Origin of the sequence: Paenarthrobacter sp. TE4293 (assembly GCF_050435325.1) — a bacterium.
GTDB classification, from domain to species: Bacteria; Actinomycetota; Actinomycetes; order Actinomycetales; family Micrococcaceae; genus Arthrobacter; species Arthrobacter nitroguajacolicus_C.
Genome location: NZ_JBNJRY010000010.1, coordinates 1 through 56,108, shown reverse-complemented (window position 1 = coordinate 56,108; position 56,108 = coordinate 1). Strand labels below are relative to the sequence as shown.

Sequence of the window (56,108 nt, the reverse complement as noted above, 5' to 3'; positions counted from 1 at the left end):
CTTCACCGTCTGGCTGGACATGACGCCGCGCCCGGCGGAGAAAGGTGATCAGCGCCCCTGTTTCGGAGTCGGTGTGAAAGGTGTAGTCCATGACCCCAGAGCGCTCATCGGTTTCCCATAGTCGCCGGCCCGTGCCATCGCTATCGATCCACGCCGACCTTTCAGCGCGGCCGGTGCGGCCGAACCAGTTGGCGGTCGAAGGATAGGTATTTACCTGCCCGCCGAAATTCCAGCCAGGAGCTGTTCAAAAGGCAGCGACTCCAGAACGGGAGCCTTGCTCCCGGGCTGGGGACCGCTCAACAACTGCACGAGTTCCCCCGCGGCCCTGTCCACGCGCGCCGAGAGGGGCGAGCCGCCGTCGTCGGTTCCCCAGTCCTGCGGCCCAGCGAAGACGCCGGTGGCCGCAATCCTGGTACGCAGGTAGGTGAACAAGGGGCGCATGGCGTAGTCGAGGACCATTTGGTGGCGGTCGGTGCCGCCGGTGGCGCCCAGAAGCACGGCTTTACCGTCCAATGACTTCGGGTCCAGGACATCGATGAAGGACTTGAAAAGGCCGCTGTAGGAGGCGCTGAAGACGGGGCTGACGGCGATGATGGCGTCGGAATCGTCGACGCCGGCAATCACCTCAGCGAGGCGTGGCGCAGCATAGCCGGTGACAAAGTTGTTGGCGATGTCCACGGCGAGGTCGCGCAGTTCAACCACGTCGATCTTCGCGTCGTACCCTGCCGCCCGCAGCTGCCGCTCGGTGGAGGCGGCCAGCTGATCGGCCAGCAGACGGCTCGACGACGGGACACCGAGTCCGGCGGAAAGGACGGTGATGCGGCGGGTTTCCATGGCGTTCTCCTGTTGCTTGTTCATCCAGCTTACATGCGTTTGCATCTAAATCAATGAACGGGGGCACGCCCGGAAGTATTCCCGGGAAGCCTCAGCGCCCCTCACGTTGGGTCAAAAAACGCCACCGTGGCCTCGGAAATCTGCTGCTGGGCAACATCGCGACCCACAGAAGGTTCGCCGTCACCAGGTTGGGGTCCGTAGTTCCCGAAGAATGCATGGTTACCGCCCTGGACCTCCACGAACGTGGCATCCACGGGCAACAGCTCCCGGGAAGCATCGATCTTTTCCGGCGTGCTGAGGCCGTCTTCCGATCCGGAGATGGACAGAACGTTCAGTCCTCCCCTGTCGCGCATGGAATCCAGCGGGTAGGAGGCGTACAACAGCAGGCCGTCAACATCCTGGTTCGCCAACGCGAAAGAGCTCGCACTGACTCCACCCAGCGAATGACCCCCTACCGTCCATGTAGAGATCTCCGGATGCGCCGACATGGTCCCGCGGGCCTGGTTTCCGTCCAGCAAACTGAGATTGAGGGGCGTCTTCAGAATCACCACCAGGACGCCGGCATCCGCTGCCGGCTTGAGAATATCCAGATAGGCCCGGGCTTCAACCCGTGCCCCCGGGTAGAAGACGAGCCCCTTGCTGGCCCGTCCGCCTTCGGGTGCCATGACGATCGCCGTCGGCTCGTCAACCACCGAAACACCGGCCGCAGCCTCGGCCGCACCGGCCGGCTGGTAAGAAAAGGGGTTCAGCCACACCAGCATGGCTACCAGCGCCAGCACAGCCACCCGCCCCGCCCACGCGCCGGCGAGTCGCAGCACTGAACGCTTGCAGGAAGTGCCGCGGCGCCGCCACAGCAGGATGCCCCAAAGCAGTCCGACGACGGCGGCGGTCACCAACAGCGCCGGGAGCAACGGGTGGCCGCGCAGAACGGCCGGGTTCCCTGTCAGCATCCAGAGCGGAACAAGGACCAACGCCGCGGCACAAACGCCCGAGGCCCAGAAGAGAGCACGCCCGCGGGTCGCTGTGAGGGCATCAGGAGAGGAAGTCATCCTCCCATAATAGTTCCATGATGGAGATACTTTGATCCTCCCGATGGGGATGCCGGAGGATCATCGCCGCGGGGCGTGCGTGGACAGGAAGGCAAACGTCTTGTCCCGCGCCTCGCGCGCCTCGTCGAAGTTCAGGTGGAACTGGTACTCGTGAGGCAGTTCAGGCTGGTGGGTAGCGGGCCAGAACAGCTCGGTTACTGGAACACCGGCATCCTTGAGACGGTTGCTGTACGGCACGGACTGCAACCAGGTGAGCCCGTCACCGTTTCCGCCACTGATGAAGGTCGGCGGGAAGTCATCAGTGACGAAATCGATGGTGGACATGGTGGCACCCGCGTAGGTGGCGGACCAATCCTTGGTACCCGTGTAGGCCCAGAGGGACGTCTTGAACCCCCAGGCCACGATGCCACTGAGATCCGCCATGGCCCGGAGATCGTAAACACCGCAGTGAAGGATGGTGGCCGCAAGATCCGATTTTTGGAGTGCCGGCTCGATCCCCATGAGGTTTGCATATTCCGGGTTAACGGTGAGCGTTGTCATCTGGCTGGCGAGCTGGGCCCCGGCAGAGTCACCGGCCAGGACTATCCGACTGGCGTCCACGTTCAGTTCGGCAGCGTGGGACTTGATGTAGGCGAGGGCCTCATTGATGTCGCGCACGGCCGTGGGATAGGTAGCCTCGGGGGCGATCGGGTAGCTCATGCCGATGGTGGTGTACCCCTCGGCCGCGATGATCTGGAGATAGGGGTTCACATCGCGCTGCGCCCCGGAAATCCAAGCGCCACCGTGAATCCACACCACCGTTGGAAGCGGCGCAGTGGTTCCTTCAGGACTAAAAACATCGAAGGTGGAGCCGGGCTTATAGACCACCCCGGCCTGCGTTCGCAGCGGCGTATCCGGCACGTACGGCGTCATCTCATCAATGGTTGCCTGCGCTCCGCGCTCGAAAACACTGCGGATCAGCAGGGCGGAAGGCCAAGGGGTAGCGGAAAGGAGGAGCGCGACGACCAGCACCAGCAGGATCGCCACCTCGAACTTGCGAAGCCGTGAGGAGCGTTTTCGTGGAGCCCGCGGTGGCGAACCCGCCACCGATTCGTCCTGTTTTTCGTTGCTTTGGATCGATTCCAACGGCCCCATCACACACTCCCCCGGTCGGCGCACCTGTGGACCATGGTACGACCGCCGGGGCGTTTCCCGACGTCAGGCCCGCGGCCGTGCCGCGGTCAGCAAGACTCCTTCGCCGCCGTCAAAGGTTACCGTGTGAAACGCTGGACCCCGCGCGACCTCCCGGAACCCCCACGCCCGATGCAAAGCCAGCGATGCCTCATTCCGCGCGTTGACCACATACCAAGCGCTCTCCGCCCGCGCCCAGATCCAGTCGAGCCGGCCCGCAGTCAGTTCCGTCGCCAGTCCACGTCGCCGGAAATCCGGCAGCACGGTGACGCCCCCCAAATAATGCCCGGCCGGCGCTTGGCCATCGCCGTAGTCCCAATAATGCGTTTTAGCCCACCCCACGACGGCGGACCCTCCGTCCATTCCATTGTCACCTGGCGTTTCGGCCACCAGAACCAACCGCGCCGGGTCCGCAATCGCCACACGGACGCTCTCCGCAAAACGCGGGGCATCCGCGGAGGAGCTCCGCGCTGCGGCCAGGTCGACCGCGCCGATGCCGGGAAGATCTGCGGCCACGGCAGGGCGGATCACGAACGTCATGCTGTTAGTTAGTTTTGGCAGGTGCTTGCACTATGGGTTGAAACTCATAATATGGGATAAGTAATGTGACCTGCCTCATGATGCGACTTGGGTTCCGACCGCTGCCCTATTGATCGTCCATGTCAGGGTCAATCCGGTGACTTTCCTGATCCTTCTGCCATCGCACGAAAGAAGACCATGACAGACCAAACCATTGCCCCGCTGGACGGCGTCCGGGTCCTGGAACTCGGCAACTACATCGCCGCGCCCACGGCAGGCAGGCTGCTGGCCGACTTCGGAGCTGAGGTCATCAAGGTCGAACGTCCGGGGACCGGGGACGAACTGCGCAATTGGCGCCTTCATAAGGGCAACACCTCCATGCTGTACCGCACCCTCAACCGGAATAAGAAGTCCGTGGTCCTGGATTTGCGCACGGACGCCGGCAAGCAGGCAGTGCTGGAACTCGTTGCCAAGTGCGACATCCTGCTGGAGAACTTCCGGCCCGGCACCTTGGAAAAGTGGGGCTTGGGTCCGGAGGTCCTCAACGAAGCGAACCCGGACCTCATCGTCACGCGAATTTCCGCCTTCGGGCAGACGGGCCCGCTGTCCGAGCGGCCCGGCTTCGCCGCCGTCGCCGAAGCTTACGGGGGGTTCCGCAACCTGGTGGGCGACCCGGACCGCGCACCGGTACGGGTCGGCGTCTCCATCGGAGACTCGATCGCGGGGCTATACGCCGCCTTTGGTTCCGTAATGAGCCTGTACCAGCGTGAAGCCCGACGCCGGGACTCGGGCGGCGCTGTCCCGCTCACTGAGCGCATTATTGACGTCGCACTGAACGAGGCCATGTTCTCCATGATGGAATCGCTGATTCCGGATTATCAGGCCTACGGCGTGGACCGCCAGCGCGTGGGTGGACGGATGGAAGGCATCGCCCCATCCAATGCGTACGTGTGCAAGGACGGGGCGAGCATCGTCGTGGCCGGCAACGGTGACTCGATCTACCAGCGGTACATGCAGACCATAGGCCGTCCGGACCTTGCCGGGGACCCTCTCCTGCAGACAAATGCCGGTCGCTGGGCACAGCGTGAAGAACTGGACCAGGCCATCGGCGAGTGGGCAGCCACACTGTCAGCGGTTGAAGCCCTGGCTGCGCTCGAAGCAGCCGGCGTTCCCGCCGGGCCCATTTACACCGCCGCAAACATCAGCACGGACAGCCAGTACGCCGCACGCAACATGATCCAGAAATTCGACGTTTCCACGGGCGAGGAAATCCTCCCCGGGGTGGGCTTCCCGGGCATCGTTCCTGTCATCGGCCACCAGTCCTTGCCCATCCGGAACCTCGGCCCGGACCTGGGCGAAAACACCCAAGAAATCCTGGGCGGACTCCTGAACATGGATGCCGTGCAGATCGACGCGGCTTCAGGCCGCGAGGAGGCCCTCCGACCATGAACCAGTTTGACAGCCCCCTGGCCACGACCCTGGGCGACGCGATCCTGCGGGATGTCACCCTGCGCGACGGACTCCAGCTCACCGGCAAGCTCCTCCCCACAGATCAAAAGATTGAGACCGTGCGGGAACTCCTGCGGCTGGGAGTGCCAGCCATCGAACTGGGGTCCATGGCCCGCGCCGACCTTGTTCCCACCATGGCGAACACCTTGGACGTGGTCCGGGCCCTCACCCCCGAGGAACTGGAGAAGTGCTGGATCTGGGTAGCAACACCCGGCCATGTGGCCAAGGCAGCAGCCGCCGGGGCACGAAACTTCCAGTACTGCCTGTCGGCCTCGGACTCCCACAACAAGGCGAATATTGGGCGGACCACTGACGAGAGCCTGGCTGCCTTGCCCCAGGCTGTTGAGTACACCCGTGCAGTGAATGGCCGGATCCAGCTGTGCATCGCCACCTCTTTCACGTGCCCGTTCGAAGGCTACGTCCCCGAGGAGCGAATCCTCTCCATCGCCAACGATCCCCGGGCTGACGGCACCACGGACATCGTCATTTGCGACACGCTTGGGCAAGCCGTTCCCGCCCAGGTGTCCCGCCTGATCACGCGCGTACGGGATGAGTCCCCGGCACGGCGGATCGTCTACCACGGCCACGACACCTGGGGATTGGGCGTAGCGAACACGCTCGCCGCCATCCAGGCCGGCGCCGCCATGGTGGACGGAGCCCTCGGCGGGCTCGGCGGCTGCCCCTTCGCTCCCGGGGCCAGCGGCAACACCTCCAGCGAGGACATCCTCTTTGCAACCCGTCCTGCGTGGCTGACACCGGATGCCTTCGGGGGGCTTGTGGTGTTGGCTGAAAAGCTGCTGGCCGAACTGGGTGAGCCGAACCGTTCAAAATCGGCCCAGGGCGCGCGTTCCCGGGCGGAGGCCTTCGATTGGGTCATCCCCTCCCCCGTCCAACCTGCTCCTGTTGAGCCTGCCGGCGCCGGAGGCAACTAGTCCGGCCTGCCGGCTCCTCCCGCGGCCATGAGTTCCAGGCGCCTGAGTGTCTCACGGTTCCGTACTGCTATGACGGGGTCCCGCAGCACCTTGGGAACAGCCTTACCCGGGCCGCGGACGGCGTCTTCGCCGATGGACACCCGGCACTGGGAGTCACCAAGGTCTTCCAGCGTGATCAGGACCTTGGCTTCTCCCAAGGGCCAGCCCCTGGCGAGGAGTTCCAGCTTCCGGCCGGGTTCCATGGCGGTGACGCGGGTGCTGTCATCGATCAAAAAGGGCCAGGAACCAACAGAATGGTGGAGCTTGGAGCCCACCTGCGGCCACTGGTCGTCGACCTTCCGGATCCTCGAGGCACCCACCACCCAACCGGAATAGAGCCAGCCATCAGCGATGACTTCCCAAACATGGGAGACAGGCGATGTGAACAACTGCGTCACGGTGGACATGGGGCCCCTTTCTGCGCAGTTGTGGCGCGCGCTGACGTTAAGCTAAGCATGCTTAGCGTTAGCTGGCCATAGGGTGGTGGCCATCAGGGGTTTGGCTTAGTGGCCTTGCCGTCCAGCCAGAGTGTGTCCGACTCGTCCCGATGCGATCCGTCCGACCCCACATGCTTGCTGTCAATCCGTGGACCCTTCTTGATGACGTGCACCAGCGCCATCCCATGGCCACGGCCCAGGTCGTAGTCGGCTTTGAGCCATTCGAGGATGGTACCGGCCTTCACGGAAGGGTCTTTGAAGCCCTTGGCTTCCGCGATTTCGACCAGTTGCCGCGGAGTGAGGCCGGTCTTGTCTTCAACGGCGTCAAGATATGCCTGGAACGACATCGGGATCACCTTTCCTTACTGGAATTCCTGGAGGTAGGCGTGACTCTACTGGAATCGGGAACCATGATCACGTTTCGTGTCGCGCCGGCCCTTGTCCCCTACACTGATCGCATGGACTGCCCCTTGTGGCGATCGATCACGGGTTACCTCGCCGTCGCTTCAACCCTGTCACTCGTGGTCGGGTGCGCCCCCGGCAGTACAGACCCGCAGCCAAGCCCGGGAAGTGCCGACCCCATCACCGTCGAGGTCAATCAGTCCAGGGACCAATACGGCAAGCATGCAATCTTGATCCAGCTCACCAACACCACTGACTCGTCATTGACGGTCACCTCGGCGCAGTTGGGCTCGTCCCTGTTTGAAGGCACCATTTCATGGGATTCGGGCGAAAGCCTTGTCTTGCCACCCCGCCAACCCAAGAGTCTTCCTGCCGCCCTACCCTCCGCAGCGTGTGGCCCCGGTGCCGCCGCGGACGTGGTGACAGCCAGCGTGACGTATTCACAGGCGGGCCAAGACCCCGTGGAGTCCAGGACCAAGGCCTCAGATCCCTTCGGAGTCCTCGGGAGGAATGCGGGCGAACTCTGCCTCGCAGCGGAAGTCGCTGACATTGCGACGCTGGCCTTGGACCCCGCCCTGGAGGTAGCCGCCGACGGAAGCACCGCCGTCGTACGTCTTATCGCCACGCCGTCTTCAACCGGCGGCTCGGAACGGACCTTGATCATCGAAAGCATCGACGAAACGACGTTGCTGGCGCAAGTTCCCACCGATCCGTGGCCCCGGGACACCACCATCGGCACGGCGGGCTCACGTGAGCTGCCGCTCAGGATCAGGCCTGCACGCTGCGATCCCCACGCCGTTGCGGAAGACAAAGTAGGGACGCTGCTGCCGCTGAGGGTGCGGGTGGGCGAACGGGAAGGCTTGGTGAAAGTCGCAGCCCCGGCCGAACTACGCGGACGGATCTACGACTTCGTGACGGCGGCATGCTCACCGTGAATCCCGGGACCCCTGGCCCGCACCTTTAGCCGATGATGGGGAGGGCGGATGGAGCGCTTTCCACCAGGACCTTGACGTCTGCATCCACCGTCTTGACCTCGCCGTCCATTTGGTACGGCAATGGCTTGAGCGTAGTGAATTCGTAGCTGCTCACACTGGGCTGATCGCCCAGGCCCTGGGTGGTTGCGCGCAGGGCCGTCAGCAAGACACGCCATTTGGGCATGTGCGGAAAGACGATCACCTCAAATTTTCCATCCGAAGGAATGGTGTCCGCCTCACTCAAAGTGGCGTACTTGGCCATCTCGTTGATGTTGGCGAAAACAAGGCTGTCGAACTTCCGGCGCTTGCCATCAGCCAACCGGATACCGAAAGGCTCGAACTTCGAGAAGGTCTGTATGACGGTGACCATTTCCTTGAGTGCACCTTTACTGCCCTTTTCGAGTTCCGTCGCCACCACTGGGGTGAGGCCGAAGCCGATGTAGGAGTGCGCATACTGGGCTGGCTCATGGTCCGGCTGCCCGGTGTGGATCCGGAGGAGATCGATGTTGTGGACCCGTCCCTCCGCAATGGCCTCTTCGAGCGGTTTGGTGCCGACAATCCGGCTATGGTCGTTCGCATTGCCGGCGGCCCTGACGGCGCACACGGCCTTGGGGTTCCCGGCCTGCATCACGCCGTTCACGACCTCGTTGTAGCCGCCATCGCCGCTGACCGACACCACCAGGACGTCGCCGCCCTTCGCAGCGGCTTCGCGTGCCAGATCCACGGCGTGGCCGGCGTGCTCCGTGGGTTGAAGGGTGATTACCGGATCGTAACTGAGGAGTTCCTTCAGCCGGTCATGCAACTGCTGCGCCAACTCAGGCGCATCCCCTGTGCTGTTGGGATTAAAGATAATGACAATTGACTCAAAGGTCCGGGCAGAATCCACGGCGTACTCCTGATTCATTGCGAGGTCCCTTTTTCAGGCGGTAGTTCCCCTTGGAGTTCCCATACTATTCGCAATGTCAGGGGGTTCCGGATGAACACTGAACGTGAAAGCATGAAAACGGGTTCCCGGAAGGGGGATCTGAATCTATCAGTCTGATGTGGCTTGGAGTTGCGTCAGCAGCGGGGAAAGCCCATGAAAGACTCACGCCAGACGGCAAGAGCGCTTGTCCTGGAGCACGAGGTCACCCTGGATGATCTTTGGGCTTGGTACTGGGCCAATGGCGGGAATGCCAGGCTCTGGGATTTCGACGCCTACCTTTTTGGCATCCAGGAGCGGGATCCGTTCGAACTGAAAATTCTTACCTGGGCCATGGAAGACCTTGAGGCCCGCTCGCTGCTCTGACTACCGGTGCAGCTTCAGTTCTCTCCCGGGAACCGTCCACCGATCAGCCTGGTCATATGCTCAGCGGTGCCCAGAAGGGGTTCCACCCACGCCTCGCAGGTTTCAAGGGGCATCCGCAGGGTCGGACCGCTGATGGTCACAGCACCCACCAGGCCGGCGGCTGAATCGAAGACCGGCGCTGACAGCCCGGATGCGCCGTCCTCCCGCTCACCTACAGTGATGGCGAACCCGTCTGCGCGGGTCTTCTTGACGGCGGCTTCAAGTTCCTCGGAACTGGTGATGGTGTAGTCCGTGATTGATTCGAGCGGGTCCCGCAGCACAGCTTCCATCAGCTCAGGAGACCAGGCGAGCAGCACCCTGCCCGCCGATCCGGCGTGCAGCGGGACAATCTTGCCCAGGTGCATCTCCCGGCGAAGGGCGTGATGGGTTTCGGCCATGGCCACGCATACCCGGTAATGTTGCTCGGCCTTGAAAAAGCACGCCGTCTCACCGGTGGTGTCCCGGAGGGTCTTGAGGAGCGGGCCCAAAACGTCGACAACTTCCATTCCCCGGGTTGCCGGCGCCGCCCAGTAGGCCATCCGCATGCCGATTCGGTAGGCGTCACCTTCCCGGTCCAGGAAGCCCTGGGAGGTCAGGTTTGTCACCAAACGCTGCACCGTGGAGGTGGGCATTCCAGTGGACTCGCGGATGTCCGCCAGCTGGAGCACCGGCTTGGACAACGAAAAGGCATCCAGGATGGACGTGATCTTGCCAAGGACGAGCAAAGGGTTGCCGCCGGCCTTCGCGGAAGCATCGGATGCTGACATAGGACTCACGCTAAACGGTCCGGCAAGGTCGCGCCAATCCCGCCGGTAGGGTTGCAGCATGGGGACAGTTCTGGAAGCCGAAGGCTTGCTTGTTGGGTATGCCGGGGCACCGGTGTGCGGTGAAGTTTCTGCATCCGTGGGCGCGGGTGAGGTCCTGGGAATCGTTGGCGTCAACGGCGCCGGGAAGTCAACGGTGGCACGGACCATCGCCGGGCGGCAAGCCCCACTGGCCGGAGACGTGAAAGTCCACGGGCTCCTCATCGACCCCGACGCCGTCCCCTTCCGGCGGCAGGTTTCCGCCGTTTTCGACGACGACCTGTTCTTCCCGTCCCTCACTGTCCGGGAACACCTGCTCCTCATCGCCCGCGGCCATTCCCTGGACGATCCCGACGCCCGGGTTGAGGAAGAACTGAAATTCTTCGGGCTCCTGGGCAGGTCCCACGCAATCCCTGATGCGCTGTCTTCCGGCCAGCGCCGCAGGCTGCTGCTCGCAGCAGGACTCATCCGCCCGTCGTCGCTCCTGATCCTGGACGAACCGGAGCAGCGGCTCGATCCCCGGATGCGGGTGGCCCTCGGTGAGCGCATCGCCGCCCATGCCGAAGATGGTGGAGCCGTTGTCCTGGTGACCCATGATCCGCAATTGCTGCTCTCCACAGCCTCGACGTGCTTGGTCATTGACGAGGAAGTCCGCGAATTCGATCCCGAGCAGGGGGCCTCGATCATTGCCGGCTCCTGACATGGTCATCCGTGGAACGTCCTTGCCGGAGCGTGAGCTGGCTGCTGATATTGTCCGTTTCACCCGCAGGTCCGCCAGACGCTACAAACGCAGCCGGACCTCGTGGGGCGACCGCTTCGTCGACGCCTACAGCTGGGGACTTGGCGTCGGCGTATCCCTGACCATCGCGGCCTCGTTTGTCCTGGCACTGCGGAACGAGATTGCGGACCGGGCCTCCACCAGCAACAGCATCATCCGGACGCAATGGCTCGTCCTGCCCGAAGCGGTGTTGTGGACGTCCGTGACGTTCGCGGTCCTGGTGGTCATCAGCAACCTGGCGCGCAAGCTCGGACCCCTGACCGTCAATGGCGCGGAGAGCACCTGGTGGCTGACGCTTCCCGTGGACCGCCGCGCCATGGTCCTGCCGCCGTTCCTCCGCAAAGTCGCGGTCACAGCGGTGGGTTCGGCAATCATCCATCTGCCCTTCAGCATGGTGACCGCGGTGGACCGCGCCCCTGTTGAGCACGTCCTGGCTTCGTTGACGTTCGCCGCCGCCAGCGTCATTGGTGTGGTGATGGCAGCGATGCGACAGCTCGGTTTGTTGGGGCCGCGTCTCGGTAGAGCCACGACGACGGCGGCCCTCCTCGCCTGCGCGGTCCTTCCTTCACTGTCCCGGACACTCTGGCCAACAGTGCTGGCCAGCGTCGCCGCCGTCGGACTTCTGGCGCTGGTGGTGCCACGCGCCGGGTCCGTGCGCGGTGATGAGCTGGTTCGCGGCGGCGCAGTGGCCGGCCATGCCGGGGCGTCGCTGTTCATGATGGACTCCAATGAGGTGCTTCGCGCCTTCAGCGGCGGCCGTAAGGAAGTCGACGGCGGCAGGGCAGCGGCCTTGTACGCCCGGCCTGCGCGCGGCCCCCTGAGGGCGCTGATCCGGGCGGATGCCGTAGCCTTCCTCAGGCTCAATCCCCCACTGATGCCACCCCTCCTCTGGCTTGCTGCCTGCCTCGGCATACTGCTCGTGGACGGCGGATTGCCCGAGTTCGCACAGTTGGCGGTCATCGTGATCGCGGGGTGTGCGACGGCCTCCGGCATGGGAACGGTCGCCCGTAAAACCGCCTTGGTTCCGGAACTCGACGCCCTGCTGCCACTCCATCCGGCGCTGGTCAGGACCAGCCGTACGCTCATGCCGTGCCTGGCGATGTCCTTGTGGATGGCAGTGCTCAGCGGGCTCTTGGTCCTCCTCGGCGCCGCAGATCCGTGGCTGATATGCGTCGGCGCGCTGGCAGGTGCCGGCATGGGCGCGGGCACCCTCCGCGGGGCCACGCGGACGCCACCGGACTGGACCGCACCACCGGTCGAGACTCCCTTCGGCCCCGTTCCCCGCGCCCAGCTGGGCTCACTGCTGCGCGGGCTGGACGTTACCGTCCTGGCGACTGTTCCTTTGCTCGCGGCGCTCTACCTGGGGTACGTCCCATGGATCGTCGTGACGGTGCAGGCCCTGTTCAGCGCAGGGATCTTCCTGGTCGTCGTGCTCTCACGGCCCAAACAGACCTGACCGGCGCCTAGAGCAACACCGTTCCCTCGATGCACGTAGCTGAGGCGCCACCGATCCAGATCTCGCCGTCCTCGGCTTTGACATGGACCCGACCGGCCCTGCCCAGTGCGGTGCCTTGGGCCGCAACGTATTCCTTGGGCGCCCGGCCACTTCCCATCAGCCACTGGGCCGCCCCGGCATTAAAACTGCCGGTGACAGGGTCTTCCACCATGGCGTCGCCCGGAATGAACGTTCGGACTTCGAAGTCGACGGCGGCGCCCTGCGGATGCGGGCCGATCACCCCCACCTTGAGGTCACCCAAGGCGGCCAGGTCCGGCGCGATGGCCAGCACCTCTTCCGCGGAGCTGAGGAGCACGCCGATCCACGCGGGCCCATTGACCAGCCACGACACATCCAGCAAAGCATCCATGGGCAGCCGCAGTCCTGCCGCCAGCTGAGCCCGTACTTCGTCCGACACTGGACCGAAGCGTGTCAGCGGCGGGGCGGCGAACGCCAACCGGCCGGCGTCGTGCTTGACCTTTACCAGGCCCGCGCCGCACTCCTGCACCAGGACACCGTCTGTCTTGGGCACCCCCCCGGTTTGGAGCCAGGTGTGCGCCGAACCCAGCGTGGGATGCCCGGCGAACGGGAACTCCTCGCTGCCCGTGAAGATCCGCACCTTATAGTCCGCTTGGGGGTCGGTGGGTGGGAGCAGGAAGGTGGTCTCGGACAGATTGGTCCAGTTGGCGAAGTGCTGCATAGTGTCGCTGCTGAGTCCCTCGGCATCGACGACGACGGCCAACGGGTTGCCGAGGTAGGGCTGGTCGGAGAAGACGTCCACTTGGTGGAAGGGGCGGCTGCGGAGGGCGTCGGAAGTCACCGGTGCAGGCTATCACCGCTTGCTGGGCCGTGAGGCTGACGCACCCGCCCCGAGTCTGCGAAACTACGGACATGGCAGAGAACAAGACCCAACCCACGGGCGTATCCGTGGAAGAATTCCTGGCCGCTGTGGAGCATCCCACCCGGCGCGCGGACGGCTTCGAGCTGCTGGAGATGATGCGTGACCTCACTGGCCAGGAAGCCGTCATGTGGGGTCCCACCATCGTTGGCTTCGGCAGCTACCACTATAAATACGGGACCGGCCGCGAGGGTGACTCGGCCGCCGTCGGTTTCTCACCCCGCAAGGCCAATCTGGCCCTGTACGGGCTGACGTATGGTCCCGGGGCGGACAGGCTGCTTCCCGAACTCGGCAAACACAAGACCGGCGCCGCTTGCCTTTACGTCAACAAACTCGACGACGTGGACCGGGGTGTGCTGGCAGAGCTGATCCGCGCCGGATACCGACATGTGATGAACGAGCTGCACACGCCCTAGCTCCCGCGCCGAGATGGCAGTTGATGACGGTCCCGGGCCCCAACATTGGCAATAACTGCCGCCTCGGTGCACAGAAAAACCCCCGCCACCGGATTCCGGTAGCGGGGGTCTCTCTTGCAGTCAGGGACTACTTTGCGCTGCGTAACACTCCCTAAAACCTCGCAAGCTCGGTCTCAGGGAACCCTGCGTTACTTGCTGGCAACAACCTCAAGGTCGATAACAGCGGAAACATCCTCGTGCAGGCGAACGTTGGCCGTGTACGAACCGACAGACTTGATGTGGTTCGGCAGTTCAACGTTGCGCTTGTCGATGGCGCCGAGGCCAGCGGCCTCAACAGCAGCAGCGACATCAGCCGGCTTGACGGTGCCGAAGAGACGACCGGACTCGCCGGCCTTCACCTCGAGCTTGACCTTCTTGGAGGACAGAGCCTGGGCCTGGGCCTGCGCAGCTTCAACAGAAGCGTGGGCACGAGCAGCGCGGGCAGCCTTGATGGACTCAACCTGCTTCTCGCCACCCTTCGACCAGGTCAGGGCGAAGCCGCGGGGCAGCAGGAAGTTACGTGCGTAACCGTCCTTGACCTCAACAACGTCGCCAGCAGCACCGAGACCGGTTACTTCGTGGGTCAGAATGATCTTTGCCATGTTAGTTAATCCCTTCCCTTAGCCGCGGCCAGCGCCGGAGTAAGGCAGCAGAGCAACTTCGCGGGCGTTCTTGATTGCCTGGGCGATCTTGCGCTGTTCCTGAACGGTAACGCCAGTAACGCGACGAGCGCGGATCTTTCCGCGGTCGGAGATGAACTTGCGCAGCAGTGCTACGTCCTTGTAGTCGATGACGGTGATGTCAGCGGCCTTCAAGGGGTTGGACTTTGGTTTGGGCTTACGGAGTTCAGCCTTAGCCATCGTGGAGCTCCTTTTCTATGGAGCCCGTGGATATTGATCCACGGGATGGTGGTGTTCGACGGCGATGATCACCAGGGGGCCTTTCGGCAGTTCCGGTGAGCGTCCGGCGTCGGACGTTAATGTGGTGTTTAGAAGGGAGGTTCGGAATCCGGGCCGTTGCCCCAGCCGCCTGCATTGCTGACACCGGGCGTAGCCCAGGGGTCATCCTGCTGCTGAGCGGGCTGGTTGCCACCCCAGGTTCCACCGGAGTTGCCGCCGCCCTGGTTTCCACCAGGAGCGCCACCTCCGAAGCCACCGGAATTACCGGCGTTACCGCCACCGAAGCCACCCTGCCCGCCGCCGGAGCGCTGGGTACGGTTGACCTTGGCGTTGGCGTAACGCAGGCTCGGGCCGATCTCGTCGACCTCAAGCTCGATAACGGTGCGCTTCTCGCCTTCTTTTGTTTCGTAGGAACGGCTCTTCAAACGGCCGGAAACGATGACGCGCATGCCCTTGGTGAGGGATTCGGCCACGTTTTCGGCTGCTTCGCGCCATACAGATGCGCGGAGGAACAGGGTTTCCCCGTCCTTCCACTCATTGGACTGGCGGTCAAAGGTCCGGGGAGTAGAAGCGATGGTGAAGTTCGCTACTGCTGAGCCAGACGGGGTGAACCGCAGCTCGGGGTCATTGGTGAGATTACCGATGACCGTAATAGTGGTTTCGCCTGCCATCTACTGCCTCCTTGTTCGTTCCTGCGGGGTAAAGATCTGGAAGGGGCTGATTACTCAGCTACGACCTTCTGGTCTTCAGGACGGATGATCTTGGTGCGCATGATCGTCTCGTTGAGAGACAGCTGGCGATCAAGTTCCTTGGCGGTAGCCGGTGCTGCGGTGAAGTTCACCACGGCGTAGATACCTTCGGACTTCTTCTTGATGTCGTACGCCAGACGGCGACGGCCCCAGATATCAACCTTTTCGATGGTTCCACCATCGGTGGTGATGACATTGAGGAACTTCTGAAGCGACGACTCTACGGTACGCTCTTCGACCTCGGGGTCGATGATTACCATCAATTCGTAAGGACGCATATGTGAACCCACCTCCTTTGGGCTAAGCGGTTACGGTATTTCCGTAACAGGAGGTTCATTTGCGATGCTGTGCACCCGCTCCCCCGCCGAAGACTCGGAAGGAGGGCGCAACACAGACTTCAATATCTTAGTGCATCTCCTGCACCCAAAGCTATTCGAGGGCACCCCGGCCCGGAACCAGGCAGTTTACCTATGTGGAAAACGGGGCCGCGCAGCAGGGAATACTGGAGTCATGACCGTCCTGAAGTCCACCGTTCTCTTCGTCCTGGCCGCCATGGCGGAGATCGGCGGTGCATGGCTCATCTGGCAGGCCGTCCGCGAAGGCAAAGCGTGGTGGTGGGCAGGACTCGGCGTCATTGCACTGGGGATCTACGGTTTCTTCGCCGCCTTCCAGCCGGAGGCACACTTCGGCCGGGTCCTGGCCGCGTACGGCGGCGTCTTCATCGCCGGCTCACTTGCTTGGGGAATGCTGGTGGATGGATTCCGTCCGGACCGCTGGGACGTGATCGGTGCGGCGGTCTGCGTTGTGGGCGTGGGCATCATCATGTTTGCGCCGCGGCCGGGCGGCTAAGTCCATGCATGACAAAACCCCCGGAAGATGACCTTCCGGGGGCTTCTCTGTGCGCGGAGGGGGACTTGAACCCCCACCCCCTTTCGAGGACTAGCACCTCAAGCTAGCGCGTCTGCCATTCCGCCACCCGCGCAGGTGATCAGGAGAAACAGTGTTTCGTTTTTCTCCTCGACAGCGACAAAGACAGTAACACGAATGCAGTGAATCTGTGGATTCCTGTTGCCTCGACCACCCCGGGCCGGCTCACGGCTAGGGTGGTGGCCATGGATGCCGCACCCCTGAACGCCCTGGTCCTGACCATAGTTTTCGCCGCGATTGCGCTCTACCTCCTGTATTTCGTCGTCCGCGCGGGTGTGCGCGACGGCATCCTCCAAGCCGAGCAGAAGCGTGATGCGCCTCCCCGGAACCCCACTGACTAGGGTGGGCGTATGGACAAGGTGAGGGTAAGGCGGAGCCGTCTGCGTTTTGTCGTCATGGTTCTGGCCGGGGCAGCGACTCTCGTCGCGACGGGCATGTCAGGTAACTGGGTGGATGCTCCGGCAGTCGGCTGGGCCACCGCCGCCCTGGTGTACGTGGTGTGGGTGTGGCTGGTCATTGCCCGTTTGGACCCCTGGGAAACCCAGCGCCATGCAACCTCGGAGGACCCGTCCCGGGGAGTCACGGATCTGCTGATCCTTGTCGCCAACCTGGCCAGCCTTGCTGCTGTGGCCGCTGTCATCGTCAATTCACATACTGAAGGGACCGACGCCCGCTTATCCTCGGCGGCCCTCGCCCTGGCATGCGTAGGACTGTCCTGGATGCTGGTTCAAACACTCTTCACGCTGCGTTACGCCGAGCTTTACTACAGCCAGGACGCCCATGCGGGAGGTGATGTGGGAGGCATCAGCTTCAACCAGGACCGTCCGCCGCAGTACACGGACTTCGCCTATCTGGCCACAAGTTTGGGCATGACGTACCAGGTGTCGGACACTAATCTCGGTAACCACGCGGTCCGGCTCGAGGCGCTGAAACACAGCCTTTTGTCCTACTTGTTCGGAACCGTCATCCTGGCTGTCACCATCAACCTCGTCATCGGCCTGGCCCAGTAGCCCGATGTGGCGCCTTAAAAACGCAGCGTTCTAAAACGCAGCGGGGCACTTAAAACGGAGCGGGGCAGCCGCCGTCGAACATCGACGTTGGCTGCCCCGCGACAAGAAACGCTTACGACGCCGGTCCCCCGCCGATGGTCGCCTGCTCGGCTTCCGCCGTGGTCGCCGGGGCGGAAGGCGTGGCGCCCTTCCGGCGGTACCGAAGCACACCGATACCCACCACAATGGCGGCCAAAGCCAGCGACAGGAACAACGATTCGCGGGTGGATTCGATGATCACCATGCCGATGATGAGCGCGATGATGGCGCCGATGGCAATCCATGTGAGGTACGGGAAGAACCACATCTTCAGGTCGAGGTCCTTGGCAGCAGCCCCCATGCGTTTGCGAAGGATGAGCTGCGACGCCGCGATGACCAGCCAAACGAAGAGCGCGATGGCTCCGGAGGTATTCACGAGGAACAGGAACACTGTGTCCGGCGCGATGTAGTTCAGGCCGACGGTGATGAACCCAACCACGGTGGAGGCCAGCACTGCCGCCGCCGGAACGCCGCGCTTGGAGATCTTCATCCACGACTTGGGGGCGTCGCCGCGCTGGGAGAGCGAGAACAGCATGCGGCTGGCGGTGTAGAGGCCGGAGTTCAGGCAGGACAGCACCGAGGTGAGGACAACGATGTCCATGATGGTACCGGCTCCGGGGATGCCGTAGAGCTCGATGACGGCAACGTAGGGGCTCTTGGCGACTGAGGCATCGTTCCACGGCAGGAGCGTCACCACGATGGCAATGGATCCGATGTAGAAGATCAGGATTCGCCACACGGTGGACTTCACGGCCTTCTTGACGGCGTCCACGGGGTTCTCCGATTCGCCGGCAGCAATGGTGGCGATTTCGGCACCAAAGAAGGAGAAAACCACCACAAGGATGCCTGCAAGGACTGCACCGGGACCGTTCGGCATGAAGCCGCCTTGGTCCAGGAGGTTGGCAACACCCGGGGCCGAAACACCCGGCATCAACCCGAGGATGGCTGCGATGCCGGCCAGCAGGAAGATGACGATGGCGGCGACCTTGATGGAAGCGAACCAGAACTCGAACTCACCGTACGACTTGACGGAGCCAAGGTTGGTCAGCGTCAGGAGCACCATCAGAAGGAGCGCCCAGACCCACTGGTCCACGCCGGGAACCCAGCGATGCATGATGGCGGCGCCCGCTGTTGCCTCGATGCCGAGGACGATGATCCAGAACCATGCATAGAGCCAGCCAATACTGAACCCAGCCCAGCGGCCAAGGGCTTTGTCGGCGTATGTGGAGAACGAGCCTGTCTCCGGGTTGGCTGCGGCCATCTCGCCAAGCATTCGCATGACGAGGATGACCACCAGGCCTGCGGCCAGGTAGGCCACGAGGATGCCCGGGCCTGCCTGCTGGATGGCGGCCCCGGAGCCCACGAACAGTCCCGCTCCGATGACGCCGGCGATGGCGATCATGGAGAGGTGTCGTGGCTTCAGGGATTTCGAAAGCTGTTGGTCAGCGTGCATGGATCGGCGCCGTCCTTTAGTTTGGGGTTGGCCACAGTGGTGTGCCACGGACCACATGACTAGTTCACGTTAACCCGCATCCAGACCCGCCAAGCTATGCAGGCGAACAGTTTGCCCACCCCGAAACAGGGACAATGCACAAAATGTAACCCTAAAGGCATCCGATGTTTCCTAGAGAAAACATTTGAAACAGCCCTGAAATGACTGTTTGATGCTTCCCGTCAGACGACAGTCCGGAAGAAGAGTTCCGTCACCGCTGCCAACCTCTTAGGATCGTCCACTCCACACAGTTCACGCGCCGAGTGCATGGACAACAACGGAATACCTACGTCCACCGTCCGGATTCCCAGGCGGGTGGCAGTCAAGGGGCCAATGGTGGAACCGCAGGGGAGGTCGTTATGGGACACGTACTCCTGGTAGGGCACGCCGGACTCGTCACAGAGCCGTGCCCACAGCGCCGCACCGGTGGCGTCGGTGGCGTAGCGCTGGTTTGCGTTGATCTTCAGCAGGGGGCCGCCGTTCAGCACTGGCTTGTTGGCTGGATCGTGCTTTTCCGGGTAGTTCGGGTGGACAGCGTGGCCGGCGTCGGCTGACACGCAGAACGACGCCGCCAGGGCCTGCCGCCGCTGGCTCACGGAGGCGCCGAGGCCGTCTGAGACGCGCACCAGGATGTCCTCGAGAATGGGACCGCAAGCACCGGAACGCGAGTTGGAACCGATCTCTTCATGGTCGAAGGCTGCGAGGACGGCGATCGGACCATCGCTCGGTGCGGCCGAAGCGTGCTCAATCAGGGCCACCAGGCCCGCGTGCGTGGAGGAGAGGTTGTCCATCCGGCCGGAGGCGAAGAACTCACCGTTGGCCCCGAAAACCGCCGGTGCCTGCGTGTCTGCCACCACGACGTCGTACCCGCCAATCTGCGCGGCATCCACGGTGGCTCCTTCGACGCGATCGGCGAGCAGTGCCAAAAGATCTTCGCCGGCAGGGTCGCCTTGGCCAAAGATCGGGTTCATGTGCTGCTGCTTGGACAAGTGCAGGCCATTGTCATTGACCCCACGGTCCAGGTGGATGGCCAGCTGCGGGAAGCGCAGGAGGGGGCCCGTGGCCGTCAGGTGCTGCGTGCCGTCCCGCATGACCAGGCGGCCGGCGAGCTGCAGTTCCCGGTCCAGCCACGAGTTCAGGAGCGGTCCGCCATAAACCTCGACGCCGGCCTGAAGCCAGCCGAACTTGCCGGTGGTGGGTTTCGGCTTGAGTTTGAAGGACGGGGAGTCGGTGTGGGCACCAAGGATATTGAAGCCTGTGGTGGGGCCGGCGGCCTCGGGCGTTACCCACGCGATCAAGGCACCGTCGCGGATCACGTAGAAGTTGCCCGCTCCGCCATCCCAGGGCTTCACTTCATCCAGCGCCGTGAACCCTGCGGCGTCCAGACGGCGGGCGGCCTCGTGTACCGCGTGGAAGCTCGATGGTGACGCTGATACGTATGCGCCGAGGTCCTGGATGTGGTCAACTGCTGCGGAGGCATTCGAAGGCATGACCCCGAGTCTAGCCCCGCTTCCCTTCGTGACCGGGCTAGACGGTGACGTTGAGTGCGGCCGTGTAACCGCCATCGACCGAGCCGGATATAGTCGCCAGTTGGTATATTCCGCCATCGCCCCCAAAAACGTTGTCCGAGGTCAGACTGGTCTGAGGAAAGTTCCGGGCACTGGTCTCGTAGCCGTCGGTCGCGTAGACCTCCTTGCACGCCTTCTCGGTGAGGGCAATCTGGGAGACGGCCAACACTTGCCCGGCAGCCGTGGTGTTGCTGAGTGATTTAAATACCTCAAAGTGAATATGTGGCCATCTCCCGCTGTAAGCGCCGGGGTAGATGGTGCTGAACGTGAGCTGCCCCTTGGCGTCCGCTTCCTGCACGCCGCGAAGGTAGTTCTCGTTCTCGAGCCCCGAATCGTAGAGCGAATACTTGCCGTTGTGGTCGCAATGCCAGACGTACACCGCGGCGCCGGCCAGCGGTGAGCAGCCGTTCGCGTTGTCCAGGAGCGTCAGTGTCACCGTCAGTGGCACACCCTCCGCCTTGGTGGTGGACGTTCCGAAGCTGGACCTGATGTCGCGACGGACCACTCCCGAAGCTTCCAGGGCGTTGGGCCCATTGGAACCATCTCCGGGGTAGGGTCCGAGCGTCTCCCCGGGGATCTCCACACCACATTCCGCGAAGGCCCGGGTCACCGTGCTGGTCGCCGAAGGTGAGGCAGCCGCCGTCGTACTTCCCGTTGCCGAGGCGGAAACGCTGCCAGTACTCGACGGCGCCTCGCTGGTGCCGCCGCTGCCTCCGGTTCCGGGGGTGCAGGCTGCCAGAGCTGCCGCCGTCCCTGCACCGAAGAGGACACCCAGGGTGCGCCGCCGGCTCAGGAGCGTGGACAGATCGAATTCAAGGCCGCGGTCGTGGTTCGGGTGCGGAGTGGTCATGCCTCCATGAAACCCGCGCGGGCTGGGTCTTGTACATGGGGGAACGGCAGTTGATGGGTGTGGGTTTCCACGCCAGGAAGAGTTTCGAAGCCGCGGGCGGACCTCGCTCAGTAGTCCGGGTTGCTTGGCACCACGAGCCCGGTCTCGTACGCGTACACCACAACCTGGACCCGGTCCCGCAGCTGCAGTTTGCTCAGGATCCGCCGGACGTGGGTCTTCACCGTAGCCTCGGAGAGGAAGAATTTGTGGGCGATCTCCGCGTTGGACAGGCCCTCGGCGATGGTCGTGAGGATTTCAGTTTCCCGGGGCGTGAGTTCGTCCAGCAACGGATCCCGGTGCGGAGCAGGCGCATTTCCGGGCACCACCCCGCCGCGAACGTACGTTTCCAGGAGCCGCTGCGTCACCCGGGGAGCCACCACGGCGTCACCGCTCGCCACGAGGCGCACCGCATGGACCAGCTCAGACGGAGCGACGTCCTTGAGCAGGAAAGCAGACGCTCCGGCCTGCAGCCCGGTGAAGGCATATTCATCAAGATCGAACGTGGTGAGGATGATGACCCGGGCGTCGGCTCCCGAGTCCGAGATACGTCGTGTTGCCTCAATGCCGTCCATGCCGGGCATACGAACATCCATCAGGACGACGTCGGGCTGCAACGCCTCCACCTGGCGGACTGCCTCGATGCCGTCGGACGCTTCGCCCACCACATGGAAGTCCTCTTCGCCTTCAAGGATGAGCCGAAAGCCCATCCGCAGCAGTGGTTGATCATCCACCAGCAGGACTTTGATGTTCTCTGTCATGATTCCCCCTTGTCGCCGTTCCAGCGGAGCTCGGCGTGGACCGCCCAGCCTCCCCTTTTGCTGGGTCCGGCAGTAACGATTCCAGCATAGATTCCGGCACGTTCATTCATTCCGGCAATGCCCTGCCCCGTGCCCAGGCTGCCCACGAATTCGCTGCCACCCTCCCGGCTTCCGCGGCCGTCGTCGAGCACGTCAATGGTGACCAGGTCGCCGTCGCGGGCCACCTGGACATCGACCCGGCTGAGTGAGCGGCCATAGCGCAGGACGTTGGTCAGTGACTCCTGCACAATCCGGTAAACGGTGAGCTCAAAGGCCGGGTCGGCCGGCAGCCCCGGTCCTGTGTGGGCGTAGTGCAGAGGAAGCCCGGCGGTCCGGAAACCGTCCAGGAGCTTCGACAGGTTGTGCCCGGATTCCAACGGTGCCAGTGGGGCGGGCCGCCCGGAATCGTCGCGCAGAACGCCCAGCACACGGCGCATGTCGGCCAGCGCAGCCCGACCGGTCCGCGACAACTCGCTGAGGACCTCCCCGGCGCGTTCAGGATTCTTCCGGACCACCACGGCCGCTCCATCCGAAAGGCTGATCATCACCGTCAGGGAATGCGCCACGACGTCATGCATTTCGCGCGCGATCCTGTTGCGCTCGGTCACCTTGCCAAGCTGGGTGGTGCGGGCGGCCCAGGCAGCAATCTCCGCCTCATGTTCACGGCGTTGTCGCACCGAGATACCGATGCCGGTAGCCAGGAGGTTGGACAACATGATGGTCACCGCCGTGGCGATGTTGTTGATGAGGTGGAAGTTCTCCGGGACGTCCTGCAGGTTGTCCATCTCGCTGGGACTCGTCCACATGAACAAGTAGAGGAGGCTCAGCGGCAGGCTGGCCGCCACGAAAACCACCAATGCGGTCCTGCGCTTCCGGAGGGAAGCCACGGCATACAGCGCGAACCAGAGCCCCGCCGAAACGTTCGATCCCCAAGGGTTCAGGATGGTGGCCGAAACTTCCAGGAGTGCGACGGCGAGAACCACCTGGAATGGGAACCTGCGCCTGAAGGACAGGACGGCGGCGATCAGCAGCAGCAGCGCCACGACCAGCCACTTGCCCTCAGTGATCGAGGTGATGATGGTGGGCAAGGCCAGGAGCACGTAGCAAAGGACCACCACGGCATCCATCGCGCGGGGGTGCTCGAAGAAGTAACGCCGGATCCTGCCCCTGCGGCGCTGGGCGATTTCAGCGAAGGACGCGTCAGCCGTACCGGCGGACGCGTCCTTCACCTGTGGAGCTTCAGTCATGGATTGAGCCTAGACGGCGGCCTAGACGTCCCGCTTCTTCAGCAGGACCATGGCCAGTGCCACCGGCACGACGACCCAGGCACCAAGGACCAACGCAGCCTGCCAGGCTTCCAGCGTTTCCGGGACATGCTCGACGGCGGTCAGCGGGCTAAGCGTGCTGGTGGGCAGGTACTTGCTGGCTTCCTTGAAGAAGTCGCCGGGGATGAGCTGGAAAGCAATGGGCAGGACAAAGAAGATGCCAACCAGGCTCATGATGCCGCCCGCAGAGTTGCGGACGATGGTTCCAAGGGCCATACCAATGGCGGCCACGGCTGCAACGTAGATGCTGTTGACCAACAGCAGCTTGATGGACTGGGAACTGCCAAGATCCAGCTTGAGGCCGTAGTTATCCACGATCGGGAGCGAAACGAGCCCCGCAATGTACGTGGACACGGCTGTCAGGAGGAAGGCGCTCACGACGACAACGATGAGCTTGGCCACGAAGGGCGTGAGCCGCTTGGGTACGGCGGCAAACGTGGAGCGTGCCATGCCCGTAGTGAACTCGGAGCTCATGAGCAGTACGCCCAGGGAACCAAGGATGAGCTGGGCGAACGAGATGCCCGAGGTAGGAATGCTGACGGCGAGGTCCCCACCCTGCGCGGCGATGGCTGCTGCGGCTTCGGGATCCTGCGCTGCCTGTTCTGCGAAACTTCCTGTGCCCCATGCTGCGAGGGCCGCGAAGCCCACCATGACAATCGCGGTGGATGCCAGGAGGATCAGCGTGGACATCAGGGTACGGAACTTGATGAATTCCGAGTTGAGTACGCGGTGGAAAGCCGGTCCCGGACCGACGGAGTTACGGATGGACTTGCGGTCCAAAGTGGTGGTGCTCATGTCTATTTCCCTCCGGCCTGGGCGGGAACCGAGGCCCCGGCGGTGATGTGCGAGTGGTATTCGACCTCGTCCTTGGTCAGTTCCATGTACGCCTCTTCCAGGCTTGCCTGGAGCGGGGTCAGCTCGTAGACCATGACCTGGTTGTCCAGGGCGGTCCGGGCGATGCCGCGGGGATCGAGTCCGGAAACTTCCAGCAGTTCACGTTCGTGGACTTCTACGGAGACACCGGTCCCGGCCAGGAGCTGCATGAGGCGTTCCGGCTGGTCCGTACGGACACGGGTCCGTGTCTGGCCCTTTCCGGTGATGATTTCCGCGATGGGTGCGTCGGCGATGATCTTGCCGCGGCCGATCACGATCAAGTGGTCCGCGGTCAGCGCCATTTCACTCATGAGGTGGCTGGACAGGAAGACCGTGCGGCCTTCGGAGGCGAGGTACTTGACGAGGTTGCGCACCCACACCACGCCTTCCGGATCGAGTCCGTTGACGGGTTCGTCCAGGATGATGGTCTGCGGATCGCCCAGCAGCGCAGCGGCGATGCCGAGGCGCTGACCCATTCCGAGCGAGAAGCCCTTGACCTTCTTCTTGGCCACATCCCCCAGGCCGGTCATCTCGATGACTTCGCGGACCCGGCTCTTGGGAATGCTGTGCGTGGCAGCCATGGCCAGCAGGTGGTTGTAAGCAGTCCGGCTCGTGTGGACAGCCTTGGCGTCCAGGAGGGCGCCGATCTCACGCAGCGGAGCCTTGTGCTGGGCGAACGGCTCACCGTTCACGGTCACAGAGCCCGCCGTCGGAGCGTCCAGCCCCATGATCATGCGCATGGTGGTGGACTTACCGGCACCGTTCGGACCCAGGAAGCCCGTCACCCGTCCGGCTTGGACAGTGAAACTGACACCGCCGACGGCGGTCTTCTCGCCGTAGACCTTGGTCAGGCCTTTTGCTTCGATCATGGAAGCGTTCCCTCCTCGGAGCACATGTGTGTGCAGATGAGTTTTGAATGTACTCACCACGCTACTCACGGAGGGAGGCGAAATCGCCGGTCTCAGGGATGATTCAGGGTCCAGTCAGGGTAATCCTCGCGGATGACCCGGACCCCTCAGCCGGCCGGGAGCGGCGAGTAGATGCGAAGTTCGCGCGGTTTCACTGTGAACGTGGCGCTGCGCACCCCGGGCGTCGGTTCGCCATCCACCGCCAGGACCAGTGGCTGCCCGATGGCCTCCACCGTGATGGTGGTGGCCTCGGTCAGGTGGGTGACCTTGGACGCTGCGACAGTGCCCGTCACCACGGCCCACAACAAGCGGGCACGGGCGAAGGGCTCGTCCGCCGTGATCATCCGTAGGTCGAAGACACCATCGTCAAGAACCGGCCGGCGAAGCGGTGCATGGTCGCTGGGATAGAACCTTCCGCGTCCCATGTAGAGGATCCATAGCTTGTGCTTCACCCCGTCCACGGTGAGTGTGGTGGGCGAGTTCACGCCAAAGGTCCTCAGGGACGCGACCACGCTGGCCAGCGGCTTTCCCATGGCTGGCTGAAGGCGTTCACGCCGGCGAACAAGGTTGGGATACACACCGACACTGGCAGTGTTGAGCATGGCCAGCTCCTTGGTTTCCGGATCCTCCGGCAGGCCACGTTGCACCACCACATGGCCCAGATCCACGGAGGCTGCCATCCCCTTGGTCACTGCCTCGATGGCGTCGTCGATTGAGCTGGTCCCCACGTCACGGGCGAAGTGGTTGAGGGTGCCACCCGGCAGGACCAGGAGGGGCAGTGAATGCTCGACGGCGGCCGCAGCCGCAGTGCCCACCGTCCCGTCTCCGCCCCACACGCCCAGCGCAACGGTGCCAGGCAGGGTGGCTGCGGCTTCGATCTCTGCGGCAACGTCGTCGCCCTCAGCGATTTCCCGTATATGAGCCTTGGGGAATATAACCTTGAGCAGCTCGCCGGTTTCGGGGGAGTAGGACCCGCCCAGGACGTTGACAGCGATACTCAGCCCTTCGCCGTCGTGGATTGCCGGCGCTTCAGCCGGGGTTCGGCGTGGGGTCGGTTCGGCCGGCCTGGCCGGCCACCATTTGCGGGTCGCGAACGCCGCGCCGGCGCCGAGTGCAGAACCCAGCACCACATCTGAGGGCCAATGGGCTCCAGTGTGTACGCGGGAATAGGCCACGCCGGCGGCAAGAGGCGCGAGCACCGCCCCGAGGGGCGGAGAAACGATACCGGCACCGACGGCGAACGCCACGGCGGAAGCGGAATGACCGGACGGCATGGAAGAGCTGGTTGGCTGCGGATTCACGAATCGGAAAATAGGGAGATGTTCCGGACGAGGGCGGTGTCTGGGCAGCGCCTTCTTGAAGATGAGGTTGGTGACGCCCGAAGCGACGCCCAGGGCAAGGAGTCCGTGCAGAGCCGCCCTGCGCGGTTTACCGGGGAACGTGGCCATGATGCCCGCGATGCCGAACCAGAGCTTTCCCTTGGTGGCTGCGGACGAGAGCCTTCGAAAGAAGACATCATGGTCACCCTGGGGCTGCCGGGAGACTACCCGGACCAGGAAGTGGTCGAATCTCGCAACTCGTTTAGGGCCCTTGCCCAGGAAGCCTCGCATGAGTTCACCATAATGCCTGCACACCCGTCGACGAGGGAGTACCAGCGCTACCCATCTACCGTGGCTACGATGAATGGATGATCCGCGTCCTGCTTCCGCGCCACCAGCCCGCGTGGCTGTTGGTCACCCCGGGCGTGCTGTTGCTGTGTGCTTTCGCCATTCCGGGCGTCATGCTCCTGACCGGACAGGGCGAGCCCGCTTTCAACAGCATTGATACCTCGTGGCAGGCCTACGCGTTCACTCTGCACTCGCCCTTCTGGGATGGCGTGAATTCGGTGCTTAATTGGGCAGGCTATGCCGGGATCCTGGTGTTCCATGTCGTGCTCGCCACGGCACTCCTGGTGTGGCAACGCCCCATGGCCGCGGTCTTTGCCGCAACGTCCGGGATCACGGCCCTGGCAGTCACACAGTTGGCCAAGGCGGTGGTGGGTCGGGACAGGCCCCAAGGCGCAAAGGTCCTGACGGATACCGGTTCATACCCCTCGGGGCATGTATCGGCCACCACCGCATTCCTTATGGTGCTCGTCTTCCTTATCGGACGATGGTGGATGACGGTGCTGGCCGCAATTGGTGTCCTTGCCATGATGATCAGCCGCACGTACCTCTCGGCGCACTGGCTGAGCGATGTCTTCGGCGGCGCCTGCCTGGCCGCCGGTGTCGTGCTGGTCCTGTGGTGGCGTTTCAGGGAGACATGCATCGAGGAGAATGCACGCGCCGACGGAAAAACTATTTGGTCGGCAAGGGCTTCGCAACGCCTGCAAGCAGGAGAGCAAGCAGAATAGGCGCTCCGATGGCCAGCAGAGCCAGGTGGATTCCCGTGTGATCACCCAAGTAGCCCAGGAGTGGCGGTCCCGCCAAGAAGGCGATGTAGCCAATGGTGGACACGACGGACACCCGGGCCGCTGCGTGCTTGGGGTCGTCCGCCGCCGCTGACATGCCCATGGGGAAAGCCAAAGCCGCACCGATTCCCCACAGTGCCGCACCAAAACCGGCGAGGATGACGTTGCCGGCGAAGACAAACAACGCCAGGCCCAGGGCGGCCGCGGCCATGCTGGCCCGCAGGACGGTCACCCGGCCAAAGGTGTCGATCGCCTTTCCGCCGAGGAAGCGCATGACTGTCATGGCCAGGACAAAGAGCGCAAAGAGGAGCGCGCCGGTGGATTCCGAGGCGCCAAGCCCGTCAACGGCGGCCTTCGCGATCCAGTCGTTGCCCGCACCTTCGGTCAGTGTCGCACCCAGGACCACGACGCCGATCAGCAGCGTCCTGCCATCCCGCCAAGCCGTGGGTCCCTTCGCTACCGGAGCGCCGTCGTCGTGGGTTTCTGCGGCCTCGTGGGGCAGGAAGTACCTCGGGACCGTCAGCGCCAGGACGACGGCAATGGCGGCGATGACCAGCAGGTGTTCAGGGAGGCCGACGCCAAGCTGGGAGAGGCCGGCGCCGATCAGGGCGCCAAGAAAGGCCCCGCCGGAGAAGGCCGCGTGGAATTGCGGCATGATGGTGCGCTTGAGCCGGTGCTCAACGTCGGCACCCTCGATATTCTGGGCCACGTCCCACAGGCCGATCCCGATACCGAAGAAGAACAGCGCAATGGCCGTGGCGGGGACTGAAGCGGCCATCAGGGAGAAGGCAATGGCTGCGCCTGCGGCTCCCGCGACGATGCCTGCCACGCGAACCGTGTTCGCCGTACCGATCCTGCCCACCACCCAGCCGGCGGACGGCAGGGCCAGCAGGGACCCGACGGCGGTGCAGAGCAACAGGGTGCCCATCTGGCCCGATGTCAGGCTGAGCGCTTCGGTGACGGCAGGGATGCGCGCCGCCCAACTGGCGAAGACCAAACCGTTCATGCCAAAGATCAGGAACGTCGCCACGGCAGCGGCGTTGACGTTGGTGGTGCTTCTGGTGTTGGTGGTCATGCAATCACAACTTCCACGGAGAGTTTGTTGAGCCGGGCAAGATCTTCGGGGGATGGTTCGAGGTCTGTCACGATGACGTCCACGCTGTCCATCGCTGCAACCAGGGCCACCGCGCTGGCGTTCCATTTGCTGCCTGCGGACGCCACGATCACGCGGGCCGCGGATTCCAGGCCGGCGCGTTTCACGGCAGCATCATCAAGGTCGTGGGCAAGGAGGCCGTCCTTGAGGTTGAGGGCGCACGGTGTCACGACGGCGGTGTCGAACCTGAGCGAGCGGATGTTGGCTTCCGTCATGGGTCCCCGGAACGACTGCTCACCCTGGATGAGGCTGCCTCCTGGAAGGATGAGTTCCGGTTTCCGGCCCGCTTTGGCCTCAGTCAAGGCTTCGACCCCGTGGAGGGACATGGGCATGACCGTGAGTTCACGCTTTGCCAGCCGGCGCGCGATCTCCGTAGCGGTGGATCCACTGTCGAGCCACACGTGCTCACGGTCGCGGATCAGCCCATCCACTGCGGCGGCAATGCTCATCTTGGCATCGTGGTCTTCCAACTCACGCTGTCCGTACCCGGGGTTTTCTCCGCGGGCCAGCAAACTGCGGGCACCTCCGTGTACCCGTTTGAGCACGCCGTTGGCTGCGAGGATCTCGAGGTCACGGCGGATGGTGGCCCCTGAAGCTCCTGTCGCGTCCACGAGTTCATCCACGGTAGCTTCCTCGCGGGTGCGCAGCAGCTCGCCAATGAGCCGGTGGCGGTCAACAGTTCCCATGGTTCAACCGTAACAAGCTTTGCTCAGTTAATCACCACGGATGATCATTTGCGCATCGACGCCCTCGCACCTATTGCCCTTAAATGGCCAACGCTCTCTCACAAGTGAGCGAGCGTTGGCCAAAAGGGGGCGTTAGGTGAGAGAGGGTCCAGGTTAGCGGGCGCGCTCCACACGTTTCTCGTCCCACACCGGTTCCTCCGATTCGTAGACCTTGCCGTCGGATCCGAAGATCAGGAAACGGTCGAAGGACTTGGCGAACCAGCGGTCGTGGGTCACGGCCAGGACGGTGCCCTCGAAAGCATCGATGGCCCGCTCCAAAGCTTCGCCCGAGTGCAGGTCCAGGTTGTCCGTGGGCTCATCCAACAGCAGGAGCGTGGCGCCGGACAGCTGCAAGAGCAGGATCTGGAACCGTGCCTGCTGGCCACCGGACAACGACTCGTACTTCTGCTCCGACTGGCCGGCCAGTCCGTACGAATCCAAGGCTCCGGCAGCAGCTTCACGCGGAAGTCCCGAGCGGTGTTCGTCGCCCCGGTGCAGGATCTCCAGCAAGGTCCGGCCCAGCAGATCCGGACGGACGTGCGTCTGCGCAAAGAAGCCGGGCCTGATTCTCGCACCAAGTTTCACCACGCCTTCGTGCGGGACTTCAGCGATGACGACGTCGGATACCGGCAGGTGCTCGCGCTCCGGATCGGTACCGCCGGTCGCGAGAAGACGCAGGAAGTGGCTCTTGCCTGAACCGTTGGAACCCAGGACGCCCACCCGGTCTCCGAACCAGATCTCCGTGGAGAACGGCTTCATGAGACCGGTCAACTCCAGCTTCTCCGCCACGACGGCACGCTTGGCGGTACGGCCGCCCTTAAGCCGCATCTTCACGTTCTGCTCGATGGGCAATGCCTCGGGCGGGCCCGCCTCAAGGAACTTGGCCAGTCTGGTCTGCGCCGCCTGGTACCTGTTGGCCATGTCGGAGCGGAAGGCAGCCTTGTTCTTGTACATGTTGACGAGTTCCTTGAGCTTGACGTGCTCCTCATCCCAACGCTTCCGGAGTTCCTCGAACCGGGCGTTTCGATCGGCGCGGGCCTCGACGTAGGAGCCAAAGCCTCCACCGTGGATCCACGCACCGGCACCGTTGATGCCTGGTTCCAGTGTCACGATGCGGCCGGCGGCGTTGTTGAGCAGCTCGCGGTCGTGGCTGATGAACAGCACCGTCTTCTTGGACTCGGTGAGCTTGCCCTCCAGCCAGCGCTTGCCGGGGACATCAAGGTAGTTGTCCGGTTCGTCAAGGAGAAGGAGCTCATCCGGCCCGGCGAACAGGGCTTCGAGCACCAAGCGCTTCTGCTCGCCGCCGGACAGCGTGGAGGCACGACGGAACTGGGCCTTGTCGAAGGAAATACCCAAGGCAGCCATACAGACTTCGTCCCACACGGTTTCAACGTCGTATCCGCCGGCATCGCCCCAGTCCACGATCGCCTGGGCGTACTTCATCTGCGTGGGTTCGTCGTCGTGCTCCATCATGGCCAGCTCGGCTTCTTCGACGGCCTTGGCGGCTGCTGCGAGCCCGGCCTGCGCCGTGGACACCAAGAGGTCGCGGACCGTTGAGTCGTCACGGACCTGGCCCACGAATTGGCGCATGATGCCCATGTTGCCCGAACGGCCCACAACACCTTCGTCCGGCGTGAGGTCGCCGGAGATGATCTTGAACAGCGTGGTCTTACCCGTTCCGTTGGGCCCGATCAGCGCTGTCTTGGTGCCGTCGGGGACCTTAAAGGTCACCCCGTTGAGCAGCTGGGTGCCGTCGGAAAGGAAGTAGTCGATGCCGGAAACGTCAATATGGGCCACGTTTCAATCCTCCCACGGCACGGTATTAACGCTCGACGGCGGCAATCGTCCGCCGCGGGACGGCTGGCTCGGGCGTGGCGAACCGCGACTGGCGGCTAGGGCTTACGCCGGGCGAACTCCGGCGCATGCTCCGGACGCGGGCCGAAGGCGATCATCCGCGCAGGGAGCTTCCCGAAGGCAGGAAATGTGCGCAACGCAAAGATCAACGGCTTGGGAGGCTTCGGCGGCTTTCCGGCCATGACCTGCGCGAAGACCACCCGATGCAATATCCGCTGGAAGGTTTGAACCACAAGCGTGGGAAGCCAGCGCCGCTTCTGCACCGCGGCGAGGTGGCCGTCGTCGAGCGTTTCCTTCAACAGGGGCGACGCGAGGATGCGCGCTGCCGCTACCGCGTCCTGCACGGCAAGGTTGATTCCTACACCGCCGGCGGGGGACATCGCATGGGCTGCATCGCCGATAAGCAACAGTCCCGGCTTGTGCCAGCGGGACAGCCGGTTGAGCTTCACGTCCAGGAGGTGGAGGTCGTCCATGGATTCGATGGCACCTACCCTGTCGGCGAGGTCTGTCCGCAACCGGGCAACCCTCCCACGGAAGGCCTCCACACCCTCAGCACGAAGCCGGGGATCCAAGCCTTTGGCAGCAAGATAAGCGATCTGGTGATAGTCCTTGCGGGTCAGGCTCAACAGCACGTCGGAAGTGCCAAAGCGCGGCGCTATGGATGCCACGGGCTCGTCCTCGTTGGCATGGCGCGGGAGCCGGAACCACCACGTATCAAACGGCACGGAAAATTCCCGCGGAACCAACCCGGCCTGCGATCGAAGCACGGAGCCGCGACCATCGCATGCAACGGTCAAGGATGCCCTCAGTTCGCCGCCTCCCACCACGGCACGCGTCAGGGGATCACGCGTCTGGTACCGCACCCCACCCACCGCGCCCGAATCGTCGCGCAGCAAGTCCGTGGCCTCGGTGTTCATCAGCACCGTGAACGTGGGTTCCTGCCGGGCCGCTTCGACCAGGAAATTCAGCAGGTCCCATTGCGGCACCATGGCCACGTAGTTGTACGGCTCTTTGAGCAGTCCGAAATCGGCCAGCACCACCGGATCACCCCCGGCAACAGGCAACCGGAAATTCCCCAGCCTGCTCTGCGGCAGTGCCCTGAAGCCCTCTCCCAAGCCCAGCTCGTCCAGAAGTCGGATCGTCGAGGCGTGCACAGTGTCGCCCCGGAAGTCACGCAGGAAGTCGGCGTGCTTCTCCAGCACCGTGACCCTCACGCCGGCGCGGGCAAGCAACAGTCCCAGTACGATCCCTGCCGGCCCTCCGCCGACCACCACACACTGGGTACTCGCCGCCATGGTCCGCCTCCGTATCAGCCCGCCGCAGTCAGGAAAGACTTCAGCAACGGCCCACTGGTGGTCGCACCCAGCCCGCCGTCTTCAACAAACACTGCCACTGCCAGGTCGCCGTGCGTGGCCACAATCCAGGCGTGTGTCTTCGGCGGATTGTCGTTGCCGAATTCCGCGGTGCCCGTCTTTGCTCCCACGGGGGCGCCGGGCACCTGGGCCAAGAAGCCGGCGTGGCCGGACGTGACCACGGCGCGCATCATGTCGGACAGCGCCGCGGCTTCTTCCTTGGTGATCGGCTTGGTGGAGGCGGGAGAGGCAGGCAGCGCGCTGGCCGAAGCAGAGTCCGCCGACGGCGACGCGGAGCCGCTTTCGGTGGGCGTGGCAGCGGAGCTGGGGTTCTGCGCAGCGTCGGCGTTCAGCACCAGCTGCGGTGACACCGGGGCGCCGTTTGCGACAGAGGCAGCCATGACAGCCGCGGAAAGTGGGGAAAAGAGGACCTTGCCCTGACCGATCATGGAGGCGGCGTGCTCGGTGCCTTCAGCGGCGCCCGGCACGGAGCCGAGGAAAGCGTCCGCACCCAACTTGGGTGCTTCCACTGCCACGCCCAACGCTTGCGCAGCCGATTCAAGTTGGTCCTGGCTGACGGTTTCGCGGGCGTTGATGAAGGCAGTGTTGCAGGAGTGCGCAAACGCATCCCTCAAAGCCACGGAGCCAAGCGACGTTTCGGGGTAGCCCTCTGCGTTCTTGAAGGTGCGGCCGTCCACGGTCAGCGTTGAGGGACATTCGACCTTGGAATCCGGGGTGGCACCGTTGCGGAACATCGCCAGCGAATCGACGATCTTGAAAGTGGAACCGGGTGCGTACTGTCCCAACAGCGCAGTGTTGTAGCCGTTGCTGCCTGGTCCGGACGCAGCGGCAAGCACGGCGCCGGTGGAGGGCCTGAGGGCCACAATCGCGGAGGCGGGCTCAACGCCGGCCAACGTTTCCTCGGCCAACTGCTGAAGTTTCAGGTCCAAGGTGGTCTTGAGAGTGGTGCCGGGCGCGGGAAGCGACGAGAAGAACACCTTGGTACCGGGGGTTTCTCCGTCGGTCTTCCCGGCCGGCGCAGCCACAACTTCCACGCCGTCTTTGCCACGCAGGAGGGAGTCATACTTCTGCTGCAGACCGCCGGTACCCGTGGTGTCGCCGGCACGAAGGGCTCCGTTGGATTTCTCTATCTGCTCTGCGCTGGCTTGGCCTACGCTCCCCAGCAAGGCACGGGCAAAGGTGCGTGTGGGTGCCAAGGCCATGGAGTCCAGGATGCTGACGCCTCCGGGTATCGCCTCGATTTTGGCCTCGGTGATGTCTGCTGTGTACGCACGGAGGACGAGGCCCTCCACGAAAGCCTGGGGTCCGGAGGCAGCTACTTGCTTGGCGTACTCTTCGGCATCCAAGCCGAGCAGCGCCGCCATGGCACGGGCCGATGCGTCGGCCTGCTCAGCGGGAATCTTGGTTTTGTCGATACCCACCCGGAAAACGGGCCGGTCCTCAACAATCGGAGCGTCGCCTGCGCCAAGTATCTGACCGCGCTGGGCAGGAACAGTCTTGACCGACAACGTCTCACCGTCGGAAAGCTCCGGCGCCAACAGGGCCGGACTCCACTGAACCGCCCATTTGTCGCCCGACTTCTTCAAGGTGGCCTCGGAGCTGTACTCCCACTTGGCCGAGCCGATGTTCCAACTGTAGTTAAGGGGGAAAGTGGCGGTATCGCCTTCAAGCTTTATATCGCCGGACGCAACCGAAGGCTTCGCCTCGAGGCCCTGGAAAACGGCTTTCAGTTCATCATTGGCCGCGGCAGCGTCCTTGCCCTCCACGGCGAGCGAGCCGACGTCGAGCGCTGCCAAGGAGGAGGCGAGCTGCTTGGCAGCACTCTCCGCGCCGGCACGGCCGTCATCGCAAGCGGTCAGTGAACCAGCCATGACGAGCGCCACGAGACCAACAACAAAACCCTGCTGCATTTTCAGTTTCCCCATTTGCGCCATTATGCCCCGTTCCACTGACAGTTTCTTGTTGTGCCCGGGAAGCGGACAGCCGCCGCCTGCCATCCCCGGGAAGAGGCGGCAAGCGACGGCTGTCGGAACGGGCCCGTTATGGAACGCAAGTGAACTTGGCATCACCCCAGACCCCATGCGCGCCGTTGATTGAACCGGACGGGTCAACAACCAGCTCCACGTATGCCACACCCGTCAGGTCCACTGACACCGATTCCGGAGCAAACCCGGGAGTGTAGGTGCGCGACTGGTACTTGTTCACGCCGTCGGCGTTGACCTTGAAGATGATGTTGCCGCCGAAGCCGCTCTCAAGGCCCACCTGCGAGGTAAACGAGGTGCATTTGCCGCCCAGGTAATACGTGATCTTCGAGGCAGCGTGGACGCCCAGTCCCTTGGTGAACACCGGCTGCTGCCCGGTGGCCGGGTCGGTGTAGTTGATGGCCAGCGGCTTGTCCGGAGACGACGCCGAGTCCTTGTTCGCCACATTCTTGCCAATAACGCCGTAGCCGTTGAGCGCCTGGACCCACGGGGTTTCGGAGGCATACACAGAGCCCGCCGGGACGTTCGGCAGCGGCTGGGAGGTGATTTTCCAGTCGAAGAACTTCACCCGGGTATCCGTCGGCAGGGTCACGGACGCCAACTCCTTGGTGGGGTTCAGGCGGACGGTGTTGGAGAACGCCTGGTACTTGTATTGCGTGTACTCCGGGGACGGCCCGTTGGCGTTGTTGCGACCCTGCTCGGAGACTGCCAGCACGGCACCGTTCAGCACGGAAGGCTGCAACCAGTTGGGGAAGAAGATGGACTGCGTCTCCGAGGTCCCGTCAGCGTAGTTCAGGGTCAAGACAGGGCTGGTGCCGTTGCCCACCGCCGCTGATCCCAGAACGGCGAGGTGCGTGCCTTTACCTTTCACCGAAATGGTTTGGGCCGACAGTGCCACCGAGTTGGGAACATCCGGTCCAACGGACGGCCAGGTGTAGTCCACCTGCGTGGGTTTTCCGGCGTCCACCGTCACCGTGCTGCCCGGACGGACACCACCTGCCGGTACCGAAGCGGCAGCCAACTGCTCGGCAGCGAAGGTGGCCCCTCCGCCGTCGAAGTTTCCGAGTGCCTTGCCTGCCACCGTGGTGACCGAAACGGTGTTGTACGCGGCGGCCAGCGAACCATAGGCGACGTAGATCTGGTTGCCGCCGGTCACCGTTTGGGGTGAGCCGGAAGCAGTGTACGACGCCGAAACCCGCACGGTCTGTTGGCCCGCCTTGGCGCTGGAGCCGGGTTTGATGACGAACGTGGCAGTTGCCGTAGCGCCGCCTTCGACCTTGGCGGCAGTTGCTCCGGAGGACGAAACGACTGTCCAGCCCTCAGGGAGAACCGGCGTGAGGACCACATTCGTCTTCGCCTTGGTTCCGGTGTTCACGAACGCCGCAGTGACTGTTGTTTCCTGGTCCTGGAAGACCTGCTGGCCGGTGGTCACGCGGACTTCGGCGGCGGTGTCCTCCTGGCTCTTGCCTCCCAGCGGACCGGCCTGCTGGAGCTGGACCGTGGCGGACTGGTTGGAGGAAATGGAGCCTGTCTTGACCCAGATGGTGCCGTTGTTGGCTTCATCGAAGAACCAACCCGTGCTTGCAGCGGCATAGGCGGCCTGGGTGGAGTGCTGCGTGAGTTTGGTTCCACCAATCTTGACGTCCTTGGGAGCTGCTCCCGCGTGGACTTTCAATTCGTAAGGCCGGGCTGCGGCCTTGCCGGTGTATTCGCCCTTTCGTTCACCAATGGACACCTTGACGCTGCTGTTTCCAGTGCCTGGAGCGTCCACGGAGAAGAGCTGGCTGGACGACTTGCCGTCCTTGTACTCGCGGGTGACCTTGTCGTCCTCGTACAGAGTGAACGTGTCCTGGCCCTTGGCGTAGACGTCCAGGGTGATCATGGAATCTTCCGGAACCAGGGAGGCGTTGCGGGCGACGATGCCTTGCGGGACCACCGCGCCGGCGCGAACGAACACCGGCAGCTTGTCCAGCGGCGCGTTGTAGCCGTTGAGGATCTGGCCACCCTGGTAGAGCTTGCCGGTCCAGTAATCCACCCACTGCTGGCCTGCCGGGAGGAAGATCCCATTGCGGACATCGGTCTGGGTGAAGACCGGAGCCACCAGGAAGTCGGAGCCGAGCATGAACTGGTTGTTCGCCTCGGCCCCGTAGGACCATTCCTGGTCCGGGAATTCGAGGGGCATGGAGCGCATCATCGAAACTCCGGTGGCCGAGGATTCCTGGGCCAACGAGTAGATGAAGGGCATGAGCTGCTGGCGGAGTTGCAGGTATTTGCGGTTGATGGCCGTGGCGTCGTCGCCATAGAGCCACGGACGTTTGTCCGTCGCAGCCCAGCCGGACATGGAGTAGAGCGCTGGAGCGAAAGCTTTCCACTGGAGGTCGCGGACATAGGACTCGGCGGAGCCGCCAAAGATGCCGTCAACGTCGCCGGTGGTGAATGCCAAGCCCGAGTTGCCGGCACCGGTGAGGGCCGGGACCTGCCAGCGGACGGCGTCGAGGTTTCCTGAATGGTCACCCGTCCACTGCATGCCGCAGCGCTGGGAGCCAGCCCAGCCTTCAACCATCAGCGAGGTGCCACGCGCGTTTGAGTATTGCTCAATACCGTCGTGCGCCGCTTCGCAACCGGTGAGGGCCTGGCGGTAACCTTGGCCAACCCACGCGACGTCGAGCTTCCGGAGCCGAACGCCGGCCTCGCCCACTTCGTATTCCTGGTTGGTCAGGGAACGCTGCGTCCAGAGGCCAACTTTGAGGTCGGTTTCTTCCTCGATGCTGCTCACGGTTTCCGGGAGCTGCTGGTACTCGCAGCCGTAGCCGTCGTTGACCAGCATCCAGCCGGCGGGCATGTCGTTCTCGACGAACTTCCGCGCCGTCTTGATCGCGTCCGGTGTGCGCTGCTTGGCACCGTCGGGATCCCCGTAGCCGGAGGACGAATAGCCGGGGTTGGAACGGTTGTAGCAGTCCGCGTCGCCGTATTCCAGGGCGTAGACCGGCGGCATCATCGGCTTGCCGGTCAAGGTGGTGTAGGCACCCAGGGACTGTTTGTAGTCACCCACAAAGTAGTAGGCGTCGAAGCGCTTTTCCTCATGCGTGGTGGTGGGCTGTCCGCCGAAATTGTAGGACCCGCGGGCAAACGTGTCGCGGAGAACGCCATAGCCCATGGAGGACATGTAGTACGGGACGGCGTTGGGATAGCCGTCGTCGTCCCAGTCGAAGTTCTTGGCGATGTTGATCAGGGCGCCCGTGTGCACCGACCGGCCGTTCTGCATGCCGCCGCCGATGAACTGTTCGCCGTCCTGCTGGGCCAGATGCTGGGTGGCCGAAGTGGCGCCGAAGGTGATGGGCGCCGACTCTTCAAGGACCAGTGAACCGTCAGCCCGGACGACGCGCAGCTGGGTGGTGGCCTTGTTGATCCCCACACTGATCCTGGCGGTTTTCATGATCAGCCAGTCACCGTCCGTGACTGTTGGTGTGGTCCCGGGGAACTTGTCCTTGCCCACCACGATGTTGGATGTCCGGGCCGGGTCGCCTTGGTCTGTGTTGGCCGGGTCTGTGAACTTGCCGCTGGGGTCCGCTTCCAGGCGGAAGTTGCCGTCGTCCAGGAACGTGACACGGAGGGCGCCCTTGTCGGCGGAGAGGTCGACGACGTTGCCGGACTGGGTGAAGCCCATCACCGCACCGAGAGGTACTCCGGCGGCATCGACAGGTACTTCGGGAGTGACCGCCTTGATGGCGGCGGGGTCGCCCGGTGCGGCATGCGCGGCTGCCGTAAAGGTCAGTGCGGGGATGGCTCCTGCGAGAAGGAGGGAGGCGAGGCCGAGTGATGCGGCCTTCCTGGCTAACGAACCTTTTATGGCTCGTCCGGAGCTGTTGGGGGCAGCGCCGGACAGGCCCAAGGAGGGTGCGGACATAGGGGGCCAACTTTCGACGAGTGACAATTTGTGATCTAACTCATAGCGAAACGTGCACTAATCGTCACCGCAAAAAGCCAAAAGGTCAACCGTTTCACCAAAAATGCGTTTTGCCGTCACTCACTCGGGGAAGCCCGGATTGAAAAGTCAGTGCCTGCGGATGATCCTGCGCTGAGTGGCGACGGCAATGGCAGCCGTGCGGTTATCCACTCCGAGCTTCGAGTAGATGTGAACCAAATGGGTCTTCACGGTGGCCTCGGAAATGAAGAGCTGCTTGGCCATGGCCCGGTTGCTCATCCCCGTGGCAAGAAGCTCCAGAAGTTGGACCTCCCGGGCACTCAACGCCGGAGCGGGATTCCGGATCCGGCCCATGAGCCGTGCCGCAACCTCAGGCGCCAGGGCAGTTTGACCCGCCGCCGCAGACAGCACAGCTTGCCTGAGCTGCTCCGGCGGGGCGTCTTTGAGCATGTAGCCGCTTGCTCCGGCCTCAACTGCCGCCAGGATGTCGGCGTCAGTGTCATACGTGGTCAGAACCAGGACCGGCGGCGGGGGAGTCCCGGCGTCGCCCGCTTTGATTTTGGCGGTAGCCGTGACCCCGTCCATGCCACTGCCCATCTGCAGGTCCATAAGCACCAGGTCCACAGGCTCTCCGAGCGCGTGGAGCCTGCCCAACTCAGCCAGCGCGCCGTCCCCGTCCGACGCTTCGGCTACCACCGCTACTCCCGGGAAATCCGCCAACATGGCCCGGAGGCCCGCCCTGACCACGGGATGGTCATCAACCAACAGGACCCGGATTTCGCTCATGCAACACCTTCATCTGCCGGCAGCGGTACGCGGATGGCCACTACGGTACCTTCGCCGGGTGCCGACTCGATCTCCAAGCTGCCGTTCAGCGCGGCCAGCCGCTCGCGCAGGCTTTTGAGTCCGACGCCGGTGCCGTCGCCACGGGTGGTCCCGGAGGCCGTCGACGGCTCGAAACCCTTGCCGTCGTCGAAAACGTCCAACGTCACTTCGGCACCGGGGAAGGACAGGGTCACGACGGCGGCGCGTGCGCGGGCGTGAGCCCACACGTTCGCCAGGGACGCCTGGGCGGCCCGGAGCAGGGTGGTCTGGAACGCCTGGGGCAACTCAACGGGCGTCCCCACCAGCTCGAACCGGCACCGCAGTGCGGTCCCCCTGGCGGCGGCTTCGCTCTCTGTCTTCCCGCAAAGCCTCCGTAAGGTCTCCACCAGGCCGGACTCCTCCAAGGCCGGCGGCCGCAGGTCCCGGACAAAGCTCCGGGCCTCCGCGAGGTTGGTCGACGCAGTGTCCTGCACGATCCTCAACCGCTCCTTGGCTGCCTGCGCGTCCCCATCGTCCAGGGCCTTCTCCGCAGACCTGCCCATCAGGATGATGCTGGAGAACCCCTGGGCCAGGGTGTCGTGGATTTCGCGGGCCAACCGTTCACGCTCAGCCAACATCCCTGCCTCGTGCTGGGTTTGGGCGAGTTCCGCCCGCGTCCGGCGCAGGTCGTCGGCAACGGTCCGTTGGTTCTCCGCTTCGAGGAACAACGCCCGGTACGCCAGTCCCGTGACCACCGCGAAACCCGCCCCGAACACCGGCCCCAGAACCATCGCGAGCTGCAAACCGCCGTCGGCCGATCCCCTGCCGTGGAACCACAGGGCACCCACCAGGAGGGCCGTGCTCAACGCAATCGCAGGGAGGGCAAGACGCCGGGGGAGTACGTGAAGCTGGAGGAAGAACAAGGGAAAAGCCACCCAGGCGAAGTCGCCACTGACCAGCAGGAGAAGCAGCCACAGCACCATCACCGCGGACAGCCACCATCGTGCATACCGGGCAGGGTTGAACCGGGAGGCATCGCCTGCGTGGCGCTTCTCAAGAACTGTTCCGGCGAGATACACCAAGGCCAGCAGCGCAGATAAACCCAGCCCCGCCGTCACAGCTACCGGGGAGGGCGAGGCTGCAGTGCCGGCTCCGGTCAGCAAGCGCACAACGGCCACCAACAGCAGCACCGCGAAGCCCACGTGCAGGCACACCCGCAGCACGCGGAGGATCGTGGCGGCGCCGGTGGATTGCATGCCTCCCAGCGTATCCCCGCCACTTCCCGGCAATGCCTGAATTCCGTGCTGTGACACCTGAATCAACCATTCGGATGATCGCCGGCTCAACCGCTCGTCGCCCGCCAATCCATCCCGCTCACGATGTGCACCGGACCCATCGCCGGAAGAGTTGATGGAGCCGGGACCAAGCCCGCATCCAAGCAAAGGAATTCGATGTTTCTCGCCATCCGCGACATCCGTTGGGCCAAGGGGCGGTTCGCGCTCATGGGCAGTGTCGTCGCCCTGATTACGTTGCTGCTGGTCATGCTGTCCGGGTTGACAGCCGGCCTGGGCAACCAGTCGACGTCGGCCATTGCAGCGCTGCCCGCACAGCAGATCGTCTTCGGAGCTCCTCCAGGGAACGACCCCAAAGCCTCGTACACCGAGTCGGAGGTTTCCGCGGCGCAACTGGAGTCCTGGCGGGAACAGCCGGGCGTTTCGTCCGCGCAGGCCATGGGAATCAGCCAAACACGGTTCCAGCCCCTGGACGGCTCCGGTGCTCCACGTGGAACGGCCAACGTTGCCGTCTTCGGCGGGGGAGCCGCGCCATCGACTGTGGAAGACGGGACAGTGGTCATCGGCAATTCACTGGCCAAGGAGCTGTCCCTGACAGCGGGCAGCCGCGCGCGCATTGGCGCCACGGAACTCACCGTGAGGGACGTTGTTGATGACCAGTGGTATTCGCACACCGGCGTCGTCTGGACCACCCTCGGGTCCTGGCGGACCATCGCGCATGCGGCACCCGGCACCGCTACCGTTCTGGCCATCACGCACGACGCCGGAACCTCCTTGGATCTCGACGCCGCCAACGCTGCGGCCGGCACGGTCAGCATGGATCCGGTGGCTTCGTTCCAAGCGCTGGCTTCGTACAAGAGTGAGAACGGATCACTCATGCTGATGCAGGCATTTCTCTATGGCATCTCTGCGCTGGTGATCGTTGCGTTCCTCACGGTATGGACCGTGCAGCGAACCCGGGACATCGCTGTGCTCAAGGCATTGGGCGCATCCTCCGCTTACGTCCTGAAGGATGCCTTGGCCCAGGCGGCCGTAGTCCTTCTGGCGGGCGCCGTCGTGGGCGGATCCGTGGGCCTCGTCGGAGGAGTCTTTGCTGCCCAGGCTGCCCCGTTCCTGATTACTCCCTTGACCACGCTGGTTCCTGTCCTGGGAATTGTCGTGCTGGGGTTGGCCGGCGCCGTCCTCGCCGTCCGCAAGGTCACCTCCGTCGATCCTCTTCTTGCCCTCGGCGGCAACTAATACTTTCCCGGAAAGGCATACATCGTGACTACTGCGCTGAACCTTGTCAACGTCACCCTTGAGTACCCGGACGGCGGTTCCGTCCTGAAAGCTCTCGACGCCGTCGATCTGACCGTCCGACGGAGTGAATTCCTCTCCTTGGTGGGCCCTTCGGGATCCGGCAAGTCGTCCCTGCTCGCCGTCGCGGCCACGCTGGTCAAACCCACGGCCGGGAGGGTCCTGATCGATGGGCAGGAGGTCTCTACGCTCACGGAGGCCGACCACACAACATTGCGTCGGGACAAGGTGGGCATCATCTTCCAGCAACCCAACCTGCTGCCCGCACTGACCGCCGTCGAACAGTTGATGATCCGTGACCACTTGAGGGGCAATCCACTGGGAGCGAGCCGCCGCAAGGCGGAAGAGTTACTGGAGGTAGTGGGCTTGACCGGGGAAGCGAAGAAGCGTCCTCACCAGTTATCGGGTGGTCAGCGCCAGCGGGTGAATATTGCCCGGGCGCTCATGGGCAATCCATTGGTATTGCTGGTGGACGAACCGACTGCGGCGCTGGATCACGAACGCAGCGAGTCGATCGTTCGCCTTCTGCGGCAGGTCACGGACGAGTTCCAAACGGCGACGGTGATGGTCACCCACGACACCGGCTTCCTTGCCCTCACAGACGCAGTCGCAACCATGCGGGACGGAGGCATCAGCCGCGCGTCCATCCCGTCCCCCACCCCAACCAGGTAACTCAGCTGGGTGAGCCGAGGAGGGCATCGTCCTGCGCGTCGTCATAGGCATCGCGGGCTTCGATAATGGTGGGGACGTGGTTCTCTGCCCACTGACGGAGCATGGACAACGGCTGCAGCAGGGATTCACCCATGGCCGTCAGTTCGTAGTCCACCCGTGGCGGCACCTGGGCGTGAACGGTCCGTGTGATCAGTCCATCGCGTTCCAGCGCACGCAGCGTTTGGGTCAGGACTTTGGGGGTGACCACACTGACCATCTTGCGAAGTTCGGAGAAACGCACGGGCCCGTCGCCCAACACTTGGATCACCAACGATGCCCACTTGTCGCCGATGCGCTGGAAGATCACACGCGACGGACAGTTGGGGTCCAGGATGTTGGCGGGAAGTTCTTTGGTGTCCATGGTCAGTATCCCTGAGGTAACTAGGTTTCTTTGAAGCTATCAGTATCCAATAGATACCTTTGTGTTATTGCAAGGATACCAACCCCAAGGAAAGCAATGAAAATCGCAGTCTACGGCGCAACGGGCATGGTCGGAAGCCAAATCGTCAACGAGTCCATCACCCGCGGCCACCAAGTCACGGCCATCTCCCGCAAGGGTGCAGAGGTTCCCGGAGCCGCTGCCCAGGCAGCAGATCAGGCCGACGGTACGACGTTCGCCTCCATTGCAAAAGAGCACGACGTCGTAGTGCTGGCTACGGGTCCCAGCCGCACCGGCGGAGACCATGCAGAATGGCTCGACGCCATGGCCACCGCGTACAGCAACGCCGAAGGCACCCGACTCATGATCGTTGGCGGCGCCGGTACACTCGAGATCGACGGCGTGCGCCTCCTCGATTCCCCGGACTTCCCCGAGGCCTACAAGGCGGAGGCCACCACGGCGGCCAAGGCCCTCGAAGCCGTGAAGCAGGCCCCGGAGTCCCTGGACTGGACAGTCCTCGCTCCTGCCCCCGTCATCCAGCCGGGTGAGCGCACCGGCGAATACTCCGTGGCCAAGGATTCACCGGCCGGTGGCAGCATCTCCACGCAGGACTACGCCGTAGCCATGCTGGACGAAATCGAAAGCCCGGCACACCGCCGCGCACGCTTCACCGCCGCCAACTAACACCGGCCAACCGGCCGGCTACAGTCCCAGGCCCAGCCCGGGTACCCGCTTCCCGAAGATGTCTTTCAAGGCATGTTTTGCTGCGTGGTACCCGGGCATTCCTGTCACACCGGGCCCGGGTGGCGTAGACGACGAACACAGATACACGCCGGGCATCGGCGTCCGCCACGGCACATTGGACACCACTGGCCGCTGTACCAGGCCTCGCAGGTCCAAAAGCCCGGCGCTGAAATCGCCCCCAACATAGTTCTCGTTATAAGCAGCCAGTTCCGCCGCCGTCGTGGTTTGTGAAGCGACCACAACGTCCCGGAAGCCCGCCGCGTACCTCTCAATCCGGGCCGTGACGGCTTCTGCCATGTCCACCGTGGAGTTGGCAGGGACGTGGCAATAGGTCCACAGGACGTGGCGGCCCTCCGGTGCCCGGGTGGGGTCCACCACAGATGGCTGGGACACCAGGACATAGGGCTCCGTGGGGTGCTTGCCCATGTCCACCAGATTCTCCGACTCCGCCATCGCACGCCGGGATCCACCCACGTGCACCGTTCCTGCCTTCGCAAGTCCGGCGTCCATCCACGGAACGGGTCCGGACAGGATGAAGTCCACTTTGCACGCTGCATTCCCGAACCGGAATGTTTCCAGGGCCCGCCGGTATCGATCGGGGACCTCCTGTCCGCCGAGCCGGGCCAGCGTCGGCGGCGCAACGTCCAGCAGTATGGCCTTCGCTGGACGGACCTGATCCAGCGAATCGACGCGTTCACCGACGTGGATGGTTCCGCCGTGCGCCGTCAGGTCGTCAGCCATGGCCGTCGCGATGGACATCGAGCCGGCAACAGGGATGGCCCAGCCCTCCGCGTGGGCCAGCACGCTGAGCAGAAGGCCGGCACCGGTTGAACTGAGGGACGGCTGCGAACCGAGTGCATGCGACATCACGCCCGTCAGCAGGGCAGGTGCAGCTTCTTCCTGGAAGCGGCGGGTCCAAAGCGGCGTCCCCTGATCCAAGGTGGCGAGCCCGAACATGACGGCCGCCAGGGGGTCCTTCGGGATGCGCAGGAGTTGGTTGGACGTAAAGTCCACCACTCCTTTGACCCGCGACAGCAGGGGTCCCAGCAGCCGCCGGTAGGCCTCACCGTCGGCGCCCAACTCCAGCACCGTCTGCTCCAGCGACTGGTACGCCAACGCCGCGCCACCCACGTCCAGGGGAGTGCCGTGCTGAACTTCGGGAATCCGCAGCTCTATTCGCTGGGAAAGTTCGAAGGCCCGGAAGAACGGTGACGCCAAGGCCATCGGATGCACGGCAGAGCAGACATCGTAGAGGTAGCCCGGTTCGATCAGCTGTTTGGTGCGGGAACCACCGCCGATTGCCTCTGCTGCCTCGTAAAGGTGGACATCCAGGCCGGCGCGGGCCATGACCACGGCGGCGGCCAGACCGTTGGGACCGGCCCCGACGACGGCGACATCACCCATTGCTGCTTACCTCCGTTCGCTGGGCTGCTGGGGTTCCGATGCTGGGACGCTGGGGTTGCCACGCCACGGTATCCGGGATCGTGAAGGATGGAAGAGGTCGATCCTCAACCAGTCCCGGGCCCCATCGAAAGGCCCTCCATGAGGGTCGTCCTCACCGTTGATGCGCAACGGGTCCTGGGCAGGATCCCGGATGTCCATCACCACGCGCACCATCAGGTATGCGGTCGCAGTCATGTGCAGGCCGACGGCAAGGACGTAGTAGGACATGTCGATGTTGTGCTGGACGGAGCCGCCACTGGTGGCTTGGCCCAAGTACATCCAGATGGCCGCCCAGTGCAGCCCTTCAGCAGCCTGCCAGATGAGGAAGTCGCGCCAGCGTGGCCGGGCCAGTGCCAGGAGCGGGATGAGCCAGATGACAAACTGCGGCGAGTAGACCTTGTTGGTGAGGATGAACGCGGCAACGATCAGGAAAACCAACTGGGCTATCCGGGGCCGCCTCGGTGCGCACAGTGCCAATGCACCAATGAGCGCACAGGCCAGGACGAAGAGGTAGAGTGCCAGGGAGTTGATGGTTGCCGCGTTCATCTGCATCCACTGGACCCGGTCTGCCACAAGGTTGTAGGCAAACCACGGTGAGCTGTACCCGGCGGGGCGTTCCTGCGTGAATTCGAAGAAGTATCGCCAGCCTGAGGGGTTCATCGCGGCGATGGGCAGGTTCACTGCAAGCCATGAGGCCAGGGCTGCCCCCGCGGTGACGAAGAACGTCCGCAGCTTGCCGGAACGCAGTGCCAGCACCAGCACAGCGCCAAGGATCAGCACGGGATACAGCTTGGTCGCCGTCCCCAACCCAATGCACACACCGGCCAGGATCAGCTTGTCCCGTGAGAAGAAGTACATCCCCAGGGCCAGCAACCCGACGGCCCACATGTCCCAGTTGATGAACCCGGCAAGGATGATCCCGGGAGCTACAGCCACCATCGCGGCGTCCCATGGTCGACGCTTGTTGATCCTGGCTGTGAGGAGCACGGTGACGATCCAGACCGCCACGATCAGTGCGGCGTTGATATCGAAGTACCCCAGGATGCGTTCGCTGCCCACCCCTTGGCCCGGCACCAACAAGGCGGTGATGCCGGCAATGATCCCCATGAGGACCGGGTACTCGAACAGGCTGCCTTGCGTGAAGAAGGGGAACACTCCGTCACCGAGGCCACGGTTCTTGAAGAGCTCCGGGAAATCGGAGTAGCACGTGGCGTAGAACTGGCCAGGCGTTTGCCACCCATTGACCCGGCAGTAGTCCTTGGCGAGGACCGCGAGCAGCGCGGCGACCACAGTAACGACGATGAGGACACGCTCAACGGTGAACGGCCCGGAGGAGACCTTGCCTGGCGACGTGTGCCTTCCCAAAGGGCCGCCTATGAGCTCCGTGAAGTTCCGAAGCAGAGAGTCGCTGCGGCTGGGAACCACAAAGCGGGCACGCTTTTGCTGCCGGTGCGGCTTCGTCTCCTGCATGGATCGAGCTTACAGTCACGCCTTGGCCTGGAGCATCACACCCGGCAGGATGCCAACCGCCAACACTCCACTTAAAAGGGGGGAGCCCACGCGTAGCCGCGTGGGCTCCTTGAGGTTCAGCATGAAAGTGTGGCACCTGAACTCCTTAGGGGCGGTTGCAGGGCATCAACGGATGAGTCCCATCTGGTGCAGGACAACGTAGACGTCTTCACGGCGCTGGTCCAACAGTTGGCCGTTGAACAGGGTGCGGTCCTTGGGAGCATCGGTGCTCTTGAAGAAGCGCATGTCTTCCGTGCGTTTTCGCATGGTTCACCTCCTTTCCGGGAAGAAAATCGGAATTTGGGCGCAACAATTAAAGCCACATGAATTCACATGAAAACAAGGACTAAAGGGGCACAAATAGCCGAGGCTAATAAGGGGATAAAAGCGGACCGAATCAGGAAAACCCGAATCGTCGTGCACAATTGCGCGTGCTTCCGGCAGTCGACCCAACAAGAAGCTGGTTCCGAACTTTGGGGAAACTGCGCACCCGCGGCATGCTGCGTGGGTCCGCGCCTACAACTGACTACTCAGAAGGCCAACCACAGAGAGTGGCCGACCATGAAACTCCGCCGGCGTCAGGGCCGGTCCGGATGGTTCAGGAGTGGGTCAGAGAGCAAAAATGGCGTCGATCATCAGCAGAGGCCGGGGTAGCAGTGACGGTCAACTTCCGTCCGCTAGTCAAAGTAATCATTTTTCCCAACCTCCTTTTCCGGCTGATAAGCAGCCTGCTGTGGCATTGTCCCGGCTGACTGAACCGGGGAATGCGCGCCTGGTTCCCGGCAGGTCGCTCTGGGAACAAGATATAAGCTACCCCATCAACAGGGGATTTGACCAGCACAATTGACTAATTTGCCAAAAGTTTTTCTGAATTCGTGTTTCAGAGGCCCCAGCGGACAATTGCCGGCGTGCGCTTATCCCAGCCGAGCGTGCAGACCTTCGCAGTTCCAAGAATGAAATGGCGTCCTTCGCGGGCGTCCATTTCCAGCCATCGCGCGGTGAGGATCCGGGAGAAATGCCCGTGTGCCACCACCAGGACATTGTCCATTCCGGATTCCAGGACGCGGCCAATGATCTTGTCGGCCCGGGCGGCGACTTCGTCCAGCGTTTCCCCGTTGGGCACACCATCGGTCCAGATGAGGTAGTCCGGGTTGTCCTTGCGGATGAGGTCGGAGCTGATGCCTTCGTAGTCACCGTAGTTCCATTCGACCGCCAGTGGCTCGTGGACGGCCTCGGGGTAACCGGCGAGTTCTGCGGTGCGTCGTGCCCGGCGCAGCGGCGAGGTCAGGACGAGGTCGAAGTCGATGCCTTCCAGGACCTTGCGGGCCTCCACTGCCTGCTGCTCACCCTCAACAGTGAGGGGAAGGTCCGTCAGGCCGGTGTACTGGCCGCTCTTGGACCATTCCGTCTCGCCGTGGCGAAGGATCCAGAGTTGCGGACGTGGGGAAGTCGCAGCGTTCATGAGGGCTCCTCAGTTTCGGTCAAAGGCTCGACGACGGCGGACTCGGGTTGCGCTTCCCACCATGCCCAGAGCTTCTGCTCGGCTTCCTCGGCGGACAACGGCCCGTGTTCCATCCGTTCCTCCAGGAGGAATTTGTAGGCCCGTCCGACCACAGGCCCGGGCTTGAGTCCCAGGAGCGCCATGATCTGCGCGCCGTCGAGATCAGGCCGGACAGCCGCCAGTGATTCCTGTTCCAAGAGCGCCGAGATGCGTTGCTCAAGGTCATCGTATGCGAAGGACAAGCGGTCGGCCTTGCGCTGGTTACGCGTGGTGACGTCGGATCGGGTGAGTCGGTGCAGGCGCTCCAGCAGGGGACCGGCGTCGGTCACGTAGCGACGGACCGCGGAATCGCTCCAGCCCGCATCGCCGTACCCATAGAAGCGCATGTGGAGTTCCACCAGGCGGGAGACCGCCTTGATGGAGTCGTTGTCGAAACGCAGTGCCTTCATTCGCTTCGCGGTCAGCTTGGACCCCACAACGTCGTGGTGTCGGAAGCTCACCGCGCCGCCCGGTTCAAAACGGCGCGTAGCCGGCTTGCCGACGTCGTGCATCAACGCGGCGAACCGCAGCACGAAGTCGGGACCGGGCACCGGGCCGTCAGGACCCGTTTCCAAGGCAGCGGCCTGCTCCAGGACCTGCAGCGAGTGCTGGTACACGTCCTTGTGGCGGTGGTGCTCGTCTGCTTCAAGGCGCAACGCGGAGACTTCGGGAAGGACAAACTCGGCGAGGCCCGTGTCCACCAGCAGGTCGATTCCTACGCGGGGGTGCGCTCCGTTAATAAGCTTGACCAGCTCTTCGCGGACGCGCTCGGCCGAGATGATCTTGATGCGGTCGGCCATCTGCGACATGGCGAGCCGGACGTCGTCGTGGACCGACACGCCGAGCTGGGAAGCGAATCGGGCCGCGCGCATCATGCGCAGGGGATCGTCCGAGAACGACGTTTCCGGCGCGCCGGGCGTGGCAAGCTCGGAGGCGTGGAGGTCCCGGACGCCACCAAAGGGATCCACGAGTTCCAGGCTCGGCAGCCTCAGCGCCATGGCGTTGATGGTGAAGTCGCGTCGCAGCAGGTCGTCCACCAGGGAGTTGCCGAACGCCACCACCGGCTTGCGCGAATCGGGGTCGTACGCCTCCGCGCGGTAGGTGGTGATCTCAATCTGGAAGCCGCTCTTCTTCATTCCGATGGTGCCGAAGGCGCGGCCGATTTCCCAGAAATTATCAGCCCACTTCTTGATGACGGCGATGGTCTGGTCCGGTGTGGCGTCGGTGGTGAAGTCGAGGTCCGGGGATGTCCTTCCCAGGAAGAGGTCGCGCACGGGGCCACCGACCAAGGACAGCTCAAAGCCGGCATCGACAAAGCGCTGCCCGAGGTCGAGCACCACCGGATCGATGGTGAAGTTAACTGAAGAGCTGTCCAATACGTGCGCCATAGTTCCTTAAGCTTGGCAGATTTTTGCGCAGCATTGGGCCACTGTTCCATGCGAAATCAGGCATGTGTCCGCGGAGCATCTCCTGCAGTCCATCTTGTGGCCATGTCCCGGTCATCACTCCGGGGCAAGAGTCGTTAGAGTGGACCTCATGGCCAACCCGATCCCGAGCGCTCCTGGCAGGAGGACAAACGCACCGTTGCCGTCGGCAATCGGCGCGCACGTCGCGCCTGCCCAGCAGCACCCGGTCCAGGCCTCGCTTCCCACAGTGGAGGAAGTGTCGGCAGGCGGCGTCGTAGTAGACACCTCCGACGGCGAACTCCGGGTTGCGATCATTGCCCGCCTTAATAGGGGTGGCCGGCTTGAGTGGTGCCTGCCCAAGGGCCACCCGGAAGGCCGCGAGAACAACGAAGAAGCAGCTGTCCGAGAGATCGCCGAGGAAACCGGCATCGAAGGCAGCATCCTGGCGCCCCTCGGCAGCATTGATTACTGGTTCACCGTGAGCGGCCACCGCGTCCATAAAACGGTGCACCACTTCCTGCTCCAGGCAACCGGCGGCGAGTTGACCATTGAGAACGACCCCGACCAGGAAGCCGTGGACGCGGCGTGGGTTCCCATCCAGGAACTTGCCCGCAAATTGTCCTTCCCGAACGAACGCCGCATCGCCGACCTGGCACGGGAAGTGCTGCCAGAACACCTCTGACCCGGGTACGTGGGACGATAAAGGCGATGTCTGAAGCGAAAACCACCCAGTCCGTCCAATCCGGCGAAGCCCGTTCCAGCGCCATCATGGCCGCAGGAACGCTCGTTTCCCGGTTCCTTGGCTTCGCCAAAACATGGATGCTCGGAGTCGCACTGGGCCTTGGTTCCACGGTCAATGACACGTTCATCAACGCGAACAACCTGCCGAACCTGATCTTCCTGTTGGTAGCCGGCGGCGTGTTCAATGCCGTCCTGGTTCCCCAGATCATCAAAGCCAGCAAGGCTCCGGACCGCGGCGCAGACTACATCAGCCGCCTGTTGACCCTGGCGGTGCTGGTCCTCCTGGCGTTGACGGCGCTGGTGACCCTCGCCGCGCCGCTGGTCATCGACCTCACCACCCAGGGCTACTCCGAACAGCAGAAGGCCCTGGCTGTTACCTTCGCGCTCTGGTGCCTGCCGCAAATCTTCTTCTACGGGCTCTACGCCCTGCTCACCCAGGTGTTGAACGCCCACGGTGCGTTCGGACCCGCCATGTGGGCGCCCATCCTCAACAACCTGGTGGCCATCGCCGGCCTGGGCATGTTCATTTGGATCCTCGGCGCCAACATCGACAACCCGCACACCCTGGACAACTGGGGCCCCACGCAGACGTTCCTCATTGCCGGTTTCTCTACCTTTGGCGTGATCGCCCAGACAGCCATCCTGCTGATCCCCGTCTTCCGCCTGCGCCTTGGTTTGCGTCCGCGCTTCGGCTGGCGCGGTGTGGGACTTGGCCAGGCTGCCAAGCTGAGCGTATGGACGTTGGCGACTGCCGCCGTCGGCCAACTGGCGTTCCTCTATGTCATGAGGATCGCGACCATCCCGGGTGCCGAGCGGCTCCGCCTGGACAACGCCGGTGACAGGATCGCAGCTTCCACGCTGCCAGGCAACGCGGTCCTGGAAGTTGCGAGCCAACTGTACCTGCTGCCGCACTCCATCATCGCGTTGTCGCTGGCCACCGTTCTCTTCAACCGCATGACGCGCGCGTCCCAGGACGGCAATAAGGCCGAGCTGCGCGACGCCCTGTCGCACGGACTGCGCACCATGGCCGTCGCTACCGTTTTCGGTGCCCTGGCCCTGTTCGCCTTGGCCGGTCCGCTGGGCATGTTCTTCTCCGGCGGAAAGCCACAGGACGGCGTCATGCTGGCCCAGACGCTCACCATCCTTGCGCTAAGCACGCCCTTCCTGAGCGCGAACTTCATGATGTCCCGGGTGTTTTACGCCAACGAGGACGCCCGCACACCCCTGTATGTGCAGTTGTGGTTGGCCATCATCTACGTGGTGGGCGCGTTCTTCATCCAGTTCCTCCCCGTGGGCCAGATCATCTACGCGATCGCCATCCTTTACACACTGGGCAATATCCTCTCCGTGGTCATCAGCGTGGTGTTCCTGCGCCGCATGCTGGGGCACCTCGACGGTCCGCGCATCGCCAATTCGTACATCCGGATGGGCTACGCAGGCCTCGGCTCTGCGCTTGCCGGCGCCGGTGCGCTGTGGCTCCTGGGCAGCTACCGTGCCGACGGTTTCGCGTGGAGCAGCCGCCCGGCCGCCTTGGTGACGGTAGTCGTCGTCGGGCCCGTCATGCTGCTCGCCTACCTGGTCCTGCTGCGCGTTTTCCACGTGACCGAACTTCGCGACCTCATGCGTCCCCTGATGGGCCGTTTGGGCCGCGGCGCACCAGAACCGATTTCCGGTGCCGTCGTGGAACCCACGACGGCGGCCCGCGCCACGGTCTCGGACGATACCGGCTTGATCCCGCGCATCTCGGGCGAGTTCGACGCTGCGTCCTACCGGGCCGGGCCGGCCCCGGAACGCGTTCCCTCCGTGCCCGCCCCTGCCTTGCCGGATGCGCCGAAAACCTACTTGCCGGAGGAACACACGCCCAGCACGGCGCGTGGCGGCAGGTTCCGCCCGCAGGTGCCCTTGCCGGGGCGGCGCACGTACCAAGGCGACGCCGGACGCAATCCCTACTTCCCGACCCACGGAAACCGTGGGAAGTGAGCCGGTGCCGCCAACATGGGCGCAGGGCATCAATCGGCTAGGCTAGAAAACGAATACAGGTAGTTGCAAAAGCGGTTGAACCGGCTCGCCGGGCCAGTCGCATGCAGGACCCGCAACTCCCGGACAGCCTAGGAGGAACACGTGTCCCACCCGATCGACGTCGGATCAGTACTTGGCGGCCGCTACAAGGTCACGGCCAATGTGTTGACCTCGCATGACCAAGATCAGGTGCTCGACGGCGTGGACCAGGTCCTCAACCGTCCCGTGAGCATCCTTGTCGCCGGACCCGGAAACGCAGAGCAGGTTGCGCAGAGTGCCCGCGAAGTCGCCACGGGGGAGCGCCCCGGCCACGTCCAGATCCTGGACCTCGGCGTCAGCGACAACACCACGTACCTCATCACCAACCACAGCACAGCGCCTGATTTGTTGGATCTGGTGGTTGCGACCAACCCGCCGTACATCGAGCCTTTCTTCACCGAGACGCTCGGCAGTGAGATCTTCGGTCAAGCACGCACCTACGAGCCCGAGACATACGACGGCCTGTATGAAGACGACGAACACGACGCCGAATACATCCAGTACGACGAAAACGGCTACCCCATTCCGTCCGAAGGCGATAACGAGCCCGAGGCCGGCTCCCAGGGTGGCAATGTGCCTCCCATGCCCGCTTCCAGCCCGTCATCGTCCAAGAGCGGCATCGCCGGCAAGCTGGCTGCCGCCGCGGGTGCCGGAGCAGCGGGCCTCGCCGCGCTGAAGAATTCGACGTCCAGGAACAACGACGCCGGTGCGGCCGCCGGTACTGCCGCTGCAGGTTCTGCTTCTGCTGCGGGTCCGGATTCTGCTTCTGGTGCGTCAGCTCAGCCACCCACCCAGGCCGTGACCTCGCAGCCGGCCCCCACCGCTCCAGCTGCACCTTCCCAGCCTCCCACCCAGGCCGTCACTTCGCAGCCGGCTCCGACACGCGAACCGGCCGAACCCAAGGTTTCCCTGTGGTCCGAGGAGGACTACGGATTTGCCGGTGGTGCTGGTGCTGGTGGCGCCGCCGCTGCTGCTGGGGGAGCCGCCGCTGCGCGGGGTACCTCGGACACCGGTTACGATCGCGCCCCCAATCGCTTCCCGGCGTCGGCTGCTGTGCAGGACGACTACGACGACGAGGAAGTCTACGAGGACGAAGCCCCGGAGAAAGAGCCGCGATCCCTTCGCTGGCTCGTGGGCGGCCTGCTCGCAGCCGTGTTGATCGTGGGGCTTGTCCTCGCTGTCACCAACCTGGGCAGTCTCCTCCCCAGCGGAACACCTGCCGCGACGCAGAGCACCTCAACGCCTCAGGCCAGCAGTACCCAGTCCGAGGAACCAACCCCCACGGAGACCGCGCCTCCGGCTACGCCGCCCGCCATTGAGGGCATCACGCGACTGGGCGACTTCCCCTTCGCAGCAACCTACGACAAGGACCTCGCAAGGGCCTTCGACGGCAATGCGGCAAGTTACTGGTCAGACATGGAGTTCGCCACGGCCGACTGGGGTGGCCTCGTCACCAACATGCCGCTGGTCATCAAGCTCAAGGAAAAGACTGAGGTCAAGTCCATCGTCCTTAATCAGTTGGGTGGATCCGGCGGCAGCATCAGCGTCTACACCAACGACCGCCCTGCCATGGACGGCGCCAAGCTGGTCGGCACCAACAGCTTCACTTCACCTGAGCTGACCGTGCCCCTGGCCGCGCCCACGCAGACCCAGTACATCATTGTGGACATCAAGGCACTCCCCAAGCTGGCCGCACCGAAGACCCGCTTCGGATTCGGCCTCCGCTTGGCAGAGGTCACTGTTCAGTAGCTCCGTTCCTTTCTTTCACGCAGTGGGGACTCCCGGTCATGGGGGTCCCCACTTCGATTTGCCGTGAGTCCAGACGGTACCCTGAATGGTGGTGGCTTTTAGGGTCCCCAACTCCAACGGAATATTTGGGGCGCAACAGGGGTTGAGTCAGGTGGCTGCCCCGAAAGCCGCAGCATCGACTAAGGAAGAGGTTCACGCCACGTGAGCATTGCAGAAAACAGCGCATCGCAGGTGCGTGACGTCATCATCGTAGGTTCAGGCCCTGCCGGCTATACAGCCGCTGTTTACACCGCCCGTGCCAACATGAAGCCTCTGCTCATTGCCGGTTCCGTCACCGCTGGTGGCGAGCTGATGAACACCACGGACGTGGAAAACTACCCGGGCTTCCCCGAGGGCATCATGGGTCCGGATCTCATGGAGAACTTCGAGAAGCAGGCCGCCCGTTTCGGCACCGAGATCCTGTTCGAGGATGTCACCGAGCTGGATCTCGATGGCGACATCAAGACCGTGACCATCGGAACGGGGGAGACCTTCCAAGCGAAGGCCATTATCCTGTCCACTGGTTCGGCATACCGCGAGCTCGGCTTGACGAACGAGAAGCGTCTCTCCGGCCACGGTGTGAGCTGGTGTGCAACCTGCGACGGTTTCTTCTTCAAGGACCAGGACATCGCCGTGATCGGCGGTGGCGACTCGGCCATGGAGGAAGCACTGTTCCTCACCAAGTTCGCGAAGTCCGTCACTGTTGTTCACCGCCGCGATACCCTCAAGGCTTCCAAGATCATGGGCGACCGCGCCCAGGCACACGAAAAGATCAACTTCGTGTGGAACACCGCCGTTGAGGACGTTCTGGGCGGGGATAAGGTCACAGGCTTGAAGCTGAAGAACCTGGTGGATGGCACCGAGTCCGAGCTCGCCGTCACCGGTGTGTTCGTGGCCATCGGCAACGACCCCCGCACGGATCTCGTCAAGGGCAAGGTCGATCTGACTCCTGAGGGAACCATCGCCGTCGAGGGCCGCAGCTCCCGGACCAACATCAAGGGTGTCTTCGCTGCTGGTGACGTCATCGATCCCACTTACCGCCAAGCCATCACGGCTTCGGGTTCCGGTTGTGTGGCTGCCCTCGATGTCGAGCACTACCTCGCAGACCTGAACTCCTAAGCTGCATCCAAGCAACCATACGAAGGGAATAGTTATGAGCAACGCAAAAGACGTAACTGACGCAAGCTTCAGCACGGATGTCCTGGCTTCCGAGAAGCCGGTCATCGTGGACTTCTGGGCAGAGTGGTGTGGCCCGTGCCGCAAGCTCGGCCCCATCCTCGACGAGATCTCCGTTGAATACAGCGAGAAGGTTGACGTCGTGAAACTCAACGTCGACGACAACCCGGCCATCGCCGCCGAATACGGCATCACGTCCATCCCGGCCGTGTACCTGTTCAGCGGGGGAGAAGTGAAGAGCACCGTCATCGGCGCCAAGCCGAAGCAGTTCTTTGAGAAGGAATTCGCGGACGTCCTGTCCTAGGTTGAATTCTTACCTCTGATTCAATCAAGCCGGCGGTCGCCGCTCCTCAGGGAGTGGTGATCGCCGGCTTTTTTGGTGTTTCCAGGACATTGAACCAAATTCGTTCACTTTCTTGGTTGCGGTTCGCATGGAAGCCTTCAGACAGTTCGATTGGCGGGATTCCGGTTCTCCCTACCTGGGGTAGGCAGAACTTGATCCCCTCTCACCGTTGACGCGCTCCAGCCCGATCCCCTCTCACCGTTGACGCGCTCCAGCCCGATCCCCTCTCACCGTTGACGCGCTCCAGCCCGATCCCCTCTCACCGTTGACGCGCTCCAGCC

At 63.6% G+C, this 56,108-nt stretch carries 54 protein-coding genes and 1 tRNA gene; 19 read left to right on the top strand and 36 right to left on the bottom strand.

The features are described from left to right. Window positions 1–210 precede the first annotated feature (210 nt). The 4 genes from QF015_RS18615 to QF015_RS18600 all read right to left on the bottom strand — a co-directional run bounded on the left by QF015_RS18615 (window position 211) and on the right by QF015_RS18600 (window position 3,593). Window positions 211–834 carry an FMN reductase gene (locus QF015_RS18615; RefSeq protein ID WP_310208591.1) on the bottom strand — a complete coding sequence of 208 codons (624 nt, stop codon included), beginning with the start codon at window positions 832–834 and terminating at the stop codon, window positions 211–213. 101 nt (window positions 835–935) lie between these two features. Further along, window positions 936–1,883, bottom strand: coding sequence for an alpha/beta hydrolase (locus tag QF015_RS18610; protein WP_429390391.1), 948 nt, complete (start codon window positions 1,881–1,883; stop codon window positions 936–938). A 60-nt stretch (window positions 1,884–1,943) separates the two neighbouring features. After that, a complete protein-coding gene (locus tag QF015_RS18605) occupies window positions 1,944–3,017 on the bottom strand; it encodes an alpha/beta hydrolase (protein WP_310208042.1) in 1,074 nt (357 codons plus the stop codon). Window positions 3,018–3,080: 63 nt separating this feature from the next. Then, window positions 3,081–3,593 (bottom strand): GNAT family N-acetyltransferase, encoded by a 513-nt coding sequence (locus QF015_RS18600; RefSeq protein WP_310208045.1) that lies wholly within the window; start codon window positions 3,591–3,593, stop codon window positions 3,081–3,083. Between the two features lie 177 nt (window positions 3,594–3,770). On the opposite strand from QF015_RS18600, the gene QF015_RS18595 reads away from it, so the two are divergent. Next, entirely contained in the window at window positions 3,771–5,021 is a 1,251-nt protein-coding gene (locus QF015_RS18595; protein WP_429390390.1) for a CaiB/BaiF CoA transferase family protein, read from the top strand. After that, window positions 5,018–6,013 (top strand): hydroxymethylglutaryl-CoA lyase, encoded by a 996-nt coding sequence (locus QF015_RS18590; protein WP_429390389.1) that lies wholly within the window; start codon window positions 5,018–5,020, stop codon window positions 6,011–6,013. The genes QF015_RS18595 and QF015_RS18590 overlap by 4 nt, the downstream gene beginning before the upstream one ends. Here the strand turns inward: QF015_RS18590 and QF015_RS18585 are convergent. After that, window positions 6,010–6,459 (bottom strand): SRPBCC family protein, encoded by a 450-nt coding sequence (locus QF015_RS18585; RefSeq protein ID WP_310208052.1) that lies wholly within the window; start codon window positions 6,457–6,459, stop codon window positions 6,010–6,012. The two genes, QF015_RS18590 and QF015_RS18585, sit on opposite strands and share 4 nt — an antisense overlap. An 83-nt stretch (window positions 6,460–6,542) precedes the next feature. Then, window positions 6,543–6,836 (bottom strand): DUF4287 domain-containing protein, encoded by a 294-nt coding sequence (locus QF015_RS18580; RefSeq protein ID WP_310208054.1) that lies wholly within the window; start codon window positions 6,834–6,836, stop codon window positions 6,543–6,545. 39 nt (window positions 6,837–6,875) lie between these two features. On the opposite strand from QF015_RS18580, the gene QF015_RS18575 reads away from it, so the two are divergent. After that, window positions 6,876–7,826: a hypothetical protein gene (locus QF015_RS18575; RefSeq protein ID WP_429390388.1), complete on the top strand. Its 951-nt coding sequence runs from the start codon at window positions 6,876–6,878 to the stop codon at window positions 7,824–7,826. A gap of 25 nt (window positions 7,827–7,851) precedes the next feature. On the opposite strand, the gene QF015_RS18570 is transcribed toward QF015_RS18575, so the two are convergent. Further along, window positions 7,852–8,769, bottom strand: a complete 918-nt coding sequence (locus QF015_RS18570; RefSeq protein ID WP_310208060.1) for a diacylglycerol/lipid kinase family protein — start codon at window positions 8,767–8,769, stop codon at window positions 7,852–7,854. Between the two features lie 174 nt (window positions 8,770–8,943). On the opposite strand from QF015_RS18570, the gene QF015_RS18565 reads away from it, so the two are divergent. After that, window positions 8,944–9,153: a hypothetical protein gene (locus QF015_RS18565; RefSeq protein ID WP_310208062.1), complete on the top strand. Its 210-nt coding sequence runs from the start codon at window positions 8,944–8,946 to the stop codon at window positions 9,151–9,153. Between the two features lie 14 nt (window positions 9,154–9,167). On the opposite strand, the gene QF015_RS18560 is transcribed toward QF015_RS18565, so the two are convergent. Next, complete coding sequence (locus QF015_RS18560) at window positions 9,168–9,959, bottom strand: IclR family transcriptional regulator (RefSeq protein WP_310208064.1); 792 nt, start codon at window positions 9,957–9,959, stop codon at window positions 9,168–9,170. 58 nt (window positions 9,960–10,017) lie between these two features. Between QF015_RS18560 and QF015_RS18555 the strand changes: the two genes are divergently transcribed. Then, the gene (locus QF015_RS18555; RefSeq protein ID WP_310208065.1) at window positions 10,018–10,695 is read left to right on the top strand and encodes an ABC transporter ATP-binding protein; all 678 of its coding nucleotides are present in this window, start codon (window positions 10,018–10,020) and stop codon (window positions 10,693–10,695) included. A 1-nt stretch (window position 10,696) separates the two neighbouring features. Continuing rightward, entirely contained in the window at window positions 10,697–12,229 is a 1,533-nt protein-coding gene (locus QF015_RS18550; protein ID WP_429390387.1) for a DUF6297 family protein, read from the top strand. 7 nt (window positions 12,230–12,236) lie between these two features. Here the strand turns inward: QF015_RS18550 and QF015_RS18545 are convergent, their stop codons facing one another. After that, complete coding sequence (locus QF015_RS18545; RefSeq protein ID WP_310208071.1) at window positions 12,237–13,088, bottom strand: PhzF family phenazine biosynthesis protein; 852 nt, start codon at window positions 13,086–13,088, stop codon at window positions 12,237–12,239. A gap of 71 nt (window positions 13,089–13,159) precedes the next feature. Between QF015_RS18545 and QF015_RS18540 the strand changes: the two genes are divergently transcribed. Continuing rightward, window positions 13,160–13,582: a DUF1801 domain-containing protein gene (locus tag QF015_RS18540; protein WP_310208074.1), complete on the top strand. Its 423-nt coding sequence runs from the start codon at window positions 13,160–13,162 to the stop codon at window positions 13,580–13,582. Between the two features lie 188 nt (window positions 13,583–13,770). Here QF015_RS18540 and rplI read toward each other — a convergent pair whose 3' ends face one another. From rplI to rpsF, 4 genes are all read right to left on the bottom strand, one after another. After that, on the bottom strand, window positions 13,771–14,223 hold the full coding sequence (rplI, locus tag QF015_RS18535; RefSeq protein WP_310208075.1) for a 50S ribosomal protein L9: 453 nt from the start codon (window positions 14,221–14,223) through the stop codon (window positions 13,771–13,773). Between the two features lie 18 nt (window positions 14,224–14,241). After that, complete coding sequence (gene rpsR / locus QF015_RS18530) at window positions 14,242–14,481, bottom strand: 30S ribosomal protein S18 (RefSeq protein ID WP_003800144.1); 240 nt, start codon at window positions 14,479–14,481, stop codon at window positions 14,242–14,244. A 128-nt stretch (window positions 14,482–14,609) separates the two neighbouring features. Then, complete coding sequence (locus QF015_RS18525; protein ID WP_011776754.1) at window positions 14,610–15,191, bottom strand: single-stranded DNA-binding protein; 582 nt, start codon at window positions 15,189–15,191, stop codon at window positions 14,610–14,612. Window positions 15,192–15,241: 50 nt separating this feature from the next. Continuing rightward, window positions 15,242–15,547, bottom strand: a complete 306-nt coding sequence (gene rpsF, locus QF015_RS18520; RefSeq protein ID WP_011776755.1) for a 30S ribosomal protein S6 — start codon at window positions 15,545–15,547, stop codon at window positions 15,242–15,244. Between the two features lie 232 nt (window positions 15,548–15,779). On the opposite strand from rpsF, the gene QF015_RS18515 reads away from it, so the two are divergent. Further along, window positions 15,780–16,118, top strand: a complete 339-nt coding sequence (locus QF015_RS18515) for a YnfA family protein (protein ID WP_310208078.1) — start codon at window positions 15,780–15,782, stop codon at window positions 16,116–16,118. A gap of 50 nt (window positions 16,119–16,168) precedes the next feature. Here the strand turns inward: QF015_RS18515 and QF015_RS18510 are convergent. Further along, window positions 16,169–16,251, bottom strand: a tRNA-Leu gene (locus tag QF015_RS18510). Between the two features lie 130 nt (window positions 16,252–16,381). Here QF015_RS18510 and QF015_RS18505 point away from each other — a divergent pair. After that, window positions 16,382–16,537: a hypothetical protein gene (locus QF015_RS18505; protein WP_310208081.1), complete on the top strand. Its 156-nt coding sequence runs from the start codon at window positions 16,382–16,384 to the stop codon at window positions 16,535–16,537. Between the two features lie 9 nt (window positions 16,538–16,546). After that, a complete protein-coding gene (locus tag QF015_RS18500) occupies window positions 16,547–17,206 on the top strand; it encodes a DUF1345 domain-containing protein (RefSeq protein WP_310208083.1) in 660 nt (219 codons plus the stop codon). Between the two features lie 112 nt (window positions 17,207–17,318). On the opposite strand, the gene QF015_RS18495 is transcribed toward QF015_RS18500, so the two are convergent. The 8 genes from QF015_RS18495 to QF015_RS18460 form a co-directional block, all read right to left on the bottom strand. Beyond that, window positions 17,319–18,737 carry an amino acid permease gene (locus tag QF015_RS18495; protein WP_429390386.1) on the bottom strand — a complete coding sequence of 473 codons (1,419 nt, stop codon included), beginning with the start codon at window positions 18,735–18,737 and terminating at the stop codon, window positions 17,319–17,321. A 221-nt stretch (window positions 18,738–18,958) separates the two neighbouring features. Further along, complete coding sequence (locus tag QF015_RS18490; RefSeq protein WP_310208089.1) at window positions 18,959–20,266, bottom strand: M18 family aminopeptidase; 1,308 nt, start codon at window positions 20,264–20,266, stop codon at window positions 18,959–18,961. Between the two features lie 37 nt (window positions 20,267–20,303). Continuing rightward, entirely contained in the window at window positions 20,304–21,194 is an 891-nt protein-coding gene (locus QF015_RS18485) for an intradiol ring-cleavage dioxygenase (protein WP_429390385.1), read from the bottom strand. A gap of 107 nt (window positions 21,195–21,301) precedes the next feature. Then, complete coding sequence (locus QF015_RS18480; RefSeq protein WP_310208095.1) at window positions 21,302–21,991, bottom strand: response regulator transcription factor; 690 nt, start codon at window positions 21,989–21,991, stop codon at window positions 21,302–21,304. Continuing rightward, window positions 21,988–23,277 (bottom strand): sensor histidine kinase, encoded by a 1,290-nt coding sequence (locus tag QF015_RS18475; protein WP_429390384.1) that lies wholly within the window; start codon window positions 23,275–23,277, stop codon window positions 21,988–21,990. Before QF015_RS18475 ends, QF015_RS18480 begins: the two co-directional genes overlap by 4 nt. A 21-nt stretch (window positions 23,278–23,298) precedes the next feature. Beyond that, window positions 23,299–24,150 carry an ABC transporter permease gene (locus QF015_RS18470; RefSeq protein WP_429390383.1) on the bottom strand — a complete coding sequence of 284 codons (852 nt, stop codon included), beginning with the start codon at window positions 24,148–24,150 and terminating at the stop codon, window positions 23,299–23,301. A gap of 2 nt (window positions 24,151–24,152) precedes the next feature. Then, window positions 24,153–25,097 (bottom strand): ABC transporter ATP-binding protein, encoded by a 945-nt coding sequence (locus QF015_RS18465; protein ID WP_310208103.1) that lies wholly within the window; start codon window positions 25,095–25,097, stop codon window positions 24,153–24,155. A 146-nt stretch (window positions 25,098–25,243) separates the two neighbouring features. Then, window positions 25,244–26,746, bottom strand: a complete 1,503-nt coding sequence (locus QF015_RS18460; protein ID WP_310208106.1) for a bifunctional phosphatase PAP2/diacylglycerol kinase family protein — start codon at window positions 26,744–26,746, stop codon at window positions 25,244–25,246. Window positions 26,747–26,823: 77 nt separating this feature from the next. Here QF015_RS18460 and QF015_RS18455 point away from each other — a divergent pair, with 77 nt between their 5' ends. Next, window positions 26,824–27,528, top strand: a complete 705-nt coding sequence (locus tag QF015_RS18455) for a phosphatase PAP2 family protein (protein WP_310208109.1) — start codon at window positions 26,824–26,826, stop codon at window positions 27,526–27,528. On the opposite strand, the gene QF015_RS18450 is transcribed toward QF015_RS18455, so the two are convergent. From QF015_RS18450 to QF015_RS18415, 8 genes are all read right to left on the bottom strand, one after another. Next, window positions 27,473–28,660 (bottom strand): MFS transporter, encoded by a 1,188-nt coding sequence (locus QF015_RS18450; RefSeq protein WP_310208113.1) that lies wholly within the window; start codon window positions 28,658–28,660, stop codon window positions 27,473–27,475. The genes QF015_RS18455 and QF015_RS18450 overlap by 56 nt on opposite strands. Further along, a complete protein-coding gene (locus tag QF015_RS18445) occupies window positions 28,657–29,424 on the bottom strand; it encodes a DeoR/GlpR family DNA-binding transcription regulator (protein ID WP_310208116.1) in 768 nt (255 codons plus the stop codon). Before QF015_RS18445 ends, QF015_RS18450 begins: the two co-directional genes overlap by 4 nt. Window positions 29,425–29,577: 153 nt before the next feature. Beyond that, the gene (locus QF015_RS18440; protein WP_310208118.1) at window positions 29,578–31,260 is read right to left on the bottom strand and encodes an ABC-F family ATP-binding cassette domain-containing protein; all 1,683 of its coding nucleotides are present in this window, start codon (window positions 31,258–31,260) and stop codon (window positions 29,578–29,580) included. A 95-nt stretch (window positions 31,261–31,355) separates the two neighbouring features. Continuing rightward, the gene (locus QF015_RS18435; protein ID WP_429390382.1) at window positions 31,356–32,612 is read right to left on the bottom strand and encodes an FAD-dependent oxidoreductase; all 1,257 of its coding nucleotides are present in this window, start codon (window positions 32,610–32,612) and stop codon (window positions 31,356–31,358) included. Window positions 32,613–32,626: 14 nt separating this feature from the next. Further along, complete coding sequence (locus QF015_RS18430; RefSeq protein WP_310208594.1) at window positions 32,627–34,624, bottom strand: penicillin-binding transpeptidase domain-containing protein; 1,998 nt, start codon at window positions 34,622–34,624, stop codon at window positions 32,627–32,629. A 106-nt stretch (window positions 34,625–34,730) separates the two neighbouring features. Continuing rightward, a complete protein-coding gene (locus tag QF015_RS18425) occupies window positions 34,731–38,579 on the bottom strand; it encodes an NPCBM/NEW2 domain-containing protein (RefSeq protein ID WP_429390381.1) in 3,849 nt (1,282 codons plus the stop codon). Between the two features lie 147 nt (window positions 38,580–38,726). Next, window positions 38,727–39,383, bottom strand: coding sequence for a response regulator (locus tag QF015_RS18420; RefSeq protein ID WP_429390380.1), 657 nt, complete (start codon window positions 39,381–39,383; stop codon window positions 38,727–38,729). After that, a complete protein-coding gene (locus tag QF015_RS18415) occupies window positions 39,380–40,657 on the bottom strand; it encodes a sensor histidine kinase (protein ID WP_429390379.1) in 1,278 nt (425 codons plus the stop codon). The genes QF015_RS18420 and QF015_RS18415 overlap by 4 nt, the downstream gene beginning before the upstream one ends. Before the next feature lie 195 nt (window positions 40,658–40,852). Between QF015_RS18415 and QF015_RS18410 the strand changes: the two genes are divergently transcribed. Continuing rightward, window positions 40,853–41,932 carry an ABC transporter permease gene (locus QF015_RS18410; protein ID WP_429390378.1) on the top strand — a complete coding sequence of 360 codons (1,080 nt, stop codon included), beginning with the start codon at window positions 40,853–40,855 and terminating at the stop codon, window positions 41,930–41,932. A gap of 24 nt (window positions 41,933–41,956) precedes the next feature. Beyond that, window positions 41,957–42,661, top strand: coding sequence for an ABC transporter ATP-binding protein (locus tag QF015_RS18405; RefSeq protein WP_429390377.1), 705 nt, complete (start codon window positions 41,957–41,959; stop codon window positions 42,659–42,661). 1 nt (window position 42,662) lies between these two features. On the opposite strand, the gene QF015_RS18400 is transcribed toward QF015_RS18405, so the two are convergent. Then, the gene (locus tag QF015_RS18400) at window positions 42,663–43,061 is read right to left on the bottom strand and encodes a winged helix-turn-helix transcriptional regulator (RefSeq protein WP_429390376.1); all 399 of its coding nucleotides are present in this window, start codon (window positions 43,059–43,061) and stop codon (window positions 42,663–42,665) included. A gap of 96 nt (window positions 43,062–43,157) precedes the next feature. Here QF015_RS18400 and QF015_RS18395 point away from each other — a divergent pair, with 96 nt between their 5' ends. Further along, complete coding sequence (locus QF015_RS18395) at window positions 43,158–43,763, top strand: NAD(P)-dependent oxidoreductase (protein ID WP_310208137.1); 606 nt, start codon at window positions 43,158–43,160, stop codon at window positions 43,761–43,763. A gap of 18 nt (window positions 43,764–43,781) precedes the next feature. Here the strand turns inward: QF015_RS18395 and QF015_RS18390 are convergent, their stop codons facing one another. From QF015_RS18390 to QF015_RS18370, 5 genes are all read right to left on the bottom strand, one after another. Then, window positions 43,782–45,227 (bottom strand): phytoene desaturase family protein, encoded by a 1,446-nt coding sequence (locus tag QF015_RS18390; protein WP_429390375.1) that lies wholly within the window; start codon window positions 45,225–45,227, stop codon window positions 43,782–43,784. 6 nt (window positions 45,228–45,233) lie between these two features. Beyond that, complete coding sequence (locus tag QF015_RS18385) at window positions 45,234–46,736, bottom strand: glycosyltransferase family 87 protein (RefSeq protein ID WP_429390374.1); 1,503 nt, start codon at window positions 46,734–46,736, stop codon at window positions 45,234–45,236. 165 nt (window positions 46,737–46,901) lie between these two features. Continuing rightward, complete coding sequence (locus QF015_RS18380) at window positions 46,902–47,042, bottom strand: hypothetical protein (protein WP_310208145.1); 141 nt, start codon at window positions 47,040–47,042, stop codon at window positions 46,902–46,904. A gap of 613 nt (window positions 47,043–47,655) precedes the next feature. Beyond that, on the bottom strand, window positions 47,656–48,237 hold the full coding sequence (locus tag QF015_RS18375) for a histidine phosphatase family protein (RefSeq protein ID WP_089597061.1): 582 nt from the start codon (window positions 48,235–48,237) through the stop codon (window positions 47,656–47,658). Next, window positions 48,234–49,703 (bottom strand): CCA tRNA nucleotidyltransferase, encoded by a 1,470-nt coding sequence (locus QF015_RS18370; RefSeq protein ID WP_429390373.1) that lies wholly within the window; start codon window positions 49,701–49,703, stop codon window positions 48,234–48,236. Before QF015_RS18370 ends, QF015_RS18375 begins: the two co-directional genes overlap by 4 nt. A gap of 196 nt (window positions 49,704–49,899) precedes the next feature. On the opposite strand from QF015_RS18370, the gene QF015_RS18365 reads away from it, so the two are divergent. The 5 genes from QF015_RS18365 (at window position 49,900) to trxA (ending at window position 55,788) form a co-directional block, all read left to right on the top strand. Continuing rightward, window positions 49,900–50,403 carry an NUDIX hydrolase gene (locus tag QF015_RS18365; RefSeq protein WP_026541026.1) on the top strand — a complete coding sequence of 168 codons (504 nt, stop codon included), beginning with the start codon at window positions 49,900–49,902 and terminating at the stop codon, window positions 50,401–50,403. Between the two features lie 26 nt (window positions 50,404–50,429). Next, a complete protein-coding gene (murJ, locus tag QF015_RS18360) occupies window positions 50,430–52,442 on the top strand; it encodes a murein biosynthesis integral membrane protein MurJ (RefSeq protein ID WP_429390372.1) in 2,013 nt (670 codons plus the stop codon). A 141-nt stretch (window positions 52,443–52,583) separates the two neighbouring features. After that, complete coding sequence (locus QF015_RS18355) at window positions 52,584–54,269, top strand: ABC transporter substrate-binding protein (RefSeq protein WP_429390371.1); 1,686 nt, start codon at window positions 52,584–52,586, stop codon at window positions 54,267–54,269. Between the two features lie 201 nt (window positions 54,270–54,470). Further along, entirely contained in the window at window positions 54,471–55,427 is a 957-nt protein-coding gene (trxB, locus tag QF015_RS18350) for a thioredoxin-disulfide reductase (protein ID WP_310208156.1), read from the top strand. A gap of 34 nt (window positions 55,428–55,461) precedes the next feature. Next, a complete protein-coding gene (trxA, locus tag QF015_RS18345) occupies window positions 55,462–55,788 on the top strand; it encodes a thioredoxin (RefSeq protein WP_014923339.1) in 327 nt (108 codons plus the stop codon). Window positions 55,789–56,108 lie beyond the last annotated feature (320 nt).

Excerpts from the sequence above, each read along its gene's own strand:
- QF015_RS18615 (WP_310208591.1), bottom strand. The coding sequence starts at position 834 with ATGGAAACCCGCCGCATCACCGTCCTTTCCGCCGGACTCGGTGTCCCG.
- QF015_RS18610 (WP_429390391.1), bottom strand. The coding sequence starts at position 1,883 with ATGACTTCCTCTCCTGATGCCCTCACAGCGACCCGCGGGCGTGCTCTC.
- QF015_RS18605 (WP_310208042.1), bottom strand. The coding sequence starts at position 3,017 with ATGGGGCCGTTGGAATCGATCCAAAGCAACGAAAAACAGGACGAATCG.
- QF015_RS18600 (WP_310208045.1), bottom strand. The coding sequence starts at position 3,593 with ATGACGTTCGTGATCCGCCCTGCCGTGGCCGCAGATCTTCCCGGCATC.
- QF015_RS18595 (WP_429390390.1), top strand. The coding sequence starts at position 3,771 with ATGACAGACCAAACCATTGCCCCGCTGGACGGCGTCCGGGTCCTGGAA.
- QF015_RS18590 (WP_429390389.1), top strand. The coding sequence starts at position 5,018 with ATGAACCAGTTTGACAGCCCCCTGGCCACGACCCTGGGCGACGCGATC.
- QF015_RS18585 (WP_310208052.1), bottom strand. The coding sequence starts at position 6,459 with ATGTCCACCGTGACGCAGTTGTTCACATCGCCTGTCTCCCATGTTTGG.
- QF015_RS18580 (WP_310208054.1), bottom strand. The coding sequence starts at position 6,836 with ATGTCGTTCCAGGCATATCTTGACGCCGTTGAAGACAAGACCGGCCTC.
- QF015_RS18570 (WP_310208060.1), bottom strand. The coding sequence starts at position 8,769 with ATGAATCAGGAGTACGCCGTGGATTCTGCCCGGACCTTTGAGTCAATT.
- QF015_RS18565 (WP_310208062.1), top strand. The coding sequence starts at position 8,944 with ATGAAAGACTCACGCCAGACGGCAAGAGCGCTTGTCCTGGAGCACGAG.
- QF015_RS18560 (WP_310208064.1), bottom strand. The coding sequence starts at position 9,959 with ATGTCAGCATCCGATGCTTCCGCGAAGGCCGGCGGCAACCCTTTGCTC.
- QF015_RS18555 (WP_310208065.1), top strand. The coding sequence starts at position 10,018 with ATGGGGACAGTTCTGGAAGCCGAAGGCTTGCTTGTTGGGTATGCCGGG.
- QF015_RS18550 (WP_429390387.1), top strand. The coding sequence starts at position 10,697 with ATGGTCATCCGTGGAACGTCCTTGCCGGAGCGTGAGCTGGCTGCTGAT.
- QF015_RS18540 (WP_310208074.1), top strand. The coding sequence starts at position 13,160 with ATGGCAGAGAACAAGACCCAACCCACGGGCGTATCCGTGGAAGAATTC.
- rplI (WP_310208075.1), bottom strand. The coding sequence starts at position 14,223 with ATGGCAAAGATCATTCTGACCCACGAAGTAACCGGTCTCGGTGCTGCT.
- rpsR (WP_003800144.1), bottom strand. The coding sequence starts at position 14,481 with ATGGCTAAGGCTGAACTCCGTAAGCCCAAACCAAAGTCCAACCCCTTG.
- QF015_RS18525 (WP_011776754.1), bottom strand. The coding sequence starts at position 15,191 with ATGGCAGGCGAAACCACTATTACGGTCATCGGTAATCTCACCAATGAC.
- rpsF (WP_011776755.1), bottom strand. The coding sequence starts at position 15,547 with ATGCGTCCTTACGAATTGATGGTAATCATCGACCCCGAGGTCGAAGAG.
- QF015_RS18515 (WP_310208078.1), top strand. The coding sequence starts at position 15,780 with ATGACCGTCCTGAAGTCCACCGTTCTCTTCGTCCTGGCCGCCATGGCG.
- QF015_RS18505 (WP_310208081.1), top strand. The coding sequence starts at position 16,382 with ATGGATGCCGCACCCCTGAACGCCCTGGTCCTGACCATAGTTTTCGCC.
- QF015_RS18500 (WP_310208083.1), top strand. The coding sequence starts at position 16,547 with ATGGACAAGGTGAGGGTAAGGCGGAGCCGTCTGCGTTTTGTCGTCATG.
- QF015_RS18495 (WP_429390386.1), bottom strand. The coding sequence starts at position 18,737 with ATGCACGCTGACCAACAGCTTTCGAAATCCCTGAAGCCACGACACCTC.
- QF015_RS18490 (WP_310208089.1), bottom strand. The coding sequence starts at position 20,266 with ATGCCTTCGAATGCCTCCGCAGCAGTTGACCACATCCAGGACCTCGGC.
- QF015_RS18485 (WP_429390385.1), bottom strand. The coding sequence starts at position 21,194 with ATGACCACTCCGCACCCGAACCACGACCGCGGCCTTGAATTCGATCTG.
- QF015_RS18480 (WP_310208095.1), bottom strand. The coding sequence starts at position 21,991 with ATGACAGAGAACATCAAAGTCCTGCTGGTGGATGATCAACCACTGCTG.
- QF015_RS18475 (WP_429390384.1), bottom strand. The coding sequence starts at position 23,277 with ATGACTGAAGCTCCACAGGTGAAGGACGCGTCCGCCGGTACGGCTGAC.
- QF015_RS18470 (WP_429390383.1), bottom strand. The coding sequence starts at position 24,150 with ATGAGCACCACCACTTTGGACCGCAAGTCCATCCGTAACTCCGTCGGT.
- QF015_RS18465 (WP_310208103.1), bottom strand. The coding sequence starts at position 25,097 with ATGATCGAAGCAAAAGGCCTGACCAAGGTCTACGGCGAGAAGACCGCC.
- QF015_RS18460 (WP_310208106.1), bottom strand. The coding sequence starts at position 26,746 with ATGCGAGGCTTCCTGGGCAAGGGCCCTAAACGAGTTGCGAGATTCGAC.
- QF015_RS18455 (WP_310208109.1), top strand. The coding sequence starts at position 26,824 with ATGATCCGCGTCCTGCTTCCGCGCCACCAGCCCGCGTGGCTGTTGGTC.
- QF015_RS18450 (WP_310208113.1), bottom strand. The coding sequence starts at position 28,660 with ATGACCACCAACACCAGAAGCACCACCAACGTCAACGCCGCTGCCGTG.
- QF015_RS18445 (WP_310208116.1), bottom strand. The coding sequence starts at position 29,424 with ATGGGAACTGTTGACCGCCACCGGCTCATTGGCGAGCTGCTGCGCACC.
- QF015_RS18435 (WP_429390382.1), bottom strand. The coding sequence starts at position 32,612 with ATGGCGGCGAGTACCCAGTGTGTGGTGGTCGGCGGAGGGCCGGCAGGG.
- QF015_RS18430 (WP_310208594.1), bottom strand. The coding sequence starts at position 34,624 with ATGGCGCAAATGGGGAAACTGAAAATGCAGCAGGGTTTTGTTGTTGGT.
- QF015_RS18425 (WP_429390381.1), bottom strand. The coding sequence starts at position 38,579 with ATGTCCGCACCCTCCTTGGGCCTGTCCGGCGCTGCCCCCAACAGCTCC.
- QF015_RS18420 (WP_429390380.1), bottom strand. The coding sequence starts at position 39,383 with ATGAGCGAAATCCGGGTCCTGTTGGTTGATGACCATCCCGTGGTCAGG.
- QF015_RS18415 (WP_429390379.1), bottom strand. The coding sequence starts at position 40,657 with ATGCAATCCACCGGCGCCGCCACGATCCTCCGCGTGCTGCGGGTGTGC.
- QF015_RS18410 (WP_429390378.1), top strand. The coding sequence starts at position 40,853 with ATGTTTCTCGCCATCCGCGACATCCGTTGGGCCAAGGGGCGGTTCGCG.
- QF015_RS18400 (WP_429390376.1), bottom strand. The coding sequence starts at position 43,061 with ATGGACACCAAAGAACTTCCCGCCAACATCCTGGACCCCAACTGTCCG.
- QF015_RS18395 (WP_310208137.1), top strand. The coding sequence starts at position 43,158 with ATGAAAATCGCAGTCTACGGCGCAACGGGCATGGTCGGAAGCCAAATC.
- QF015_RS18390 (WP_429390375.1), bottom strand. The coding sequence starts at position 45,227 with ATGGGTGATGTCGCCGTCGTCGGGGCCGGTCCCAACGGTCTGGCCGCC.
- QF015_RS18385 (WP_429390374.1), bottom strand. The coding sequence starts at position 46,736 with ATGCAGGAGACGAAGCCGCACCGGCAGCAAAAGCGTGCCCGCTTTGTG.
- QF015_RS18380 (WP_310208145.1), bottom strand. The coding sequence starts at position 47,042 with ATGCGAAAACGCACGGAAGACATGCGCTTCTTCAAGAGCACCGATGCT.
- QF015_RS18375 (WP_089597061.1), bottom strand. The coding sequence starts at position 48,237 with ATGAACGCTGCGACTTCCCCACGTCCGCAACTCTGGATCCTTCGCCAC.
- QF015_RS18370 (WP_429390373.1), bottom strand. The coding sequence starts at position 49,703 with ATGGCGCACGTATTGGACAGCTCTTCAGTTAACTTCACCATCGATCCG.
- murJ (WP_429390372.1), top strand. The coding sequence starts at position 50,430 with ATGTCTGAAGCGAAAACCACCCAGTCCGTCCAATCCGGCGAAGCCCGT.
- trxA (WP_014923339.1), top strand. The coding sequence starts at position 55,462 with ATGAGCAACGCAAAAGACGTAACTGACGCAAGCTTCAGCACGGATGTC.